Below are 57,671 nucleotides of genomic sequence, written 5' to 3' on the forward strand. Positions count from 1 at the left end.
CCCGCTGAGGTCCACCACCATCCGCGGCGGCACCGCGTCGTCATCGCCCAGCAGGGCCTCGCTGAGCACGTTCTTGACCGTGTGGTCGATCTCGCCGCGCAGGGTGAACACCCGGATGCCGTCGACGGCGGTCCGGCCGACCGACAACTGGCCGGACCGGGCTGCTCCGCGGGTGTCTGTCACCGTTTCCTCGCCGACTGCGCTCACTTGGGGACTCCGGTTCCCGACAATAGTGCGCCGACTGGCTGCCCCGACGGTATGGGGAACAAACTTTCGTTACTTTTACCAAAGTGCGAGGAGCGTGGGAGGCGCGATGCCGGGTACACGCAGGCGTGCGGACGGGAGCAAGGGTGGACCCGGCGGAATCGATCCTTGGTGGCGAGGGCAGCGTGGTACCTGGAGCCCATCCGATACAGGACACCGTCGCCCTGGACGGTGACGGGTCCTGTATCGCCGAGGCGCGTCATCGCGCGGTGGACTTCCTCGCCCGTGTCCAGGCGGAGCACGGCCTGCCGGTGTCCGCTCGCGCGATGGAGCTGACCCAGCTGGTGGTCAGCGAGCTGGTCACCAACGCCCGCAAGTACGCTCCCGGGCCGGTGTTGATGGAGCTGCGTATCGTCGGCTCGCTGGTGGAGGTGGTCGTGTGGGACAGCGATCCGGTGCTGCCGGTGGCGCGGGCCGCCGACGCGGGCAGGGTCGGGCAGCACGGCCTGGAGATCGTCTTGGCCGTCGCGCAGGGCTTCGAGGTCCAGCGGGAGCCGGTCGGCAAACGGGTCACCGCCCGCATCGCCCTGCCGGACGATCCGGGCGGGGACGTTTTCGGATGCCGACCCGAGTAGTGCCGGGGGCCCGCCTCCCTGACGGCCTGATGACGGCCGGGTGACGGCCTGACGGCTTGACACGAAGCGATGCGCTCCAGCGGGGCGACATCGGTGGGGGAGAGGTCGGGGCGGGCGCGGGGTCGGCGGACACTTCTGGTCGATGGGCAAGGCCAGGTCCGTGACTGGGTGTTCTTCGGGAAGGCGCCCCTGTTGGTGGCCTCGCCTTGCCGCGCCTGGGCACGGGTGTCCAGAGTGCAGAGCCACCCTTGTCCCCGACGCCGTACAGCTTCTCGTATGGTTACGCCGCTTGATCGGGGGTGTCCCGGCGCGGGTCATGCCTGTGGGCCCCGAGTGATTCCGGGGCCCACAGGCAGACTTGCTGTTCAGCCGATCACCAGCGGTACCAGCGGCCCTTGCGGCCGCCCGTGCCCGCGGAGCGCATGACGAAGCCCAGCAGCCAGACGACCAGCACGATGACGGCGATCCACCACAGTGCCTCCAGCGCGAAACCCGCGCCGAAGAGGATCAGAGCCAGCAGAAGAACAAGAAGCAGGGGAACCATAGTTATCAACCTCCGTGGCTCCTGATGCCCGGGGAAGGGAAGAACACACGGCCGATCCACCTGGTTTCTTCACCGCGACTGCGGGCACCGCACTCCGTTGACGTCCCGGTCGTGGCCGTACCGCACGCGCGCGTCCACGCACGGATGCTTACTGGAACGCACCCGGCATGTATCGGAGATGGCCCGGGCAAGCTCGTGGTTCCTGACCCGGTTGCGCACGGTCAGGTCCTCGATCACGCTCGCTGGGGTGGCACGGCCGTGAGGAAGTCCAGGACGAGCGGGCTCGCCTCGGTGCGGAACTCCTCGAAGTAGGCGTGCCGCGCTCCGGGGATCATGTGGAGCCGGGCGCCGGGGATGCAGTCCGCGAGCAGGGGAGCGTTGGCGGCGGGGTTGAGCCGGTCGTCGCTGCCGTGCAGGACCTGGGTGGGTGCGCTGATGTCGGGCAGGAGGTGCCAGGCGTCGTGCTGGTTGCTGGCCGCCAGGTGGCGTCGCCGGGCGTGGGCGGGCATGCCCGGGTCACCCAGAGTCCGGTAGGGGCCGAGGTGGTTCGCGAGCCAGGCCGGTGTGTACATCAGCTCCAGAAGTGCCTGACGTGCCGCACCTGGTCGAGACTCGGCCAGCGACGCGCGCACGTCGTTGCCGCGTTCGACGCCGTGCGGGCCGCCGGGCGAGGTGCAGCCCAGTACCAGGGTGCGCACCCGGTGCGGATGGTGAGCCGCGAGTTGCTGGGCCACGCGTCCGCCCATGGACGTGCCGTAAACGTCGGCACGGTCGACACCGAGGTCGTCGAGCACCGCGATCACGTCCTCGGCGAAGACCTCGGTGCTGTAAGGGCGGTCGGGCTTGTCGCTGTCGAGATCATGCCGCTCGTCTCACTCCGCACCGCAAGGCCGGCAACGCGCCATCGAGCCCTCTGGCGCCGGTGCCGGTGAGCGTTCCCCCATCACTGTTCGGGTCCGATTACCTCTTCTGGAGGACACCAAAAAATCTGTGGTGGCTGGAGTAGACATTGGGTGGTGGGGTGGTTATGGTTTCTCTCGTAGCCAGAAGGACCGCAGGGCCGGAAGTGGCGTGCGTCACAAGCTGTCCCGCCCGCCCCGCCCCGCGGCCCCGGTCCGCCTCACCAAGGTGACGCTCACCAAGGCCGCTCCGTCGGTCTCGCTGACCAAGCAGGGCGGCACCTCGGGCGCGATGCGCGTGAACCTCAACTGGCAGACGCACCAGCAGTTCTCCGGGTGGGGCAGCAAGCGCGGCCGGGCGGTCGCCCGGCACAACGACCTCGACCTCGACCTGTGCGCCCTGTTCGAGCTGGCCGACGGGCGCAAGGGAGTCGTACAGGCCCTCGGCAACGCCTTCGGCGCCCTGCACCAGCCGCCGTACATCCTCCTCGACGGCGACGACCGCACGGGTGCGGTGGCCGGCGGTGAGAACCTCACGGTCAACCTCGACCACAAGAACGACTTCCGGCGCATCCTCGTCTTCGTCACCATCTACCAGGGCGCCCGCTCCTTCGCCGACCTGCACGCCACGGTGACCCTGCAGCCGCAGTTCGGTGCCGCGATCGACTTCTCCCTGGACGAGTGCACCGTCCCGTCCACCGTGTGCGCGCTCGCGCTGATCACCCGCACCGGCGACGACCTCGTCGTCCAGCGCGAGGCCCGCTATCTGGTGCCCGAACGCGGCGTGAGCCCGCAGCGGACCGTGGACCACGCCTACGGCTGGGGCATGAACTGGACGCCGGGCCGCAAATAGACCGCCGGGCGGCCGGGTCAGCCCTCGTCGGCCACCGCGTCGGGACGGGCGTAGGTGCGCCCCTTCCACGCCGCGCCCCGCCCCCGGTAGTGCTGCACCGCGGAATCCACCGTCATCAGGAGGTAGAGGAAGGCGGTGAACGGCAGCAGCGGGGCCAGCCACGGCGGCTGACGGTAGTAACGGAGCATCGGGACGTACGTCCCCGTCATCACCAGCCACGCGAGGCCGCCCGGCAGCGCGGCGGCCGGGCTGCCGAGGGCGAGCCCGCCGAGCAGTGCGAGGGGCGGCACCAGATAGACCAGGGCGAGCCCCAGCACCGTGCCGAGCAGCAGCGGCGGACTGTGCCGCAGTTGCGCGTAGGCGCTGCGCGAGACCATCCGCCACAGGTCGTGCAGCCGCGGGTAGGGGCGCACGCTGTCCACCCGGTCGGCCAGACCCAGCCAGATACGGCCTCCCGACCCCCGCACCGCCCGGGCGAGCGCCACGTCGTCGATCACGGCGTGCCGGATGGAGTCCGGGACGCGGGCCCGTCCGGCCGCCTCGGTGCGCAGCAGGACGCAGCCGCCCGCGGCGGCGGCCGTCCGCGCCCCGGGCCGGCCGATCCGGCGGAACGGGTAGAGCTGCGCGAAGAAGTAGACGAAGGCCGGTACGACCAGCCGCTCCCACACGCTCTCCACCCGCAGCCGCGCCATCTGGGAGACGAGGTCGAAACCCCCGGTGTGCGCCGCCGCGACCAGCTCCCGCAGACTGTCGGGCGCGTGCGCGATGTCGGCATCCGTCAGGAGCAGGTACTCGGGTCCACGCGCGCGTGCCAGCGCGATGCCGTGCCGCACCGCCCACAGCTTCCCCGTCCAGCCGGCCGGCGGTTCTCCCGGCGAGTCCACGGTCAGCGGCAGTCCGCCGTGCCGCCGGGCCAGCTCGCGCGCCAGTTCCCCGGTGCCGTCGGAGCTGCCGTCGTCGACGAGGAAGACCTCGGCCCGCCCCGGATAGTCCTGTGCGAGCAGCGACGGCAGGCCGGCGGGCAGCACCGCCGCCTCGTCGCGCGCGGGGACGACCACGCAGACCGACGGCCACCGGCCGGGCTCCTCGCGCGGGGGCAGCCGCACGTCCGTGCGCCAGAAGAAGCCCTGGCACAGCAGCAACCACAGCCAGGCGGCGAGGGAAACGGCGGAGATCCACACGACTGCGCTCACGCGCGCAGTCTGCCCCACCGGACCGGGCCGCAGGAGCACATCGTCTATCGTGGCCGGGTGAAGATCGCGCTCATGGACTCCGGAATCGGGCTGCTGGCGGCCACCGCCGCGGTACGGCGCCTGCGACCCGACGTGGATCTCGTGCTCTCCCTGGACCCCGACGGCATGCCCTGGGGGCCGCGCACGCCCGAGGACCTCACCGCGCGCGCCGTCGCCGTCGCGGAGGCCGCCGCCGTCCACCGGCCCGACGCCCTGATCGTCGGCTGTAACACGGCGACCGTGCACGCCCTGCCCGCACTGCGGGCCCGCCTCGAACCGGGCATCCCGGTGATCGGAACAGTCCCCGCGATCAAGCCCGCCGCGGCCGGCGGCGGCCCCGTCGCGATCTGGGCCACCCCCGCCACCACGGGCAGCCCCTACCAGCGGGGGCTCATCGACGACTTCGCCGGCGGCGTCGCGGTGACCGAGGTGCCCTGCTGGGGCCTGGCCGAGGCCGTCGAGCACGCTGACGAGTCGGCGATCGACGCCGCGGTCGCCGCGGCCGCCGCCCTGACCCCCGACGAGGTGACGACCGTCGTCCTGGGCTGCACCCATTACGAACTGGTCGCCGAGCGCATCCGTGCCGCCGTCCAGGGCGCAGGCCGCCCGCCGCTCGTCCTGCACGGGTCCGCCGGAGCCGTGGCCGCCCAGGCACTGCGCCGCATAGGCTCCCGCCCCGAGCCCGGGGCGCAGGTCCTCGGGGCGGTGACGGTCATCCTCAGCGGCCGGGAGGGCGCGCTGCCGGCTCCGGCGCTCGCCTACGCGGAAGGCCGGCTGCTCCAGGAGACCAGCCCCGCCCGGTGACCCGAGATCGATGGGCGGACGGACGGGTCCGCTCGTCGTCCGGCCGGCCCAGTCACCCTGCGCCACACGGTACCGGCGGAGCGAAACCTGAGTAACCTCATGAATATGAGGGACCACCACCCCCACGAGGGGACCGCCCCGCACCCCGATGAGTGGCACGGGCGGGCCACCAACCGGTTCCAGTGGCTGCTCGCGCTCGTCGGGGCGGCCTGCGTGGCGCTCGGCATCGAACTGGCGGTCGTGTCCGCGTGGACGTCCGGGATCGCACCGCTCGCCATGTCCGTGGTCGGGTGCATCGCCGCGGGAGTGCTCGTCCTCTTCGGCACCCTCGCCTTCGTCCACGTCGACCTGAAGCTCGACAAGGAATCGCTGGAAGTGCGCTGCGGGCACATCGGTCTGCCGCGCCGCCGCATCCCGCTGTCCCACGTCGCCGGTGCCGACTTCGAGCCGCACGTCACGCCGCGCCACTGGGGCGGCTGGGGCTACCGCTGGCGCCCCGAGAAGGGCACCGCCGTCGTCGTACGGCGCGGGGAGGGCGTGGTCCTGCGCCTCTGGGACGGGCACACGTTCACCATCACCGTGGACGACGCGGAGTCCGCGGTGCGGGTCATCAGGGCCCGGCTGCGGCAGGGCACGCCCGACGTGACGCAGAGTCCGTAGGCTTTCAGACGGCCGGACGGTCGTCGGAGGAGCGCAGAGCCGTCCTCGCGGAAGGGAGTGGAACCGCGCCCGGCGCCGGTTCGACCGAGAGCGGGCGGGCGGTGGCCAGACCCGCCAGCAGACCCGCACCGACCGAGACCGTGGTGAAGCTCAGCGCGTTGCCGACCGCGGCCACGGCCGCCAGACCGGTCAGCGCGGCACCCGCGCTCAGCACGATCGGTGTCGGACGTGCGGCGCGCCACAGGGCGAACAGCATCCAGCAGAAGGCCGCGGCCAGCAGCAGTACGCCGACGACACCCTGTTCCGCCGCCATCTGCAGCGGCGCGGAGTGCGGCTTGCCGTCCGACAGGGTGGCCTGCGCCGCTGTCGGGCTCAGCTCGCCGAAGCGTCCCGGCCCCACGCCGAGGCCGGCGTGGTGCCGCGCCAGGTCCAGGGCGTCGCGCCACAGGTCGATCCGGCGGGGCGTGAGCTGCTCCGCCAACGAGGAGGCGAGTCCGCCGGGCAGCGCGCCGCCCGCCGTCGCCCAGGTCAGGCCCGTGACCGTGGCGGCGGCCAGCGCCAGCCCCGCCAGACCGCGACCCCGGTGCGACATCCGGCCGGCGGCCAGGGAGCACAGCAGGACCGCGCCGCAGGTCACCATCGCGGTGGCCGAGCCCAGCGTGGCCCCGGCCAGCGCCATGCCACCGGCCAGCAGACGCAGAGCGAGCCGCAGCACGGGCACAGGAGTGGCCCAGGCCGCGCAGCAGGCGGCTCCAGCCGCCAGGGTGAGCACCGCCGCGGTGGCGCCCGCGTGGCCCAGCGGTGTGACGGTGTCGGGTCCCGGGACGAGCCGTGGCAGGGCCAGCGTCAGGCAGAGTCCGGCCAGGGCCGCCGCACAGGGCGCCACGACGGGCAGCAGCACTCCGAAGACGCGCCCCGCCGCATAACCGGCGGTCACCGCCAGCACCGCCAGCAGGACGCCCTCGGGACGACCGCCGTGCACGGCCGCGGTGACCAGGGACCAGGTGGCGCAGGCCCCGAGCACCACCACACCCACGGCGTCGGACACGACGCGTCTCTCGCCGTCCGCGTCCTCGCCGTCCGTGGACGCCATCTCCCTGGACCCCACACCGCCCCCCGAACCCGGTCGCCCCAGGACCGTGAAAACCCGCCCCGGCCGCCCCACACGACAGGAGCACTGCCACACGGTAACGGCTGCCGGGTGGTTTGGGCATGAGTCGTGCGGGCGGTACCGGGGGACCGCCGCGCGGACGGTCCTGTCGGCCGAAAGACGACCCGCCGTACACTCCCCGAGTGACCGTCACCGCAACTTCCGTGGACCGGCAGGACCAGCTGGAGCCCCCGACCGCGCCGACGCGCGGCGCGCGGCTCCTGCGGCTCGTCCCGGCAGCCACCGCGGCGCTCTCCGGAGTGCTCCTGTACGTCAGCTTCCCGCCGCGCACTCTGTGGTGGCTGGCCCTGCCCGCCTTCGCCCTCTTCGGCTGGGTGCTGCGCGGCCGTGGCTGGAAGGCGGGGCTCGGTCTCGGATACCTCTTCGGCCTCGGCTTCCTGCTGCCGCTGCTGGTGTGGACGGGCGTCGAGGTGGGCCCCGGTCCCTGGATCGCGCTGGTGGTGATCGAGGCGGTCTTCGTCGCGCTGGTCGGCGCGGGCGTCGCCGCGGTGTCGAAGCTGCCCGGCTGGCCGGTGTGGGCGGCGGCGATCTGGATCGCCGGTGAGGCGGCACGCGCGCGTGTGCCCTTCCGCGGCTTCCCCTGGGGCAAGATCGCGTTCGGTCAGGCGGACGGCGTCTTCCTGCCGCTGGCCGCGCTGGGCGGCACCCCGGTCCTGGGCTTCGCGGTGGTCCTGTGCGGCTTCGGCCTCTGCGAGGCCGTCCGGACGGGCCTCCGGTGGCGCCGTACGCGCGAGGTGCGGCGGTCGGCCGCCGCGGTGGCCCTGGTCAGCATGGCCGTCCCGGTCTTGGCCGCCGTGGCCGCACGCCCGCTGGTCAGCGACAGGGCGGAGGTCGGCACCGCGACGGTCGCCGTCGTCCAGGGCAACGTGCCCCGACTCGGACTGGACTTCAACTCCCAGCGCCGGGCCGTCCTCGACTACCACGCGCGCGAGACGGAGCGGCTGGCCGCCGAGGTCCAGGCCGGCAGGGTGGCCCAGCCCGACTTCGTGCTGTGGCCCGAGAACTCCTCCGACATCGACCCCTTCGCCAACCCGGACGCCGCCGCCGTCATCGAGCAGGCGGCCGAGGCGATCGACGCGCCCATCTCGGTCGGCGGCGTCGTCGAGCGCGACGGCAGGCTCTACAACGAGCAGATCCTCTGGGACCCGGAGAAGGGCGCCACCCAGACCTACGACAAGCGGCAGGTGCAGCCCTTCGGCGAGTACCTCCCGATGCGCTCGCTCATCGGCGCCATCAACGACGAGTGGACCTCGATGGTCCGCCAGGACTTCAGCCGGGGCGGCGAGCCCGGCGTGTTCGACTTCGGCGACGCCAAGGTCGGCCTCGCCACCTGCTACGAGGCGGCCTTCGACTGGGCCGTGCGCGACACCGTGACCCACGGCGCGCAGATCATCTCCGTGCCCAGCAACAACGCCACCTTCGACCGCAGCGAGATGACCTACCAGCAGCTCGCCATGTCCCGCGTGCGTGCTGTGGAGCACAGCCGGACCGTCACGGTGCCGGTGACCAGCGGGGTCAGCGCGATCATCATGCCGGACGGGAGGATCACGCAGAAGACCGGCATGTTCGTCGCGGACTCGCTGGTCCAGAAGGTCCCGCTGCGCTCCTCGGAGACCCCCGCGACGAAGCTGGGCATCCTCCCCGAGATCGCCCTCCTGCTCGTCGCCGCGGGCGGGCTCGGGTGGGCGATCGGTGCCGGGATGCGCGGGCGGCGCGCCGGTGGCGTGTAGCCGTACGCCCGCCGAGCGCGTCCCCCACGCGCGCGGTGTCGCCGGACCGGCTCGTTAGGTTCGGTCCATGGCTACTCCTGACTTCATCCGCGAGATCCGGGCCACCGCCGGACACCAGTTGCTCTGGCTGCCCGGGGTCACCGCCATCGTCTTCGACGACGCGGGCCGCGTACTGCTGGGCCGTCGCTCGGACAACCGCAGATGGGCCGTGATCGGCGGCATCCCCGACCCCGGTGAGCAGCCGGCCGTCTGCGCCGTGCGGGAGGTCTTCGAGGAGACCGCCGTGCGGTGCGTCGTCGAACGGGTCGTCCTCGTCCAGGCACTGGAACCGGTCGCCTACGACAACGGCGACGTCTGTCAGTACATGGACATCACCTTCCGCTGCCGTGCCGTCGGAGGCGAGGCCCGCGTCAACGACGACGAGTCGCTGGAGGTGGGGTGGTTCGCGGTGGACGCCCTGCCCGACCTCCAGGAATTCGCGCTGTTCCGGATCAAGCAGGCGCTGTCGGACGAGCCCACATGGTTCGACTCCATGAGTCGCGGCTGAAGTATGGGGGCGGACCACATGGGGCGGGGAGCCGGCGCTGCCTAAGGTCACAGACATGACCACGCCCCACGCCGCCCCTGGTCCCCCCGCCCCCTCCCTCGACCTCCACGGTCGCACCGCCCTCGTCACCGGCGCCGCCGGCGGTATCGGCCGCGCCTGCGTGCTGCGGCTGGCGGCCGCCGGAGCCAAGGTGCGGGCGGTCGACCGGGACGCGACGGGCCTGGAGGCGCTCACCGACAGCGCCGCCGGTCTGCCGGGCGTCGTCGAGCCGCACGTCCTGGACCTCACGGACCTGGACGCCGCCGAACTCGCCGCGGCCGGCACCGACGTCCTGGTCAACAACGCAGGGCTGCAACTCGTACGGCCGCTGGAGGAGTTCCCGCCGGACGTCTTCCACACGGTGCTCACGGTGATGCTGGAAGCACCGTTCCGGCTCATCCGCGGCGCCCTGCCCCACATGTACGGGCAGGGATGGGGCCGCATCGTCAACGTCTCCTCCGTCCACGGACTGCGCGCCTCGCCCTACAAGTCGGCGTACGTGGCCGCCAAGCACGGGCTCGAGGGACTGTCCAAGACCGCCGCCCTCGAAGGCGCACCGCACGGTGTCACCTCCAACTGCGTGAACCCCGCCTACGTCCGCACCCCGCTGGTGGAGAAGCAGCTCGCCGACCAGGCGCGGGCGCACGACCTGCCCGAGGAGCGCGTACTGGCCGAGGTGCTCCTGCGGGACAGCGCGGTCAAGCGGCTCATCGAACCGGAGGAGGTCGCGGAGGCCGTCGCCTATCTGTGCGGCCCGCAGGCGTCCTTCGTGACCGGTACCTCCCTGGTCCTGGACGGCGGCTGGACCGCGCACTGACCTGCCCGGCGAGCTGCGGGTCCGGAGTTGTCCACAGGGCTGACGGGCCGGCCGGTCATGAGGAATCCTGTGAGCATGTCCCGCGATCACGTGGAGCCGGTCGAGCGCTCCGTCAGCGATGCCGAGGCCGCCGCCCGCGGCACCGAGGCGGCCCCCGGCGTGCCCGGGGGCGCGCCCGGTGGTGCCGAGGCGCCGTTCCTGGAGCTGCTCGCCCGGGGCGCCTCCGCCGAGGCCTACGAACGGCCGGTGCTGCTCGCGCGTGCCGGGGGGCTGCCCGCCGAGCGGATCGCCGCGCTCGAGCACGCCAAGCTGCTCGCCCTGCGGGTGCGTTCCGAACTGGAGGGCCGCCGCCGACGGGAGGCCGAGCTGTCGGCGCTCTTCGCGACGGCCCACGACCTGGCGGGCCTGCGCGACGTGGACGCCGTCCTCCAGGCCATCGTCCAGCGCGCCCGCTCCCTGCTCGGCACCGACGTCGCCTATCTCAGCCTGCACGACCCGGTCAGGGGCGACACCTACATGCGGGTCACCGAGGGCTCGGTCGCCGCCCGCTTCCAGCAGCTGCGCCTCGGCATGGGGGAGGGCCTCGGCGGCCTGGTCGCCCAGACGGCCCGTCCGTACGTCACCGACGACTACTTCCGCGACGACCGCTTCCGGCACACCACGACCATCGACGCGGGCGTGCACGACGAGGGCCTGGTAGCCATCCTCGGGGTCCCGCTGATGCTGGGGGCCAACGTCATCGGGGTGCTGTTCGCCGCCGACCGCCGCGCCCGGGTATTCGAGCGCGAGCAGATCGCCCTGCTCGGCTCCTTCGCCGCCCTGGCCGCGGCCGCCATCGACACCGCCAACCTGCTCACCGAGACCCGCTCCGCCCTGGCCGGGCTGGAGCGCGCCAACGAGATCATCCAGGACCGCAGCGCGGTCATCGAGCGGGCCTCCGACGTCCACGACCGGCTCGCCGAACTCGTCCTGCGCGGCGGCGGGGTGCACGACGTGGCGGCGGCCGTCTCCCAGGTCCTGGCCGGCGCCGTCGAGTTCACCGAGGCCGGCGCGGCCCCGGCCGGAGCCCTGGAGACCTCCCGAGCCGAGGGTCACGCCGTGCGGCACGAGAACGACTGGATCGCCGCCGTCACCGCGGGCGGTGAACTGCTCGGCGCCCTCGTCCTGCGCGGCCACCCCGGCCTGGACCCCGTCGACCAGCGCACGCTGGAGCGCGCCGCGATGGTCACCTCCCTGCTGCTGCTCGCCCGGCGCTCCGCCGCCGAGGCCGAACAGCGCGTGCGCGGTGAGCTGCTGGACGACCTGCTCGACGCCCGCGACCGCGACCCGCGCGTGCTGCGTGAGCGTGCCTCCCGGCTGCGCGCCGACCTCGACGCCACCCATGTCGTCCTCGCCGCGCGGCTGGAGGCGGACGCCGCCGACGCCGACCAGGAGGCGGCCGCTCGCCGCCGGCTGTGGTCCGCCGCCTCCCACCTCGCCGCGACCCGGCACGGCCTTGCCGCCGCCCGTGACGGCGGCACCGTCCTGCTGCTGCCGCTGGCACCGGGCGACACCGCGACGGAGCTGGCCCACCGCACCGCCCGCCATCTCGGCACCGCCGTCCACGAGGAGGTCACCGTCGGCGCCTCCGCCCCCGTCCGGGACCTCGCCGCCCACCCGGACGTGGTGGTGACCGCCTACGAGGAGGGCCGCCGCTGTGTCGAGGCCCTGCGGCTGCTCGGCCGCTGCGGTGACGGGGCGGCAGCCGACGACTTCGGCTTCCTCGGCTTGCTGCTCGCCGGCGACCGGGACGTCGCGGGATTCGTCGAGCGCACCATCGGTGAGGTCATCGCCTACGACGAACGGCGGGGCACCGACCTGGTGCGCACCCTCGACGCGTACTTCGCGTGCGGCATGAGCCCGGCCCGCACCAAGGCCGACCTCCACGTCCACGTCAACACCGTGGCCCAGCGCCTGGAGCGCGTCGCCCGCCTGCTCGGCGAGGACTGGCAGTGTCCCGCCCGCGCCCTGGAGATCCAACTCGCCCTGAGGCTCCAGAGGTTGGCCACCCGAATACCGAGCTGACCCCCGCGCTCCCTCAGGGGGCACGGGGGTCGCGTCGGGCAGAAGCCGCGGAGCCGGGGATCAGACGACGCGGGCGTCCTCCGTCCGGGCCGCCTTGTCCTCGACCGTGGCGGCGTTGTCGATGTCGGCCAGGTCGCGGTGGCGGGTCTCCTTGGCCATGCCCACGGCGACGATCGTCAGCAGCGACGCGGCGATCACGTACAGGGCGATCGGGGTGGAGCTGTCGTAGTCGGCCAGCAGCGCGGTCGCGATGAGCGGCGCCGGAGCGCCCGCCGCGACGGAGGCGAACTGGGCTCCGATGGAGGCACCGGAATAGCGCATCCGGGTCGCGAACATCTCGGAGAAGAAGGCGGCCTGGGGCGCGTACATCGCGCCGTGCAGCACCAGTCCGACGGTCACGGCGAGGATGAGGTTGCCGAAGCCGCCCGTGTCGATGAGCGAGAAGAAGGGGAACATCCACAGACCGATGCCGACCGCGCCCAGCAGATAGACGGGACGCCGTCCGACCCGGTCGGACAGCGCGCCCCAGGCCGGGATCACCGCGAAGTGCACGGCGGAGGCGATGAGTACGGCGTTGAGGGCGGTCTGCCGGGAGACGCCGGCCGAGGTCGTCGCGTACACGAGGATGAACGCGGTGATGACGTAGTACGAGATGTTCTCCGCCATGCGTGCGCCCATCGCGACGAGCACGTCACGCCAGTGGTGCCGCAGCACCGCCACGAGCGGCAGCTTCTCGACCGCGCCCGCGTCCGACGCCTTCCGGGCCTCTGCCTGGGCCAACGCCTCCTTGAAGACGGGGGATTCATCGACAGAGAGACGAATCCACAGACCGACGATCACGAGCACACCGGAGAGCAGGAACGGTATCCGCCAGCCCCAGCTGCCGAAGGCGGCGTCCGACAGCACGGCGGTGAGGAAGGAGAGCACTCCGGTCGCGAGCAACTGCCCCGCCGGCGCCCCGGTCTGCGGCCACGAGGCCCAGAATCCGCGCCGCCGCGCGTCCCCGTGCTCGGACACCAGCAGGACGGCCCCGCCCCACTCCCCGCCGAGCGCGAAGCCCTGCACCAGCCGCAACAGGGTCAGCAGGACCGGAGCGGCGGTCCCGATGGTCGCGTGCGTGGGCAGCAGCCCGATCGCGAAGGTCGCCCCGCCCATCAGCAGCAGACTGAGCACCAGCAGCTTCTTGCGCCCGAGCCGGTCCCCGTAGTGCCCGAACACCAGCGCCCCGAGCGGGCGCGCCGCGAATCCGACGGCGTACGTCAGGAAGGACAGCAGTGTGCCCACGAGCGGGTCGGAGCCCGGAAAGAACAGTTTGTTGAAGACGAGCGCGGCGGCGGCGCCGTACAGGAAGAAGTCGTACCACTCGATGGTGGTGCCGATGAGGCTGGCGGTGACGATGCGCTTGAGGCTGGCGGGGGCTGGTGGAGCGGTCGCGGGGGAGGACATCGGCACCACTTCCTGGGGTGTGACGGGGACGTTTGCGTGTCGCCACACCGTAGGAATCGCCAGGTCAAGGGCACATGTGGTGGGACACCATAGTTCTGTGTGCGGAGGTGCGTGCAGGCACCATGACAGCGTCGCCGGAGGCTCTACGAGAGCCTCGATCGGGCCCGTGAGAGTGCTGTCCGAGTTGCACTGTTCGGGCAGGATTCGGTGACGAGGTGCTGCGGTGCCGTCCGAGGAAGCGCCGACCGGTGCCGTGCGTCGGCTGGGGGTTCGGGCCCAGGATCGCGGCGGGCCTTCTTCCAGGGCCGTACCCGTGCGGTGGGGGCATTTCGCCCGATCCCACCCGGCCGGTGGGGGGTCCGCCCGCGGGTCCCCGGGGTCGCGGGCCTGTTGTGACTTCCCCCACCTGCTCTTGCCGGGCCCAGGAAGGCTTACCTAAGTTCTGTCGCATGTCCCCCCATGGCCGCGCCATTCCCGGCGAACCGGACGAGCCCGCTGCAACGAGCAAATCCGCGGCGGACCGAGCCGGCTCCCTGTCCTTGGTCGACCTGCACGTCGACCTGAGCTCACACGAGATGCTCCGGCGTGCTCACGTCCTTGACGCTCTCGGCCCCGGCTGGGACCCCGTCGCCGCACTGCGCGACGAGGAAGCGGCGTATGAGCTGCTGTACTCCGGCCTCAGCGCGGAACAGCAGCGCGTGTACGACGAGCTGCTCTCGGCCGGAGTGCTGCCGCCGAGAGGGGGCGGCAATGCTGCCCTTTGATCCGCAGGCCGACATCGGACGCCGCGCCTGGGTGGCCTGCCCGAACTGTGACGACCGTCGCGGGTGCGGCTCCTGCGAGCAGGGGCGCACCTGCTCCGAGCACTGGAGCTACCTGCTCTCCAACGTCGGCAGCCTGCTCCACCTGCAGTGCCGGTCCTGCACCCACCTCTGGACACACGAGACCCACTTCGGTGCCACTCGCTCCCGGTGGGAGCGCATCACCAGCGGCCTGCGCCGACGGTGAGCGTCTGCCGCTGCTGAGTCGGGCAGCCGGGTCCTCGGTGTGGGCGCGGGCCGGCCTTGACCGGTGAGGCCGGACGGCGGATCGGCGCCCGCTTTCGGATGACCTCACCGTCTGTCGTCCAGAGCGACAGGCCGCCTTGGCCGAGGATCGCGGTCGGCGGCCATCCCTGCCTGCCGTTCGTCCGCCCGGAGGCAGCCGTGCACATCCTGCTCCTAGCCAGCGCGTTCAACAGCCTCACCCAGCGCGTCCACGCCGAACTGCGCGACCGCGGCCACACCGTGGCGGTGGAACTCGCCCTGCCCGGCAGCCCGTTGCCCGAAGCCGTGCGGCGGCATGCACCGCAGCTCATCCTGGCGCCGATGCTGAAGACGGCGATTCCCGAAGAGGTGTGGACGGCGCACACGTGCCTCGTCGTCCATCCGGGGCCGGTGGGCGACCGTGGACCGTCCTCGCTGGACTGGGCGATCCACGAGGGCATCGAGGAGTGGGGCGTCACCGTTCTCCAGGCCGACGGGGAGATGGACGCCGGCGACGTGTGGGCCTGCGTGCCCTGCCGACTCCCTCAGGCATCCAAGAGTGAGCTGTACCGGGGCGAGATCGCCGACGCCGCGCTGGAGGCCGTTCTGCTGGCGGTGGAGCGCTTCGCCGAGGGCACCCACGTGCCGCGCAAGCAGGACACGGCCGGCGCGGCCGACGCCCGACTGCGTCCGCGTCCGTACCTCGACCAGGGTGTCCGGCGGATCGACTGGGCCGAGGACTCCACCGGGACGGTCCTGCGCAAGCTGAGGGCGGCGGACTCGCAGCCCGGCGTGCTGGATGCGCTGTTCGGCGCCGAGTGGTACCTGCACGGCGGTCACCCCGAGAGCGGGTTGCGCGGACGTCCGGGGGAGCTGCTGGCGACTCGGGCCGGAGCGGTGTGCCGGGCCACCAGGGACGGCGCCGTGTGGATCCCGGAGCTGCGGGCCCGGCGGCTCCCCGGGCAGCCGCCGACGTACAAGCTGCCGGCCGTCTCGGCCCTCGGTGACCGGCTGCCGCCCCTGCCCGAGGTACCGGAGGCCACCTGGACGGACATGAGCTACCGGGAGAACGGCGACGTGGGCTTCCTGTCGTTCTCGTTTCCCGGCGGCGCCATGAGCACAGGCCAGTGCCGTCGGCTGCTGGACGCCTACCGGGAGGCGTGCGCGCTGCCGACGTCGGTGCTGGTGCTGGGCGGCGAACGGGACTTCTTCTCCAACGGGATCCACCTCAACGTCATCGAGGCGGCAGACGACCCCGCCGCCGAGTCCTGGGCGAACATCAACGCCATCGACGATCTGGTCGAGGCCGTCCTGACGACGACGGACCGGTTGGTGGTCTCGGCGGTCGCGGGCAACGCCGCGGCGGGCGGGGCGATGCTCGCCCTGGCGGCCGACGAGGTGTGGTGCCGTTCGGGTGCCGTGCTGAACCCTCACTACCGTCTGATGGGGCTGTACGGCTCGGAGTACTGGACCTACACCCTGCCCCGCAGGGTGGGCCCTGCGACGGCGGAACGCCTCATGCGGGAGGCCCTGCCGGTGAGCGCGGCGAGCGCGCTGGGTCTCGGGCTCGTCGACCGGGTGGTGGACGCCGGGCCCGGAACCTTCGCGGCGGAGGTCGGCCGGCTGGCCGCGCACCTGTCCGCCCTGCCGGGGACGGCGACCCGGATCGCCGCGAAGAAGACGGAGCTGGAGCGACGGGAGAGCGCGACCCCACTGGCCGCGTTCCGGGAGCGCGAACTCGCTCGGATGCGGCGGACCTTCCACGACCCGGACGCCCCGTACCACGCCCTGCGCCGGGCGTTCGTCCGCAAGGAGCGCCCGTTGCGCACCCCGACGCACCTCTCCGCATCTCCATCCGGTTCGGGCCCGTCCGTCACCGGATTCACCGCAACGGCCCCCCATGGCATCCCGTCGCGGCCCATCGGCTGATAGCAAGAAGCCGACGAATGCGGAAAGTCCTGAAACAGGACTTTTATTCCTCACCTCCCCAGGAGGCGGTCCCATGACTGAGGCGACGGCGAACACGGTCGGCGCTGTACCCGCCGACGAGACACCCACGATCCACATCCTGTGGATCAATGCGGGGCTGAGCTGTGACGGCGACTCGGTCGCGTTGACGGCGGCCATGCAGCCCAGCATCGAGGAGATCGTGCTCGGTGTGCTGCCGGGTCTTCCGAAGATCGCCGTCCACTGGCCGCTCATCGACTTCGAGTGCGGTCCCGTCGGCGGCTCGGACACGTTCATCGAGTGGTTCTTCAAGGGGGAGAGGGGCGAGATCGACCCGTTCGTGCTGGTCGTCGAGGGTTCCATCCCCAACGAGACGATCAAGCCCGAGGGGTACTGGTGCGGCTTCGGCGACAACCCGGAGACCGGCCAGCCGATCACCACCAGCGAGTGGATCGACCGGCTCGCCCCCAAGGCGCTGGCGGTCGTCGCCATCGGCACCTGCGCCACCTACGGCGGTATCCACGCCATGGCGGGCAATCCGACCGGTGCGATGGGCGTGCCGGACTACCTCGGCTGGGACTGGAAGTCCCACGCCGGCATCCCGATCGTGTGCGTCCCCGGCTGCCCCATCCAGCCCGACAACTTCTCCGAGACGCTCACCTACCTGCTCTACCAGGCGGCCGGCGCCGCCCCGATGATCCCGCTGGACGACAAGCTGCGCCCCACCTGGTTGTTCGGGGCCACCGTGCACGAGGGCTGCGACCGGGCGGGCTACTACGAACAGGGCCAGTTCGCCCTGTCGTACGACTCCCCGACGTGCCTGGTCAAACTCGGCTGCTGGGGACCGGTCGTCAAGTGCAACGTGCCCAAGCGCGGCTGGATGAACGGGATCGGCGGCTGCCCCAACGTCGGCGGTATCTGCATCGCCTGCACCATGCCCGGGTTCCCCGACAAGTTCATGCCGTTCATGGACGAGCCCCCCGGCGCCAAGCTGTCCAGCAACGCCAGCGGAGCGTACGGCGCCGTGGTCCGCAAGCTGCGGTCGATCACGGCCAGGACGGTGGACAAGGAGCCCAAGTGGCGCAGCACCGGAGACAAGATCACCACCGGATACCGGCCCCCGTGGTGAGCGTCCGCAGCGAGTAGTCCGCTCCCGCTTCCTGCACCTCTACCAACCTCCCGCGCGATGAAGGGCACGGCACACAGATGGCACCGACGACGAAGACGGCCGGAGATGGCAGCGGCCTTGTGGAGATGGCCTGGGACCCGATCACCCGGATCGTGGGCAGCCTGGGCATCCACACCAAGATCGACTTCAAGCAGAAGCGGGTCGCGGAGTGCTACAGCACGTCGTCGGTCTTCCGTGGCTACAGCGTCTTCATGCGCGGCAAGGACCCCCGCGACGCCCACTTCATCACCAGCCGCATCTGCGGGATCTGTGGGGACAACCACGCCACCTGCTCGGTGTACGCGCAGAACATGGCGTACGGAGTGAAGCCCCCGCACCTCGCCGAGTGGATCATCAACCTGGGCGAGTCCGCCGAGTACATGTTCGACCACAACATCTTCCAGGAGAACCTGGTCGGGGTCGACTACTGCGAGAAGATGGTCAAGGAGACGAACCCCGGCGTCCTCGAACTCGCCGAGCGCACCGAGGCCCCGCACGCGGCCGAGCACGGCTACCGCACCATCGCCGACATCATGCGTTCGCTGAACCCCCTGGAAGGGGAGTTCTACCGCGAGGCCCTCCAGGTCAGCCGCTACACGCGCGAGATGTTCTGCCTGATGGAGGGCCGCCATGTGCACCCCTCCACGCTCTACCCGGGCGGCGTCGGCACCATCGCCTCCGTGCAGCTCTTCACGGACTACCTCAGCCGGCTGATGCGCTACGTGGAGTTCATGAAGCGTGTCGTCCCCCTGCACGACGACCTGTTCGACTTCTTCTACGAGGCACTGCCCGGCTACGAGGAAGTGGGTCGCCGGCGCGTCCTGCTCGGCTGCTGGGGCGCGCTCAACGACCCCGAGTACTGCGACTTCACCTACGCCAACATGACCGACTGGGGCCGGCGCATGTTCGTCACCCCCGGCGTCATCGTCGACGGCAAGCTCGTCACCAACGACCTGACCGAGATCAACCTCGGCATCCGCATCCTGCTGGGAAGCTCCTACTACGAGGACTGGCAGGGCCAGGAGCAGTTCGTCACCCACGACCCGCTCGGCAACCCGGTGGACCCGCGCCACCCGTGGAACCAGCACACCATCCCGGCCCCGCAGAAGCGGAACTTCGACGACAAGTACAGCTGGGTCATGTCGCCCCGCTGGTTCGACGGCAAGGACCACCTCGCCCTGGACACCGGCGGCGGCCCCATCGCCCGTCTGTGGTCCACCGCCCTGTCCGGGCTCGTCGACATCGGGTACATCAAGGCCACCGGCCACAGCGTGGTCATCAACCTGCCCCGCACCATGACCAAGCCGGAGACCACCTTCGAGTGGAAGATCCCGAAGTGGTCCAACGCCCTGGAGCGCAACCGCGCCCGCACCTACTTCCAGGCGTACGCCGCCGCCGTCGCCCTGCACTGCGCGGAGAAGGGCCTGGCGGAGGTCCGCGCCGGACGCACCCAGACCTGGGAGAAGTTCGAGGTCCCCAACGAGGGCATCGGTGTCGGATTCACCGAGGCGGTCCGAGGCGTCCTCTCCCACCACATGGTGATCCGCGACGGCAAGATCGCCAACTACCACCCGTACCCGCCGACCCCCTGGAACGCCAGCACCCGGGACACCTTCGGCACGCCGGGACCGTACGAGGACGCCGTGCAGAACACGCCCATCTTCGAGGAGAACACCCCGGAGAACTTCAAGGGCATCGACATCATGCGGGCCGTCCGCAGCTTCGACCCGTGTCTGCCCTGTGGCGTCCACATGTACGTCGGCGGCGGCAAGACGGTGAAGTCGATGCACGTGCCCACCGGCCTGAGCGGACTGGGCGGATGAGCGGGGCGACGAAGGCAGCGCCGGTGAACGCGGAGCAGACCGGACGCCGTGTCGAGGAGGTGCTGGAGAGACTGGCCGCGAGCGGCGACCCGGCCGCCGCCGCGGCAGCGGAGGAACTCGTCCGGTCCCTCATGGACTTCTACGGGGCCGGCCTGGCCCGCATGCTCCACCTGCTGTCCTCCGCTCCCGGCGAGCCGCCGGCCGGACTGCTCGCCGACGAACTGGTCGCGAGCCTGCTCGTCCTGCACGACCTGCACCCCGAGGACCGCGACACCCGCATCGCCCGGGCCCTCGACAGCGTCCGGGAACACGCCCTGGAAGTCGTGGGCTTCGACGAGGAGAGCGGCACCCTGACGCTGCGGGCCCGGGAGGCGGGCGGTTGCGGTTGCGGCTCGGCGCGAGCGCCCGGGACGCCGCCGAGGCGGCGCTGGCCTGCTTCGCACCGGAGGTCAGGACCGTCGACGTACGGACCGCACCCGCGGGGCCCACGCTCCTGCAGATCGGCACGGCACCGACGGGGGCCCGATGACGGCGTCCCCGGCGCCGCGCACGTCCGGCCTGCGGAGGTTCCTCACCGAGCGACCTCCGCTGCCCGAACGGTGCGAACTGTGCGCCGTGACGGTGGAGGCGGACCACCGTCATCTCGTCGACACCGAGAAACGCGCCCTCGCCTGCGCCTGCGCCCCCTGTGCGCTGCTGATGGAACAACCGGGCGCCGCCGCGGGCCGCTTCCGCACGGTCCCGGCCCGCTACCTCACCGACCCCGGACATCGCCTCGACGAGAGCGCGTGGGAGGCCTTGCAGATCCCGGTCGGCGTCGCCTTCCTCTTCCACAACGCGGCGCTCGACCGGCTGGTCGCCCTCTACCCGAGCCCGGCCGGAGCCACCGAGAGCGAACTCGAACCGGCCACGTGGATGGAGGTGCTCGGCGGCAGCCGCCTCGCCGAACTGCTCGAACCCGACGTGGAGGCGCTGCTGCTGCGCCGCACCGGCGGCCGCTTCGAGTGCCACCTCGTACCGATCGACATCTGCTACGAACTCGTCGGCCGCATGCGCCTGTTGTGGCAGGGCTTTGACGGCGGAGCCGAGGCCCGCGCCGCGCTGGACGCGTTGTTCGCGGACGTCGCGCGACGCGTCCGGCCCGTGGACGAGACGGGGCACCCGTCGGACGAGGCGGTGCGTCCGTGACGGAGTTCTCCTTCGCCTGCACCGGCGTTCGCGCCGACCGGTTCGCGGCCGGACCGACCCTCGTCTTCCGGCTGCGCGTCACCGCGGCCGGCAACGCGCGCGTGCACGCCCTCGCGCTGCGCTGCCAGATCCGCATCGAGCCCGCCCGCCGGACCTACGATTCAGCCGAAGCCGAAGGACTGGGGGATCTCTTCGGCGAGCGCTCCCGCTGGGGCAGTACGCTCCAGCCGGTGCAGTTCGCCCAGGTCTCGCTGATGGTGCCGAGCTTCACCGGCGAGATCGAGGCCGACCTCGTCGTGCCCTGCACCTACGACATGGACATCGCCGCCACCCGCTACCTCACCGCCCTCACCGACGGCGAGGTGCCGCTGCTGATGCTGTTCTCCGGCACGGCGTTCACCGGAGACGGCGGGTTCCAGGTCGAGCCGGTCCCCTGGGACCGGGAGGCGGCTTTCCGGATGCCGGTCGCCACCTGGCGGGAGATGGTCGAGCAGCACTTCCCCGGATGCGGCTGGATCCGGCTGCCGGGCGACACCATGGACGCCCTCCTCGCCTACCGCTCCCGGCACGCCCTGCCCTCCTGGGAAGCGACTCTCAAGGCCCTGCTCGACGCCGGCGGCGCCGAGGACCCACCCCGGAGCGACCCGTTCCGCGCGCTCACCGGTACCACCGGAAGGACGGATCCGTGACCGTGACCGCGTTCACCCCCGGCACGGAGGAGCGGTTCGCCCTCGCCCGGCAGGTGGCCGACGCCGTCCTCTTCGAGGGCTATGTGCTCTACCCGTACCGTGCCTCGGCGGCCAAGAACCGGCTGCGCTGGCAGTTCGGGGTGCTCGTGCCGCCCGGCTGGGGCACCGAGTGCGAGGAGCACGACTTCCAGCACACCGAATGCCTGATGGAACCGAAGGCGGGCGCGACCCTCTCGGTCGAGGTGCGCTTCCTGCACGCCCGACGGCGCACAGTGCAGCGGGCGCGGCCGGACGGTGGCATGGACACGGTCGCCGAACTCCGCCTCGACGACCGGGTGCTGGTGCCCTGGGACGAGGGGAGTGAGGAGCGTGTCGAGGTGGTCGCGTCGGTGGACGAGCTCCTCGGCGACGGCGTCACGCATCCCTTCCGTCGCCCCGCACGCGAGGACACCGAACCGGTCCTGGACGAGGCAGGCCGAAGCGTCGGCCGACTGGTCCGGCGGTGCGAGGAGATCAACGGGACGATCCGGCTGTCCGCCCGCGAACTCGACGGCCCCTACCGGGCCCTGCGGCTGACCGCTGTCGTCGAGAACACCACCGTCTGGACACCACCCGAGGGCCGCGGTGCCGACCGGGACGCGGCGCTGCCGCGCTCCCTGGTGGCCACCCACCTCCTCATGGCCCTCAGCGCCGGATCGTTCCTGTCGATGACCGATCCCCCCGAGTGGGCGAAGGGCGCGGTCGCCGCCTGCCGCAACCTGCACACCTGGCCCGTACTCGCCGGCGAACCCGGTCGCGACGACCTCGTGCTGTCCTCGCCGATCATCCTGGAGGACCATCCGGCCATCGCGCCGGAGAGCCCCGGCGCGCTCTACGACGCCACCGAGATCGACGAGATCCTCGCGTTGCGCACAGCGGCCCTCACCGACGAGGAGAAGCGCGAGGCCCGGGGCACCGACGAGCGCGCGGCCGCGGTGATCGAGCTGGCGGACTCCATGCCGCCCGAGGTCCTGGAGCGTCTGCACGGCGCAGTGCGGAGCCTGCGCGAGGTGACCAGCCCGGACCCCGCCGCCCCGGACCTCGGCTTCCCCGACGAGCACGGCGTGCAGCGTCCGGACACCCCCTGGTGGGACCCCGCGAGCGAAGCGGGCTTCGACCCCGAGCGGGACCGGGTGGTCATGGACGGCCGGTCGGTGGGCAAGGGCAGCCGCGTCGAGTTGCACCCGGGCCTGCGACGCACCGACGCGCAGGACATCTTCCTGCGGGGCCGCACCGCGATGGTCGAGGCCGTCCTGCACGACGTCGACGGCGGGGTGCACCTGGCGGTCACGGTCGAGGGCGACCCGGGCGCCGACATCCGCCGCGAGCAGGGACGGTTCCTGTACTTCCAGCCCGACGAGGTCACACCGCTGGAGGACGACGCATGAACCTTCCACCACCGGCAGGTCCACGGACCCTTGTGGCGGGCATCGGCAACATCTTCCTCGGCGACGACGGCTTCGGCGTGGAGACCGCGCGCCGGCTCGCCGAGCGCGACCTGCCCGGACACATCGAGGTCGTGGACATCGGGGTGCGCGGGGTGCACCTCGCCTACCAGCTCCTGGACGGCTACGACACCCTCGTCCTCGTGGACGCCACGGCACGCGGTGAGGCCCCCGGCACCCTGTACGTCATCGAACACGACGTCGGCGGCGCGAGCCCCTCGCCCGCCGCCCCCGCGCTGGACGGCCACCGGATGACGCCCGACACCGTCCTGGCGTTGCTGGGCACCCTGTGCGCCGGGACCGGCGCCGAGCCACCGCGCCGCGTCCTGGTCGTCGGATGCGAACCGGCGTGGGTGGACGAGGGCATCGGTCTCAGTGCGCCGGTGTCCGACGCCGTGCCGGAGGCCGTCCGGCTGATCGAGGAGTTGCTGCGGAACGGGGAGCCGGGAGAGTCCGCGCCGCGGGCCACGGCCGGTGGGATCTCGACATGAGGAGACACGACATGAGGAGACACGACATGAGGAGACACGAGATGAGGAGAAACGGGATGAAGAGGATCGTCATCGGCGGAGGGGCCGCGGCCGCCATGGTCGCCCTCGTCGTCGAGGTGCTTCCCGACGTGAGGCGGTACCTGCGGATCCGACGGATGTGAACCGCGGGCGCCACCCGGTGTGCCGTGCGGTTGCGTCGAACGGCGTACCTGCCGGCCGGTGACGGCGTGCCTGGCCGGACGATCCGGATGCGCGCGCCTCTAATGAAACCCGGCGGGAGGCAGGCTGCGGAAGGACGAAAGACCCATGCACGAGATGTCCGTCGCGCTGGCCGTCGTCGACCAGGTGACCGAGGCCGCCACCCGGGCCGGTGACGTCACGGCGGTGCGGTCGGTACGACTCCAGGTGGGCGAACTGGCCGGCGTCGTACCCGAGGCCCTCGCCTTCTCCTTCGAACTGGCCTGCGCCGGAACCCTGCTGGAAGGCGCCGAACTGGTCACCGAAGCGGTGCCGGGGCGGGCCCGCTGCACACCCTGCGCACACGAATGGGCCGTCGGCATGCCTCCCCGACTGACCTGCTCCGGGTGCGGCGGGACGCATACCGAGCTGCTCACGGGCCGGGAACTGCAGATCGTCGACGTGCACTGGGAGGACGGCGGCCCCACGCACGCGCCCACCCGCGAACCGATCTCCGAGGAGCGCTGAACCATGTGTCGTGTCGTCGACCTGCGGCAGGCCGTACTCGCCAAGAACGACGCGAGCGCCCACCAACTGCGCGCCCACCTCGCGGCCCGAGGCACCGCGGTCGTCAACCTGCTGTCCAGCCCGGGCAGCGGCAAGACCGCGCTGCTGGAACGCGAACTGCTGCGGGCACGGCAGCGGTCCGTTCCCGTCGCCGCGCTGAGCGCCGACCTCGCCACCGAGAACGACGCGGCACGCCTGGCGCGTTCCGGCGTACCGGTCAAGCAGGTGCTCACCGACGGACTGTGCCACCTGGAGGCGGGGATGCTCGCCGGGCACCTGGACGGGTGGCTGCCCGACGACACCCGGCTGCTGTTCGTGGAGAACGTCGGCAACCTGGTCTGCCCGGCCTCCTACGACCTGGGGGAGACGCTGAGGGTCACCCTCGCCTCCGTGACCGAGGGCGAGGACAAGCCGCTCAAGTACCCCACCGCCTTCGGCCTCGCCCACCTGGTCGTGGTCACCAAGACCGACATCGCGGAGGCCGTCGAGTTCGACGAGGCCGCGTTCCGCGCGAACGTGGAACAGGTCAACCCGGGGGTCGAGGTGGTCCTGACCTCGGCACGACGGGGGCAGGGAACCGGCGTGCTGCTCGACCGGGCGATGGCAGCCGCGGACGGAGTGCCCGTCCACTCGCCGGTCATGGCCCGGCAGTCCCATCACCACGGTCACACGCACGCGGACAACGGTCACACGCACGCACACCCGGAGGCCACCGGCCCCATGGCCCACACCCACCCGTGAGCGGTCCGCAGGCTCCGGCCGCCGTCGCCGAGGACACTCCGCTACGCCGTCGGGTCACCGTCCGGGGAGTGGTACAGGGCGTCGGCTTCCGGCCCTACGTGTACGGCCTCGCCACCGAACTCGCCCTGGTCGGACACGTGACCAACACTCCGGAGGGCGTCGTCGTCGAGGTCGAGGGCACCGCCTCGGCCGTGGCCCGGTTCTGCGACCGGATCGCCGGCCAGGCACCCCCGCTGGCCCGTGTCGAGTCCGTCGACCACAGGGAGATGTCTCCCGTCGGGGGCACCGCGTTCACCATCCTCGCCTCCCGCGCCGACGGGCCGGCCCGCACCCTGGTCTCCCCGGACTCCGCCACCTGCGCCGACTGTCTCGCCGAGCTGGCCGACCCGGCCGACCGGCGCTACCGCCACCCGTTCGTGAACTGCACCCACTGCGGCCCCCGCTTCACGATCGTCACCGGCGTGCCGTACGACCGGGCCAACACCACCATGGCCGACTTCGCCATGTGCCCCGCCTGCGCCCAGGAGTACGCGGATCCGGCCGACCGTCGCTTCCACGCGCAGCCGGTCGCCTGCCCGGCCTGCGGGCCGCGTCTGCGCCTGCTCGTCGCCCAGGGGTCAGAGGTCAGGAGCGTCGATGGGGCGGCCTCGGTCGTCGAAGCCCGCGCTCTGCTGACGCAGGGCGCGATCCTCGCCGTGAAGGGCCTGGGCGGCTACCACCTGGTCTGCGACGCCACGAACCAGGCGGCGGTCGCCCTCCTGCGACGCCGGAAGGCGCGAGGGGACAAGCCGTTCGCCGTCATGGCCAGGACCGCGGACGAGGTCCGTCACCTCGTTCGGCTGTGCCCCGAGGAGCGGAGCCTGCTGGAGGACCGGGCCAGGCCGGTCGTTCTGCTGCGGAGGCGTCAGCACCCGTCGCACGCCGCCGGGGACCCGCGGCCCGCCGAGGCCGTCGCGCCCGGCAGCCCCGACCTCGGTGTGATGCTGCCGTACACGCCCCTGCACCATCTGCTGCTCGGCCTGCCCGGCGACGAGGAGGGGCCCCGGCTGCTCGTCATGACCAGCGGCAACGTGTCCGGTGAGCCGATCGTCACCGACGACACCGAGGCGCTGGAGCGGCTGGCGCACCTGGCCGACGCCTGGCTCACGCACGACCGGCCGATCCACGTCCCGTGCGACGACTCCGTGGTCCGCGTCTGCGACGGCGAGCCGCTGGTGATCCGCCGCTCCCGTGGCTACGCCCCGTTGCCGGTCTCCCTTCCGCTGCCCGTGCGGCCGGCCCTCGCCGTCGGCGGAGACCTGAAGAACGCCTTCTCCCTGGGGACGGGCCGTCAGGCCTGGCTGTCGGCGCACATCGGCGACATGGACGACGTCGGTACGCAGCGGGCTCTCCAGCGCGCGGTGGCGCAGTTGGAGTCCATCACGGGAGTGCGGCCTCAGACCCTGGTGTCCGACCGGCATCCCGGCTACCGCTCCGCCCAGTGGGCCGACCGGAACGCGGCGGGCCGGCCCGTTGTGCGCGTCCAGCACCATCACGCGCACATTGCCGCCGCCATGGCCGAACACGGACTCGACGGCACGCGGCCGGTGGTCGGCGTCGCCTTCGACGGCACGGGCCACGGCGACGACGGCGCCGTGTGGGGCGGGGAGTTCCTGCTCGCGGACTACGACCGCTTCACCCGGTTCGGGCACCTCGCGTACGTTCCGCTGCCCGGGGGCGACGCCGCGGTGCGCCGGCCGTACCGCATGGCGCTGGTCCATCTGAGGGCGGCCGGGATCGACTGGTCCGACGACCTCGCCTGCACGGCCGCCTGCCCGCCCGATGAACTCCGCCTTCTGGAAAGACAGTTGGAGCGTGGCCTGAACTGTGTCCCCACGTCCAGTATGGGCCGGCTCTTCGACGCGGTGTCCTCTCTCGCCGGGGTGTGCCACCGAGCCGGGTACGAGGCACAGGCCGCCGTCGAGCTGGAGGGCGCGGCTCTGCTCGCACCCGCCGAGGACACCACCGCGTACGCCTTCGCCCTGCACGCGTCGGAGGAGAACGGGGGCGGCATCGTGCGGGCCGATCCGACGCCCGTACTCGCGGCGATCGTCGGCGACCTGCGCGCGGGCGTCGAACCGGCCATGGTCGCGGCTCGCTTCCATCGGGGCGTGACCGGCCTGGTGCACCGGACCTGCGTGCGGGCGCGAGAGCGTCATGGGCTGGACACGGTCGCCCTGACGGGAGGCGTGTTCGCCAACACGCTGCTCTCGTCGGCCTGCGCGGCAACCCTGCGCGAGGACGGCTTCACGGTCCTGCGGCACCACTTGGTGCCGCCCAACGACGGCGGCTTGGCGCTGGGCCAGCTGATGGTGGCCGCCCGGGCCGCTCCCACCGACTGAGCAACGCGCGATCCACAGCGAGGAGAGTCCCATGTGCCTGGCGGTACCCGGCAGAGTGCTGGACATCGAGGAACGGAACGGCACCCGCATGGCCAACGTCGACTTCGGCGGCGTGGTCAAGGAGGTGTGCCTGGAGTACCTGCCCGACCTCCAGGTCGGCGAGTACGCCATCGTCCACGTCGGGTTCGCCCTGCAACGGCTGGACGAGGAGTCGGCGCGGCAGACGCTTGAACTGTTCGCCGAGATCGGCCTGTTGCAGGAGGAGTTCGGCGACGCCTGGGAGACGGCGGCGGAACAGGCGGGCGCGGGCCCGGTGGAAGAGGTGTGCAAGTAGTGAAGTACATCGACGAGTTCCAGGACCCGGAGCTGGCGCGCCGGCTCCTCGACGACATCCATGCCACGGTGACCAGGCCGTGGGCCCTGATGGAGGTGTGCGGAGGGCAGACGCACAGCATCATCCGCCACGGCATCGACCAACTCCTGCCGGAGGAGGTCGAACTGATCCACGGACCGGGCTGCCCCGTGTGCGTGACCCCGCTGGAGGTCATCGACAAGGCTCTGGAGATCGCCTCCCGACCGGAGGTGATCTTCTGCTCCTTCGGTGACATGCTGCGCGTGCCGGGCACCGGCCGGGACCTGTTCCAGGTCCGCGGCGAGGGCGGTGACGTTCGCGTCGTCTACTCGCCGCTCGACGCGCTGCGGGTCGCGCAGCAGAACCCGGACCGCGAGGTGGTGTTCTTCGGCATCGGCTTCGAGACGACGGCACCCCCCAACGCCATGACGGTTCATCAGGCCAAGAAGCTCGGCATCCCGAACTTCAGCATGCTGGTGTCCCATGTCCGCGTACCACGGCCATCGAGGCGATCATGTCGTCGCCGAGCTGCCGGGTGCAGGGCTTCCTCGCGGCCGGGCACGTCTGCAGCGTGATGGGTGTGGGGGAGTACCCGGAACTGGCGGAACGCTTCCGCGTTCCGATCGTCGTGACGGGCTTTGAGCCACTGGACATCCTCGAAGGCGTGCGCCGGGCCGTCCGTCACCTCGAACGAGGTGAGCACACCGTGGACAACGCCTACGCCCGTGCCGTCCGTCCGGAGGGCAACCCGGCCGCCCGGGCCATGCTGGAGGACGTCTTCGAGGTCACCGACCGTGCCTGGCGCGGCATCGGGGTGATCCCCGACAGCGGCTGGCGGCTGTCGTCGAAGTACCGCGACCACGATGCCGAGTACCGTTTCCCGGTCGACGGCATCCGGACCGAGGAACCCGCCGAGTGCCGCAGTGGAGAGGTTCTGCAGGGGCTGCTCAAGCCGCACGAGTGCGAAGCCTTCGGCACCTTGTGCACTCCCCGCACCCCCCTGGGAGCCACGATGGTCTCCAGCGAGGGCGCCTGCGCCGCGTACTACCTCTACCGCCGGCTGGACATGCCCGTCACCGAGGCCCGGGAGGCGACCTCCGTTGTCTGACACCACTGATGCCCCCGCCTTGGACGTCGAGGCGTGGACGTGCCCAGCGCCCCTGCGCGACCGGCCGCGTGTCGTCATGGGCCACGGTGGCGGTGGAGCCCTCTCCGCCGAGCTGGTCCAGCAGATCTTCGCCCCCGCGTTCGGGGGCGAGGTGCTCGCCCAGATGGGTGATGCCGCCGTCCTCTCCCTGGGCGGTGCCCGGCTGGCCTTCTCCACCGACTCCTACGTGGTGCGGCCACTGTTCTTCCCCGGTGGCAGCATCGGCGACCTGGCGGTCAACGGCACCGTCAACGACCTCGCCATGAGCGGCGCCCGAGCCGCCTACCTCTCCTGCGGATTCATCCTGGAGGAGGGCGTGGAGCTGGACGTGGTCACACGGGTGTCCGAGGCGCTGGGCGCGGCAGCGCGCACCGCCGGCGTGGAGGTGGCCACCGGCGACACCAAGGTGGTGGAGGCCGGCCACGGCGACGGGATCTACATCAACACGTCGGGCATCGGTCTCGTCCCGGCGGGCGTCGATCTGCGTCCGCAGAGGGTCGTCCCCGGCGACGTCGTGATCGTCAGTGGCGCCATCGGCGTCCACGGAGTGGCGATCATGAGCGTGCGCGAGGGCCTGGAGTTCGGAGTGGAGATCAAGAGCGACTGCGCGGCGCTCGGCGGCCTGGTCGACGCCATGCTCGCCGTCACCCCGGATCTGCACGTCCTGCGCGATCCCACCCGAGGCGGCCTGGCAGCCTCGCTCAACGAGATCGCGGCGGCCTCCGGCACAGGGGTGGTCATCCGGGAACGCGATGTCCCCGTCCCGCCGGCCGTGGCCAATGCCTGCGCCGTTCTCGGACTGGACCCGATGTACATCGCCAACGAGGGCAAGCTGGTGGCGTTCGTCCCGCGCGAGCACGCCGACGCGATCCTCGACGCGATGCGAGCCCACCCTCTGGGCGCGGACTCCGTGATCATCGGTGAGGCCGTCGAGGCGCATCCCGGCATGGTCGTGGCACGGACCGGACTGGGGGGAACGCGGGTGGTCGATCTGCCGATCGGGGAGCAGCTGCCGCGGATCTGCTGACAGGGGCGCCGCCGCCGGCCGAGGAACCGGCCGTCCGGACGCCGATCGGGCCGTCGAAGCGATCAGCGTCCGGACGGTGGGTCCTGTGGGTCCACGCCGGTCTTGGCGGAAGCGTCCTTGGTGCCGCTGGGGCGCTGGGAGCGGCCCCTGCGTCCGGTGTCGCGCCTGCCCTTCTCGTCCGCGTCGCCGTACTCCTCGCCGCTTGTGCCGAGGCTCTCGGCCGTGTCGCCCGGGACGGACTTCGTCTCCTCCCGGGACTTCGTCCGGCCCGGCCCTCTTTCGCCGGCCTGGTCAGCGTGGAAGGAGCGGCGGGCGCTCGGGTTGTCCTGCTGGCGTGTCTCATCCACATCGGGCGACCAGCCGTGCTGCTCGGTGCCCTGGTGACGGCTGGGGCCCTTTCCGTGCGGTGGCTCGGACGGACGTGGTTTCTTCGACATGGGCCGATCCGCCTTTTCATGGTCAGAGGGGGACGCCGTGCATGTGCACGCGCGGTGAGTAAATTATCCTCTCTTGTAAGATTTCGAGCATGTTGTGACCTTTTCTGGTCCAGGGATGCGGGCCACGAGGGCTCCACCGTCATCGTCGGCCTCAACGGCCTGCGCCTGCTGCGGGCGCCGCCTGGCAGCGGGTCGTGGCGGTCGTCGGGTCGGCCGCGTGGGCGGACGGCGCGACGGTGAGCGCCGGCGGCAGCGAGGGGAGCGCTGCCGGCAGGGCGAGCAGTCTGTGGCGCATGACGGCACCTCGGCTCTCTGGCGGGGACGCGTCCGATGGGTGGCGGTGGGTGCAGGGGGCGTTCCCATCGGAAGCGCACCACACGGCACGGTCGGTCAGCAGGTCGAGTTGGTCCGGGTCAGGAGGCCGAGCCGCCACGGGCGGAAGTTGTGGTCGCCGCCCGCGTTGGGGTTCATGCCCTGGTGGAGGTACTGGAGCCGGCAGGCGGGAATGGTGACTGTCTGGTTGCCATAGCACCGGGTTCGTGTGGGTCGCCGTCGCGCCGAGGGCCGGCCTCTGGGCGGCGGCGGTGCCGGAGACCGCTGTCGCGGGAAGCCGGGCGCCGGCGGCCGGGCCGGTGGCGGCCCTGATGGCCAACCGGCCCGGCTCGTCCACCTCGGCAGCTCCGTGCACCGCATCGGCTCCACGGATCCACGGCGGACGGCCACCGGCACCGCGTCCTGCGACGGGCCCTGCGCCCCGGACGGGCACCTCCCCACCCTGCGGGCGAAAGCGTCCCGGTGTGTGGTCGCTCGCAGGGGAGGGGACCGGTGTCGGGATCGGTCAGTCGCCGCGGGGTTTGCCGAACTCTTCGATGAGCACGGGATACTGCTCCCCACCGTGGCCCGCGGCGATCGAACGGTCGGCCATCGCCTTGATCAGCTTCGGCAGTTCGGCGTTGACACCCACTGCCTCACTTTCCTTGATCAGATGTGCCATCGCCCGCGCGTCGGTCGCCAGGGCCGATACCTCGGCCGGGAAGGAGTTGTTGTCGATCTGCTCGGCGTACCCAGGCAGCCATTCGGCCACACCGGCGGCCATCCGCCGCGCGAACGGCGCATACGTCGCGGCGTCGACACCGGCTGTCCTGAGCAGGGCAGTGCCCTGGAGCCAGGCGTTCAGGACGCTCCACATCATGGCCAGGCCGGCCACGTCGTACAGGGACGCCAGCCCGTGGTCCGCACCGAGGTAGCTGAGGGTGCCGAGCGCATCGAGTGTCGACTTGTGCGTCTCGAAGTCCGCCTGCGGCCCGCAGTGCAGAATCACCGCCTCGGCAGTGCCGATCGCCGGCGGGACGGCCATGATGGCGCCGTCCAGATAGCGGGCGCCGCGCTGTGTGGCCCATCGGGCGGTTTCCCGGGCCTGGGCCGAGTCGCCCGAGGTGAGATTGAGCAACGTCATGCCGTCCAGCTCGACATCGCTCGCTCCGAGCAGCTCCTGCACGGCTTGGTAGTCGGTGACACAGATGATCGTCAGGGAGCCTTCCTCGAGCGCGTCGCCGATTGTCGGCGCCAACCGTGCGCCTTCGGCCACCAGTTGGTCAGCCTTGGAGGTCGTACGGTTCCACACGGTTGTGGGATGCCCGGCCTTCAGGAACGCGCCGGCAAGTGCCTGGCCCATCAGCCCGAGTCCGATGACTGTCACGGGTGTGTCGGTCTTGTTCATGGCAGCATCGTCAACGTTGATACCGGTGTGAAGGTCAAGTGAGGTCTGGATGCGGATCGGGGAGCTGAGTCGCCGGGCGGGCGTCAATGCCCATCAATTGCGCTACTACGAGGCCCAAGGCCTGCTGGAGGCGGACCGCGGCGCGAACGGATATCGCGAGTACGGCGAGAGCGCCGTACTGCGGGTGAAGCAGATCCGACACCTGCTCGGCGCCGGTCTGTCATCCGAGGACATCGCGTACCTGCTGCCCTGCGCGGTGGGAGAGGCCCCGGAGTTGCTCGGTTGTCCCGAATTGCTGGCGGCGATGCGGTCACGGCTGCGGCGACTGGACGATCGGATGGACAAGCTCGCTCGATCCCGCGACGCTCTTGCCGACTACATCGATGCGGCCGAGCGGACGGGCAGCCGGACCTGTCCGCCCTTCGACGATGCCGACCCGGAGGCCGTTCCCGCCTGAGCAGCGCGACCACCGCCGATGCCCGAGCCTGGGCACGAACACGCGGAGTCGGAGCCGCAGGCTTCATCCGGCGCTTCGCGCGTCGCTGCGTCGAGCCACCCCGTGAGCATGACCGCACCGTCATGGACGGCGACTTCGGCGATCTGTGGGCCGAGCCGGAGCGCGTCGGCGGACACCCCACGTTGCACGGCCTGCCGGATCTCCAGGTCGGAGCGCGGGAGACCTGGAGCCCATCGCGCCCCGATCAGGTGACCAGCCCTGACTGACGGCCAGCCAGGTAGGGCCTGTGGAGCCGCCCCGAGGCCCCCTGTTGGAGCGGTGTGTGTCTTGTCACGCCCTCAAAGGTCGGCCGAGTTGTCTGCATCACAGCGCAAATGTCCCTTTGGCGTACATGCTCGACAGGGACAGCGACTCCCGAAGTGGAGTCCAACACGGGCTGCGGGCGCGAAGTCCCGAAGTGGCCCATGACGTAGCCCTCGTGACGTTCCTCCTGGTTCCCCTGGACCTCCTGGTTCCCCTGGACTAGATCCCCTGGAAAGGTGCCCACCATGGCCGCTTACCTCTGCCCCCCTGCCGTGATACACGGCGAGTACGCCGTGGAGACCAGCCAGATCGTGGCGGAGGTGCGCGCCCGGCACCCGCACGCGGCGTGGGCCCCGCGGATCGACGGCATCGCGGCCAGTACGGGCATCGAGACCCGCGGTTGGATGCTGCCGCTGGAGACCGCCGTCGCGCCCGGCAACGGCGGCGGCCTGCGGGCTGTCGGCATCGGGCCCGCCCAAAAGGCGCTGGTGCGCGACGGGTTCAGCGAGCAGGACGTGGACCGTGTGATCGCCGCTCTTGATGCGATACCCGCGCCGCAGACCGTCCAGGAGCGCACCGCGCCGGCCTGGGAGGCCGTGCAGTCCTACGGGGAGCGTGCGGCGCGCGGTGCCCTGCAGATCGCCGGGCTGGACGCCGCGGACGTCGACTGCCTGATCACCAGTCACTCCACCACCCCGGCGCTGCCGGGTCTGGACATCGCCCTGGCCAACAGGCTTTCGCTCCGCGACGACGTGATGCTGCTGCCGGCCACCCAGTGGGCCTGCATCGCGGGGACCCGCTCCCTGGCCCTGGCGGCGGATCTCGTGGCCGCGGACCCCGAACGGGTGGTCCTGGTCGTGATCGCGGAGGCACTGAGCACCACCTATCAGGCCGCGGACGACACCCTCGAGTCCCTGATCGTCCGGTTGCTGTTCGCGGACACCGGGGTCGCCGCGGTGGTCACGGGCCGCCCGAGGCGCGAGTCGGTGCTGCGACTGGACGCCGCCTGGCACCACACCCTGCCCGGCACCCACGACCTGCACCGCCTGGAAACACGCGCGGACGGCACCCACTTCGTGATGGACCGGCGCGGGCCGCGCGCCGTACAGGAGACGGTCACCGCCATGTGGGAGTGGCTGCGCCTCCGTTACCAGGACGACCCCGACTCCTGGCACCCCGACGTGCTGCTCGCGCACCCCGGCGGCACACGGGTGCTGGAGTACATGGAACAGACGATGCCCGACGCATGGCCGTCGGGGCTGCTGGACCACAGCCGGGACAGCTACACCAGCGGCAACCGCGGAGGCGCCGCCGTGTTCGACATCCTGAGGCGGGCGTACGACGCCGGCCAGAAGCCGGGCAGTCGCGCCGTTCTGTACGCGGCGGCACCGGGCCTGACCGCCACCGCCCTGGAAGGGGAGTGGCTGTAGCGGGAGCGAGGGCTACGGGGACCAGCGAACGGGCCGCCCGCATCACCGGTCGGGCCACGGGTACCGCTCAGTGCGCCGTCCGTACCGTGCGTACCGTCCGTACCGTCCGTACCGCGCGTACCGTCCGTACCGCCGTACCGTCGGTGGCGTCGGCAGACACACACGACGCTCCGCCCCTCGCCGCACCCCCCGTACGCCGGCCGCGGCCCGCCCCGCGGCCGCGTCACCTGGCGACGTGCGCCCAGACCACCTTGCCGGTGTCCGTCCACCGCACCCCCCACCGGGTGGTGAGCCTGTGCAGGACGCGCAGGCCACGCCCACCGTCGTCGAGGAGGCCGCCCCGGCTCAGACGTGGCCTGCCGTTGCCGGTGTCGCCCACCTCGCACAGCAGGCCGCGGCCGGTCCTGATCAGTCGTACCGTGATGGGACCGGCGGCGAAGCGCACGGCGTTCGTCACCAGCTCGCTGACCAGCAGCGGCACGTCGTCCAGGGTGCGGCCCGTGATGTGCCACTGCCGCAGCAGCGCGGAGGCGTTCGCGCGGGCACGGGCGGGCGCGTCGTCGCGGGCGGGCAGCCGCCAGGTCGCGGTGTCCCCCTTGCGGTAGCCGATCAGGCGCGCGAGCAGCAGGGTCACGTCGTCGCGCTGGCGCACGGGCGCGAGCGCGGCGACGACGTGCCGTGCGGCGTGTTGGAGGGCGTCCCACGGATGGACCGCGGACACGGCATCCGCCAGCCTGCTGATGCCCTCGTCGATCGACAGGGCCCGGTCCTCCACCAGGCCATCGGTGTAGAGGGCGAGCAGGGAGCCCGGGGGTGCGTCGAACGTGTGCACGTCGAACGGCTCCCGCAGCGCGAACTCGGCGCCTAGGCCGGGGTGAGGGCGGACCGCGAGCGGGCCCGCCCGCCCGTCCGGACGCACCAGGACCGGGGGAAGGTGACCGGCGCTGGAGAGCGTCAGGTGGTGGCTGACCGGGTCGTAGAGGGCGATGCAGCAGGTGGAGCCGAGGGCGCTGTAGCCGGCGGCCAGCCCGGACTCCGCGTCGTCCAGCAGCGTCACGGTCTCGTCCAGGTGCTCCAGCACCTCGTCGGGGGCCAGCCCCGCGGACAGCAGCGCGCGGGCCTCCATGCTCAGCTGGCCCATGGCTGCCGCGGCTCCCAGGCCATGCCCGACCACGTCACCGACCACCAGCGCGGTACGTCCGTCCGGCAGCGGGAAGCTGTTCACCCAGTCGCCGCCGACGCCCGCGCTGTCAGGGGTGGCGGGCTGGTAGACGCTGGCGATCTCGAGGGTGTCGCCGCCGCTCCGGGGCAGCAGCCGGCGCTGCAACGCCAGCACCTGCGTGTGCTCGCGCTGGTGCTGACGGGCCAGGTCGACATGATGGGCGGTCCTGGCCACCAGTTCCTGGAGGTCGAACAACTCGCTGTCGCGGAAGGGGCGGTCCGCCCGCCGCCAGATCTCCGCCACACCCAGTACGACGGGTGGCGCGCCATCGAGGACCAGTGGTATGCACGCCACGCTCGCCGACCGGTCGACGGGCACCAGGGCACGGATCACTCGCGGACTGCCGAGTAGCCGCTCGACCGCCTCCCGGTCGGGTACGACGATGGCCTGCGGGGCGTCGTCCCGCCGTACGGCCTGTGCCAGCAGGCGGCTCGCGTCGCTCGGAAGGTCGTCGCCGGGAGTCAGGTAGCCCTCGGGCCACGCCCGGTCCGGCACCAGGGCCGCCCTCCGCAGCCGGATGCGCCCCGGCGCCCGCTCGGTGACTCCCTCGCCCGTCCACACGGCGAAGTCAAGGTCGACGGCGGCCACGTCTCCCCATGCCAGCAGGGACTCCGCCAGCGACTGGGCGGTCTCGCCGATGTCCAGCGAGGTGCCGATGGCGGTCTCGGCGGCGTACAGGTGCAGCCTCCTGGCCATGGCGATCAGGGAGACGGTCAGGCCCTCCTGCGGCGCCGCGGCGGGCAGGATGCTCATCGAGACCACCAGTTCCGAGCCGTCGCCGCGCCGCAGGCGCTGGATCCGGGCGACATGCGCCTCCCCGATCTCCAGGACCTGCCGCAACCGCCGTGTGACGGTCGGTGCGTCGCCGGGGGGCAGGAGATCGGCGAAGGCACTCCCGGCCACGGCGTCCAGACCCTCGAACACGGGGGCGTCCAGATTGGCGCGGGCGATACGCAGGTTCCTGTCCAGGTTGACCACGCCGAGAATCTGATCCTGCCGGTCTGCTGCCGGGTCGTCGCGTCCGCCCCGGCCGGTGGTGCGGTCGCCTTGTGCGTCGGCCGGACCGGCGCCCGCCGCTGCTCCGCCGTGCGGGACGTAGCGCCCCAGGGCGCTGCTGACCAGGTCGAACGGCGATGACGACGAGGGGGAGGGCGTGGAGTCCATGCGGCTCTCTCAGCAATCCCCGGCGCAGTGCCGGGGCCGTACTCGGACCCGTGCGACGGGGCCCCGAGCTCCCTGACCGCACACCCCATTGAATAACACCAGGGGGCGCTTCGCCCACACCAGCGGATCGCGCGACGGCGCGGCCGTCGGTGTTCTCCGCGGGGGAGCCGGTCGGTACCGGAGGTAGTCCGGCGTATGGGAGTGGGGCGTATGGGATCCGTCAAAAGCGGGCGGGGCGCCGTCAGGGGGGCGTCAACGCCGGCCGAATCCGGCCGACGGGGCGCTTACCTGTAGCCGTCCGTTCGATCCGAACCTCATCTAGGAGTTCGCGATGGCCGACCTGGCCTTCGTCGTCACCACGGTCGCGGTGTTCGCGCTGGTGGGTCTCGTCGCCAAGGGGGTGACGAAGCTGTGAGCGCCGAAAACATCGTCGGCCTGGTCGTGGCCGTCGCCCTGCTGGGCTACCTCGTCCTCGCCCTGGTCTTCCCGGAGAGGTTCTGAGCACCCCTATGAGCCCCGTCCTCGCCGGTGTGCTCCAGTTGCTCGCGCTGATCGCGGCGCTGGCACTGGCATACCGACCGCTCGGCGACCACATGGCCCGGGTCTACTCCTCCGACAGGCACCTGCGGGTGGAGAAGTGGATCTACAAGGGCATCGGCGCCGACCCGAACACCGAGATGCGCCGGCCCGCCTATCTGCGGGGGGTCCTCGCCTTCTCCGCGGTGAGCGTGCTCTTCCTGTACCTCTTGCAGCGGATACAGGGCAGCCTGCCCGGCTCGCTGGGCTTCTCCTCGATCGACCCGGACCAGGCGTTCAACACCGCCGCGTCCTTCGCCACCAACACCAACTGGCAGTCGTACTACGGCGAACAGGCCATGGGCCACGTCGTGCAGACGGGCGGCCTCGCGGTGCAGAACTTCGTCTCCGCCGCCGTGGGCATCGCCGTCGCGGTGGCTCTCGTACGGGGATTCGCACGCTCCCGCACCGGGGAACTGGGCAACTTCTGGGCCGACCTGGTACGCGGCACCGTACGCATCCTGCTACCACTCTCCGTGATCGCCGCGATCGTGCTCGTGGCCTGCGGCGTGATCCAGAACTTCGCCGGGATCCACGAGGTCGGCCAGTTCACCGGTGGCGGCCAGGAGTGGAACGGTGGCGCGGTCGCCTCGCAGGAGGCCATCAAGGAGATCGGCACCAACGGCGGCGGCTACTTCAACGCCAACAGCGCGCACCCCTTCGAGAACCCCAACGCGTTCTCGAACCTCTTCGAGGTCTTCCTGCTCCTGCTGATCCCGTTCGCGCTGACCCGGACCTTCGGCCGGATGGTCGGCTCACTGCGCCAGGGTTACGCCATCCTCGCCACGATGGCGACCATCTGGGTCGGCTTCATCTGCCTGATGTGGTGGACCGAGTTCGCGCACCACGGCCCGGCGTTCGAGATCGCCGGCGGTGCGATGGAGGGCAAGGAGGCCCGGTTCGGCATCGGCGCCTCGTCGATCTTCTCGATCTCGACGACGCTCACCTCGACCGGCGCGGTGGACTCCTTCCACTCGTCCAACACCGGGCTGGGCGGCGGCCTGAACCTGCTGGGCATGCAGCTCGGTGAGATCGCGCCCGGCGGTACCGGATCGGGCCTGTACGGGATGCTGATCATGGCTGTCATCGCGGTCTTCATCGCCGGTCTGATGGTCGGCCGCACGCCCGAGTACCTGGGCAAGAAGATCGGCACCCGCGAGATCAAGTTCGCGGCCTGCTACATCCTGATCACCCCGACGCTCGTGCTCGTCCTCACCTCCCTCGCGATGGCGCTGCCGACTCCGGGTGACTCGATGACCAACTCGGGCGCGCACGGCTTCTCCGAGATCCTGTACGCGTACACCTCAGGCGCCAACAACAACGGCTCGGCCTTCGCCGGCCTGAACGCGGACACGCAGTGGTTCAACACCACGATCGGCATCGCGATGCTCCTCGGACGGTTCCTGCCGATGGTCTTCGTGCTGGCGCTGGCGGGTTCGCTGGCCGAGCAGAAGCCGGTACCGGCCACCGCGGGCACGCTGCGCACCGACAAGCCACTGTTCGCCGGGCTGTTGGTGGGCGCGATTCTCATCATCACCGGTCTGACGTACTTCCCGGCCCTCGCGCTGGGTCCGCTCGCCGAGGGGCTGGCGTCATGACCACCGACGTAACGAATCAAGAGGACGCGATGTCCACCTCGACTCCGACACTCGCCCCCCACCAGGACGCCCCCACCGGCCGCAAGGCCGGCGAAGGCCGCGTCGGCGCCGGCCTGTTCGACCCCGGGCAACTCCGCAGGTCGCTGCCCGACGCCCTGCGCAAGACCGACCCGCGGGTGATGGTCACGTCACCCGTGATGTTCGTGGTCCTGATCGGCTCGGTGCTGACGACGGTGTTCTCGTTCAGGGACCCGGGCGACTGGTTCGGCTGGGCGATCAGCGCCTGGCTCTGGCTCACCGTGATCTTCGCCAATCTGGCGGAGGCGGTCGCCGAGGGCCGGGGCAAGGCCCAGGCGGACACCCTGCGCAGGGCCAAGACCGACACCGTGGCGCGCCGCCTCTCCGCGGAGGGCGGGAGCGAGCGGCAGGTGCCCGGTACCGAGCTGCGCATCGGCGACCGGGTCGTCTGCGAGGCGGGCGACATCATCCCCGGCGACGGTGACGTCGTCGAGGGCGTGGCGTCCGTCGACGAGTCGGCGATCACCGGCGAGTCGGCCCCCGTGATCCGCGAGTCCGGCGGTGACCGGTCCGCGGTCACCGGCGGCACGAAGGTCCTCTCCGACCGCATCGTCGTAAAGATCACGACGAAGCCGGGCGAGACCTTCATCGATCGCATGATCAACCTGGTCGAGGGCGCCGCGCGGCAGAAGACGCCCAACGAGATCGCGCTGAACATCCTGCTCGCCTCGCTGACCATCGTCTTCCTGCTGGCGGTGGCCACGCTGCCGCCGCTCGCGGACTACGCGGGCGCTCACCTGTCCATGGTGGTGCTGGTGGCCCTCCTGGTCTGCCTGATACCGACCACCATCGGTGCCCTGCTCTCCGCGATCGGCATCGCGGGCATGGACCGGCTGGTGCAGCGCAATGTCCTGGCCATGTCGGGCAGGGCGGTCGAGGCGGCCGGCGATGTGTCGACCCTGCTGCTCGACAAGACCGGCACCATCACGCTAGGCAACCGGCAGGCCGCCGAGTTCGTACCGGTACGCGGCACGACCGAGGCCGAGCTGGCGGACGCCGCGCAGTTGTCGTCGCTGGCCGACGAGACACCCGAGGGCCGCTCCGTCGTCGTACTCGCGAAGGAGAGGTACGGGCTGCGCGAACGCCACCAGGGCGGGCTGTCCGGTGCCGAGTGGATCGCCTTCACCGCGCAGACCCGCATGTCGGGCGTGGACGTCGACGGGCGCAGGGTCCGCAAGGGCGCGGCCGGTTCGGTGATCGCCTGGGTGCGCGAACGGGGCGGCACCCTCGCCGAGGACGCCGACACCCTCGCCGACAGGATCTCGGAGGCGGGCGGTACGCCGCTGCTCGTGGCCGTCAAGGACGTCGTCAAGGAGGGCATGCGGGAGCGGTTCGACGAGCTGCGCCGCATGGGCATCAAGACGATCATGATCACGGGCGACAACCCACTGACGGCCAAGGCGATCGCCGAGGAGGCGGGCGTCGACGACTTCCTCGCGGAGGCCACCCCCGAGGACAAGATGACGCTGATCAAGCGGGAGCAGGCGGGCGGCAAGCTCGTCGCGATGACCGGCGACGGTACCAACGACGCGCCCGCGCTGGCCCAGGCCGACGTCGGCGTGGCGATGAACACCGGCACGTCGGCCGCCAAGGAGGCCGGCAACATGGTCGACCTCGACTCCAACCCGACCAAGCTCATCGAGATCGTCGAGATCGGCAAGCAACTCCTCATCACACGGGGTGCGTTGACGACGTTCTCCATCGCCAACGACGTCGCGAAGTACTTCGCGATCATTCCGGCGCTGTTCGCCGCGGTCTACCCCGGCCTGGACACGCTCAACGTCATGCGCCTGTCCTCGCCCGACTCCGCGATCCTCTCCGCGGTCGTCTTCAACGCGCTGATCATCATCGCGCTGGTACCGCTCGCCCTGCGCGGCGTGCGGTACCGCCCGGTCAGCGCGGACAAGCTGCTCCGCCGCAACCTCGGCATCTACGGTCTGGGCGGACTGGCAGCCCCCTTCGTCGGCATCAAGATCATCGACCTGCTCATCTCCCTCATCCCCGGGATCGGCTGACCGCCATGAACAACTCCCTCACGAACACGGCCCGGTTGCTCTGGGCCGGCCTGCGCGCCCTTGCCGTACTCACCGTGGTGACGGGCATCCTCTACCCGCTGGCCGTCACCGGCGTCGCCCAGGGCCTGTTCCCCGGCAAGGCGAACGGCTCGGAGATCACCTCGGACGGCAGGGTCGTCGGCTCCTCGCTCATCGGCCAGGCGTACAACCTGCCGCTCGAGAAGGGCCAGGAGACCCCGGAGCCCGACCTGAAGTGGTTCCAGGGGCGTCCGCGGAACGGCCTCGGCACCAACACCGCCAACACCCGGTACAAGCTGATCCTGTCCGGCGCGACGAACCGCTCCGGTGACAACGCCGACCTGATCAAGTGGGTCAAGGACGCCAAGGCCGCGGTCGTCGAGGACAACTCGACCCCTGACCACGAGGTCAAGCCGTCCGACGTACCCGCCGACGCGGTCACCTCCTCCGGCTCCGGACTGGACCCCCATATCTCCCCGGCCTACGCAGGCATCCAGGTCCACCGGATCGCCGAGCGCAACGGCCTGTCCGTCGCCCAGGTCCGCAGGCTCGTGGACGAGCACACGGACGGCCGCATCCTCGGCTTCATGGGCGAGCCCACGGTCAACGTCCTGGAACTCAACATCGCGCTCAAGGAACTCGTGGCGAGGAGCTGATGGCCGCAGCCGCACCCCCGGGAGCCGGCGGCCGGGACCAGTTCCGCCGACTTCCGGACCCACGAGGCCGGGTCCGCTCCTCCGGCGCTCCCCACGCCGCTCCCCACGACAGGAAAGGCCCACACCGATGACGCGGGTACTGGTGGTGGAGGACGATCCCCAGCTCGTCCGGGCTCTGGTGCTCAGCCTGCGGGCGCGCCGGTACGGCGTCGACCCGGCGCCCGACGGCGTCACCGCACTGCGCCTCGCCGCCGCACGCCGGCCGGACGTCGTCGGCATGGGCCACCGCTTCGGAACCTGACGATCCCAAGACCGCGTACGACGGTTCCCGACCGCATGCGACGGTTCCCGACCGCCCGCAAACGACCTCTCCTGATCGCATACGACCTCTCCCGCCCGCATACGCCCCAGAGACGAGACCATGGCACGCGGCAAGCTCCGGATCCACCTGGGCGCGGCACCGGGCGTCGGCAAGACGTACGCGATGCTCTCCGAGGGACACCGCCGTCTCGAGCGGGGCACCGACTGCGTCGTCGCCTTCGTCGAGCACCACGACCGGCCGCGCACCGAGGTCATGCTGCACGGCCTGGAACAGATCCCGCGCCGGGAGCTGGAGTACCGCGGCTCCACCTTCAGCGAGATGGACGTGCACGCCGTCCTGGACCGCGCCCCGGCCGTCGCCCTGGTGGACGAACTCGCCCACACCAACATCCCCGGTTCCCGCAACACCAAGCGCTGGCAGGACGTGGAGGAACTGCTCGCCGCCGGCATCGACGTCGTCTCGACCGTCAACATCCAGCACCTGGAGTCGCTCGGTGACGTCGTCGAGTCGATAACCGGCGTACGGCAGCGGGAGACCGTCCCCGACGAAGTGGTGCGCCGCGCCGACCAGATCGAGCTGGTCGACATGCCGCCCCAGGCGCTGCGCCGCCGCATGGCGCACGGCAACATCTACAAGCCGGACAAGGTCGACGCGGCCCTGTCCAACTACTTCCGCCCCGGCAACCTCACCGCCCTGCGCGAGCTGGCCCTGCTCTGGGTCGCCGACCGGGTCGACGCGTACCTGACCGAATACCGCAGCGAGCACCGGGTGTCGAGGATCTGGGGCTCACGCGAGCGGATCGTCGTCGGCCTGACCGGCGGGCCCGAGGGCCGCACGCTGATCCGCCGCGCCGCCCGACTCGCCGAGAAGGGCGCGGGCGGCGAGGTGCTGGCCGTCCACATCGCCCGCAGCGACGGACTCACCTCCGCCTCCCCGAAGGAACTGGCCGTCCAGCGCACCCTCGTCGAGGACCTCGGCGGCACCTTCCACCACGTCATCGGCGACGACATCCCCTCCGCGCTGCTGGACTTCGCGCGCGGCGTCAACGCCACCCAGATCGTCCTCGGCGTCTCCAGGCGCAAGGGATGGCAGTACGTCTTCGGACCCGGTGTCGGCGCCACGGTCGCCAGGGAGTCCGGGCCCGACCTGGACGTGCACCTCATCACGCACGGCGAAGCCGGCAAGGGCCGGGGGCTGCCCGCGGCCCGGGGTGCGCGGCTCGGCCGTTCCCGCATCGTCTGCGGCTGGCTGACCGGCGTCGTCGGCCCGGTGTTGCTGACACTGCTGCTCACCCACATCGACGCGGACCTGGGGCTCGCGAACGACATGCTGCTGTTCCTGACGTTGACGGTGGCTGCGGCCCTGTTCGGCGGCCTGCTGCCGGCGCTGGCCTCGGCGGCGTTCGGTTCCCTGCTGCTGAACTACTACTTCACGCCACCCCTGCACCGCCTCACGATCGCGGACTCCAAGAACCTCGTCGCCCTGGTGGTCTTCTTCGCCGTGGCGGTGTCGGTGGCCTCCGTGGTGGACCTGGCGGCCCGTCGTACGCACCAGGCGGCCCGGCTGCGCGCCGAGTCGGAGATCCTCTCCTTCCTGGCGGGCAGCGTGCTGCGCGGCGAGACGAGCCTGGAGGCGCTGCTGGAGCGGATGCGGGAGACCTTCGGCATGGAATCGGTCGCCCTGCTGGAGCGGGAGAACGAGGTCGCCCCGTGGACCTGCGCGGGCAGCGCGGGCAGCGCGGGCCGGCGGCCGGTGCCGCGCCCCGAGGACGCGGACGTGGACATGCCGGTCAGCGACCATATGGCCCTCGCGCTGTCCGGCCGGGTACTGCCGGCGTCCGACCGCCGGATCCTGGCCGCGTTCGCAGCCCAGGCCGCCGTGGTCCTGGACCGTCAGCGCCTGCGGTCCGAAGCCGACCAGGCCAAGGAACTGGCCGAGGGCAACCGCATCCGCACCGCGCTGCTCGCCGCCGTCAGCCACGACCTGCGCACGCCGCTGGCCGGGATCAAGGCCTCGGTCTCCTCCCTCCGCTCCGGCGACGTGGAGTGGTCCGAGGAGGACCGGGCCGAGCTGCTGGCCGCGATCGAGGAGGGCGCCGACCGCCTCGACCATCTCGTGGGCAACCTGCTCGACATGTCCCGCCTGCACACCGGCACGGTCACCTCCACCATCCGAGAGGCCGGCCTCGACGAGGTGATCCCGATGGCCCTGTCGGGAGTGCCCGAGGGCAGCGTGGAACTCGACATCCCGGAGACGTTGCCGATGGTCGACGTGGACAAGGGCCTGCTGGAACGGTCCGTCGCCAACGTCGTCGAGAACGCGGTCAAGTACAGCCCCCAGGACACACCGGTGCTGGTGTCGGCGAGCGCCATCGCCGACCGGGTGGAGGTGCGGGTGGTCGACCGCGGCCCGGGCGTCCCGGACGAGGCGAAGGCGCGTATCTTCGAGCCGTTCCAGCGCCACGGCGATTCTCCGCGTGGCGCGGGCGTCGGCCTGGGGCTCGCGGTCGCCCGCGGTTTCGCCGAGGCCATGGGAGGGAGTCTCACCGCCGAGGACACACCGGGTGGCGGCCTCACGATGGTGCTGGGCCTGCGGGCGAGCCGCTGACGCTTCGCTCGCCCAGCGAAGGCCGCACCGTTCACCGGGTGGGGCCGGTTGCCGTTCCCCGGTGCCGGCTGGGCCTCAGCGCCGGGCGTGACGGACCTTCAGCCGGCCGAACCCCATGGTTCCGGAGATCCGGATCCTCGGCCCGCGGGGGCGGGACCGCCGCCGGGTCCTGTAGGAGGAGTCCTTCCACCCGGTGTGCACACCCTCGATGTCGACGATCGCGTCGCGAGGCACCGTGATTCTGGCGTTGCCCGTGCCGAGTTGCAGTTCGATGTCGACCACCGGATGTTCGATGACGGCCCGGGACAGATCGAGGCGCACTCTTCCGAACGCGGACTCGACCTTGAGGATGCGGGGCACCCGCCATGGGCCGCGCCGCCGGATCCGTCCTCCGGCGACGGCGATCGTGGACGTGGTGGCCGACTTCTCCTCCGGAAGCGAGGCCAGGACCGACACCAGCTCGCTGTGCTTCCTGGCGGTGAGCACCTGGCCGAGTCCCTCGTCCATCTCCTCGTGGGAGATGTGCCCTTCGGCGTACGCCTCCTGCAACCGCTGTACGGCCGTGTCGCGATCGTCCGCGCTGATCGACGAGGGCGGGTCTTCCGACGGAGAGGTCACCGTCTCACTGTAGTGCTGTACCGACGATGCGAACCCGCCGAGGGGCGTGGGGGCTTCGGCAGCGACCCGTCCTCCACGAGTACAGGAGGCGGACCATGTCGCCGGGCGGGCATCCGGTGCGGTGCCGTCCGAACGCGCTCCGGCCCAGGCGCCGTTGTCGAACCTGTTCGTCGGCCCGAGCCGTTCCGAAAGCGGTGTCGGGCGGTCACGGCCGGGCATGCAAGGAGTGGTCGAGGTGGTGGAGGGGGCGGTCGATGAGGCCGAAGGTCGGAGGGGGAGCGCTGTTCCTGTTCTGCTATGTGGACGTCGTCGCGAGTCTCGCGATCGGGGACTGGATCTCGGACGTCGGTCCCCTGCTCCTCTGTGGCAGCCCGGTCGCTTTCGTCGTCGGCCTCTTCGCCCCCACCGTGCACGATGCCTACCTGCGGCACGTGAGGGGCGACGCGGGCGGCTAGTCCGCGGCCTCCACCGCCGGGTGCGCCGTGGTGAGAACGCAGGCGCCGCCCGCACACCGGCGCTCCGGACGCCCGTGCGAGATGGTCTGCGCCGGGCCGACCAACCGACAGGCGGGGCAGCCGCGGAAGGCGATCAGGGGCCGACCGGGGCCGCCACCAGGGTGGCCTGGTGAGTCGATGGCAGGATCGGTTGAAGTGTCGGGTGCCGCCGGCGAGTGGCGCAGTGCCGCGCGTGCTCTGCGCGGCCGCGACGTCATGGCGGTTTCGCTCAGGCCGGGCGAACGGGCGACGGTTCTGCCGGGCGAACGGGCGACGGTTCTGCCGGGCAGGCCCTGTTGGTCTCGCATGATCAGGGCGTCCCGTTGGTCCTGGCGAAGGGCACTGACCGCAGCCGCGATCCGCTCCATCGCCAGCCCGTGCAGCGCCCCGTCCTCGGCGGACCGTTCCGCGGGCGCCTCCGGTCGGGCCGACGCCTCGTCGCTGCGTGAGACGAGCAGCCGACCCGAAAGCCGATCACCGCGGGGTGGCGGGCGTACCGAGCGACGACCTCGCGGATGACCCGCTCGCCGTGGAAGCGGAAGGCGGGGGTGGTGAAGTCGGCCGCCTGCCGGGCACCCCACCCGATGCGCTCGCCGGTGCGCCGCTCGCCCGCGATCTCCGGTACCGGCGGGCCGGCCACAGCGGCACGGCGTGCGTCGGTGTTCCGAGGACGACGGGGATGCCGCGCTCGTGGGCGCCGGCCGACGCGCGATTGTCGGTGGCGGGTGTCACGCTGAAACGACACCGGATCTGCGAAAGGGAACAGCTGTGATCACCACCGACCTCACTCCCGGCTCCCCCTGCTGGCTCGACCTCGGCGCCCCCGACGTCCGGGCCGCCGCGGCCTTCTACGGTGCGGTGCTCGGCTGGGACTTCGAGTCCATGGGCGAGGGCGAGGGCGAGAGCGGGGGCATGGAAGGCGGGATGTTCAAGAAGGACGGCAAGACCGTCGCCGGGCTCGGCAAGCTGTCCGAGGAGGGCGCTCGCTCGGCCTGGATGATCTACTACACGGTCACCGACGCGGACGCCACCACCCGGGCGGTGGAAGGCGCCGGCGGCACGGTCCGGGTGCCCCCGAGGGACCTCGGCGAATGGGGACGGATGGCTCAGTACACCGACCCGTCGGGCGGCCAGTTCGCCGCCTGGCAGCCGGCGGACAACAAGGGCTTCGAGCTGGCCGACGAGCCGGGCTCACTGTCCTGGACCGAGCTGTACACGAGCGACGCCGCCGCCGCGCGGCAGTTCTACGGCTCCGTCTTCGGCTGGCAGTTCAGCGACATGGAGATGCCGGGCGGCGGGGGCACGTACACCATCATCACCCCGGCCGGGCAGACCGAGGACCGTATGCAGGGCGGCCTGATGCAGCTCGGCGAGGAGGACCTCTCGCTGACGGACGGGCGGGCGTACTGGCACCCGGTGTTCGCGGTCCCCGACTGCGACGCGCCGTCGCCGCGGTCACGGAGAACGGCGGCAGCGTGCAGATGGGACCGGTGGACGCGGAGGGTGTAGGCCGCCTCGCCGTCTGCCTCGACCGGGCGAAGGCCGACTTCGTGGTGCTCACCCCTTCCTCCTCGAGCTGAACCCTTGGCCGCTCATGGACACGGCGGGACGCACGGCGGCGCCGACGGACCCGGTGCGCCGGCCCGACGGGTGGTGAAGGCCACCCGCGCGGCGTACTCCTTGCCGCGCACCGTCCCTGGAGACGTCGGGGGCTGCTCCCGCAGGGGTGGCACGGAGTCGCCGTGGTCGGCGTGGCCGGCGGTGAGCATGCGCCGCCCCGCACTGGGGTGACGACGGGGCCGGTATGGGTCGCGGCGGTCCTGAGGTGGTCCCAGGCGGTGCATGCGGTGGTCCCGGGCGGTGCCGCGCCAGTCGCCCCGGCCGAGCGGGCGGCCGTATCGCCGTCCCGCCGTGTCGACGCGCAGCAGGGGCCAGCCGTCGTGGCCCCCTCCCGGGCGACGGGCGACGGGCGACGGCGACGGGCGGCCAGGGGCCAGGGGGTGAAGCGGGCGTCGTGGTCGGCGAAAGCAGTCGGTGCTGTCGCCGCCGAACCAGGTGCGGGCGTCGGTGCCCGTCTCACCGCCCCCCCACGCCGAACGCGCTGATCCACGCCGGCGCCGTGAAGTGCTGCCCCCGTGCTGACGGAGAAGGTCAGGTGGGCCGAGGAAGTCGGTGAGGAGAGCACATCCCGCGATGACGCGTGCCGCTCCAGGTGTGCCGTTCCGCTCGACCCGGCCGCCGTCACGCGCTGGGGTGCGTCGGCAAGGTCACCGACGGACTGAGGACGGGTCGCAACGTTTGCCCCTACTTCCCCTGGAAATAACCCTGTTGGGCCTTGCGCCGGGAGTCGCTGCACATCGTCGCACCGACCGGGCCGATGCCATGCGGACTACCGGACCCGGAAGAGCCGCGCTCCGGATCGCCCTGGGAAGGGAGGAGCGTCGTGCCGCAGTCCGACGACGAGTGCCCTGCCGTGCTTCAAGGACAGCTGGCCCGTGACGAGCAGCCGGCCCGTGACGATCCCCACCCCGCCCGGCCTCGCTCACGTCGCCGCACCGGGGCCTGGTGGACCCTGGCGGCAGGGCTGGCCGCCTTGGTCGTCGGCGTCGCCCTGCCCCAGGGACTGCTCATCGCCACGGGACTGGTCCTGGCGGGCATCGGCGTGCAGTTGTTCGACGCGCGGAGCGACGCGGCGGGTGGACGGCCGGGTCGGCCGTCCGGCTGAGCGTGCTCCCCTGCGGGGAGTGCGTCGCGGCGCCTCCCCGGCTGCGGGACCGACCGGACCGGCGGGCACCTGCCCCACCTGCCGCTGCACCCTTCGGATCAGGCGGCTCCTCGCGGCCGGCGTCAGGTGCGCTCACTCCGTGGGCCGCTCGACGGGGCCGTTGAAGGTGATGCCGGAGAAATCGCGTCCCTGAAGGACCGGGCTCCGCTGTGTCCCTCCGCTGATCGTGTTGTGGGTCTCCCCAGGCCCGGTTCCCAGTGTCCGAGCCTGCTGCTGCCACTGCGCGAGGCCTGCCTGGAACACGGCGTCCTGTTCTGCCCGGCGCAACAGGATCGCGCTCAGTGCCCGCGCTCGTTCCTCGTCGTCAGGAGCCCGGCTCAAGGAGACCAGTTCGGCCTCACCGGTCGCGACCGCGGACGAACCCTCCTCCGGCCTGCCACGCACGAGGTGGTTCAGCGCCGCCCACAACTGCCGACCCGCCTCGCCGGCCGCGCCGCTCGCCATCGCTACGAGAAGTCCTGCCGAGATCGGGTCCACGTCTGAGCCCCCTGCCACGTGTACGGAGCTTCATGGTCCCAGGGATTCATCTGGTCGGGGAGAAGCCAACCGCGTCCTCCGTCGGAGAACGGCCGGTCGGGAACAGCTCCCGCGGATCCGTGGATCAGGTCAGGATGCCGTGCCTCGTGTCCGTCAGGCGCCCGTGACGTGCCGCGATATTTCGTTTGCCATAACGAAATAGGCGATGCAGGTCAGGGTGATGACGGCGGGGATTCTCACGTGCTGGTGCTCCCTTGTGACAACGTCCTGAAGGTGCGTTCTTGCGCACGGCGACATACCCGAGAATCGCCCGGCGGGTCGCCGTGTAATGATCATACGGCTCCGTGCGGGCGCGCGTGCGCCGCACGAGAAAGAATTCGAGGGCCGCCGATATCTACGCGTGTAAGTCGTTTCCCCGCTCGCCGGGTCCGCCCGTCCGCTCGCGTATCCGTGTCAGTGCGCGGGTGCGCGCGCCTCCTCGGAGGTGGCGCCTATGCTCGCGCTGAGCGACCGGGACTCCTCCAGATGGGCCACGGCCTGCGCCGCCGGCCCGCGTCGCGCTCGGCCTGGGCGAGGTCGTGGAGGATGTCGATCTCCTCGCCCACGGCACGGATGCGCCGGGCCACGACCAGCGCGGCCAGATGCCGGCTCAGGGAGCGTTCGCTGTGGCCGGCCGCACGGTAGGTCCTGCCGATCCCGTTGAGCGTGATGGCCTCCGCGCGTAGATCACCCACATCGCGCAGCACCGGCAGAACCCGCTCGTAGAGAGCACGTGCCTCGCCTGTTTCTCCCAGCAGTTCCAGAACACTCGCCAGGTTCATTTGAATGGTCGCGCTGTCCCGCCGATTTCCCATTCCTGCCGCCAGGCTGATCGCTTGGCGATAGGATTTCTCCGCCGCGCCTGGATTCCCGATTCTCTGGTACAACTCCGCCAGGTTGTTCAGGGTGCTGTATATTCCTCGATCGTCACCCATTTCCCTGAAGGCGGAGAGGGCGGACCGGAAGCAGGCAAGTGCCTCATCGTTCTCCGCCAGGTGTAGGTGGGTTATGCCTAATAGGTTTTCGCTGCGGGCCGTCTGGAGCTTGCTTCCAGTTTGCTTGAGCAATGCGAGGGAGTTCTTCTGGAGTGATTGGGCGATCTTGTAGCGTCCTGTCTGCCACAGGGGAACGGTCAGTTGGTGAATGCACTCGTTCTCCAGCGCCGTGTCGGCGAGGGCGCGAGCGGCGTGCAGCGCCGCGCGGGCGGCCGAGATCGCCTCCTCGTAGCGCGAACTGTGGGTGTACACCGTGCTCAGATCCAGCAGGGCCCTGGCCCGTGCCGCCTCGTCGCCCGTGTCGGCCCAGTGGGCGACGGCCCGCCGCAGCAGCGGCTCGGCGGTGGACAGATGTCCTGCCATGTCCAGGAATCCGGCCAGCACGTGCACGCCGTTCGCCAACTCGCGTTCCGACCCGTGTTCCGCGATCCAGGTCAGCGTTTCCAGAAGATTGCCGCCCTCGGCGATCAGCCAGTCCTCGGCCGTGTGCGCGTCGGTGATCTCCCGCCGGGGTCTGACGGGAGAGCCGTCGATGTCGACGGTCATGCGCGAGCGGAACGGATAGGCCAGTCGATCGGCGCGGTCGGCGGTGGAGACATAGTGATCCACGAGCCTTCGTATGGATGGCCGACTTTCGCCAGTGTATTCGGATTCCGCTGTGGACGTGGCTGTGGATTCGTCGGCGCCGGTCAATGAACGCGCATACACCCGCAGAAGATCATGCATGGTGAATCGATGCGGTGTCGGCTCGGAAACCAGGTGGTGGGCGAGGAGTTCCTCCAGTACACGTTCGGTCGCGCCGAGGGTCAGGCCGGCCAGCGCGGCGACCGCGGGCGGCCCGAATTCCGTCCCGAAGTGCAGTCCGACGCACCGGAAGACCAACTGCTGTTCAGGGCCCAGCGCGCGGTACGAGAGCGCGAAGACGTGCGCCAACGTCCGCTCGCCGTCCCGTAGTTCGTCCAGGTGTCCGGCACCGTCGGTGAGCTGGGCCAGCAGGTCGTGGGTGGTCCACGAGGGGTGCGCGAGCAGCCGGCTCGCGGCGATCTCGATGGCCAGCGGCAGATGGCCGCAGATGCGAACGATCTCGGCGATCTCGGACTGTCTGACGCCGCGCCGCGCCCCGAGGCGTTGCTCGAAGAGAGCGATCGCGTCGTCGCGGGGCAGGACGTCCAGAGAGACCGGCCGCACTCCCGGCAGGCCGGGGAGCCGTCTTCGGCTGGTCACGAGGACCGCGGTGGGGGAGGCGCCGGGGAGCAGGGGGCGGACCTGGCCGGGGCCCGCCGCGTCGTCGAGGATCACCAGCATGCGCCGCTCGCGGGCCACGGAACGCCACAGCGCCACCAACTCGTCCGTCTCGTGCGGCAGATCCTTGGCGTCCGTGCCGAGCAGGCGCAGAAGCTCGGTGAGCGCCCGGGCGGGCGTCAGCGCAGTCCGGTCCGATGCGTGCCCGCCCAGGTGCAGGAAGAGGCGGCCGCCTGGGAATCGGTCCCTCAACTGATGGGCCATGTGGACGGCCAGGGAGGTCTTGCCCACGCCGCCCATGCCGTCTATGGCCTCCACGGTGACCACCGTGCCCCCCGAGTCGTCGCCCTCGCAGAGGGCTGCGGTGAGGCGCCGCAGTTCGTCACGACGGCCGACCCACGGGACGTCGCGCGGCAGGTTGTCCACAACCCTGCGGGGCGGATCGGCGTGCGGCCGTGGTGCCGTTGCCGTGCGCTCGAGCAGCTCCGCGGCCGGCGCCCCCGACAGGATCCCCTGCTGGACGCGGTGCAGTCGCTGTCCGGCGTCGAGGCCGATGTCGCGGATGACGCGCTGCCGTGTCCGCTGGAGCAACCTGGTCGCCTCGGCCGTACGGCTGCTGCCGTGGAGCGCGAGGGCCAGCCGCTCGATCAGGGCCTCGTCGACGGGGTTCGCCTCCGCGAGGGGCAGCAGAAGGGGCACGGCGTCCGCGAACCGCTCCATGCCGATGAGGATCTCCGCTCGCGTCATCGCGGCGCCGAGGCGGGTCTCGGTGACGGTGGCCCGCAGATGTTCCGCCCAGGAGCCGGTGATACCGGCCAGTGGCTCGCCGCGCCAGAGGCCGTCCGCCTCGCTCAGCAGCAACAGGGCCGATTCCGCGTCGTCATCCCGCAGTGAACGGGCCTGGGTGATGCGGTTCGTGTAGCGGCGCAGGTCCACTAGGTCGGGGTCGACGTCCATCTCGTAGGAGTTCGTCCGGCTGACGATCGCGGGCGCGTCGGCTCCGGCGAGACGCAGGGCGTTGCGGATGCGCGACACATGGGTGTGGAGCGCCTCCCTCGCCTTGACCGGCGGGTGATCGTCCCAGACCCGGTGGATCAGGGTGTCCATGCTGACGGTCCGGCCCGCCTCCCAGGCCAGTACGGCCAGCGTCAGGCGGGATTTGGTGGAGCCCGGATCACTGCGCCGGTCGTCGGCCCGTATGCCGACCGAACCCGAAAGGCGGATTTCCCACTCCACCAGCGTCCTCCGGCCGGTAGCGCTTTCTCGGTTGGGCAGTAGAGCGTGTCATGGCCCTGCGGAGACTGACTAGATGGGCATGGGCTGACTCTGAAAGTGACTGATAAACAGCCGTCCCTGTTCACGCGTTGCCGAAAGCGGGGAGTGAGTTCCGGCGGGCCGGGCATGGTGCGCACCTGCGCGCATATGCGAATGCCAGGATCGATGGACGCGTCGAGAGGAACCACGCGGTGCACGTTCCCTCATCGAGCAGGCTTGAGGCGCTGTCGACAGCCATCCTCGAGTGTCATGCGGACGGACGATCCCCAACGTGGCAGGCGCTGACCCAGGTCGTACGGACCGCGGCACTCGTGGACCCCGCGGTGTCCGGCCTCTGGCCCCCCGACGAGAACGCGCCGCCCGAGCGGACCCGCACGGCGCTGCGCCGTCTCGCCCGTGAACTGGACGACCTGGCCACCCGCGACGTCGGCACACGCCGTGCCGTCGCCTCGTGGCTGCGGCGTCGTGGAGCGGCGCCACCGCAGCCGCCGCCCGCTCCGACCGCCAACGTGGTCGGCGGGAGTTCCGTGATCCACGGCCCCAGTGTGCAGGCTCGTGACATCCACGGCCTCCACTTCCACCTGCAGCCCGGATCCGACCGTGCCCGCCTTCCCGTACCCCGTCAACTGCCCCCGGTCACCGCACAGTTCGTCGACCGCGAGGGCGACCGACGCGTTCTGGACACGCTGCGCTCGCAGCGGCCGGCACACGCGCCCCAGGTCCTGGTGGTCAGCGGGCTGCCCGGAGTCGGGAAGACCGCCCTCGTCACGCACTGGCTCCACGGGCACGCGAGCGACTTTCCCGACGGCACGCTCTACGCGGACCTCGGCGGTCACTCCGTCGACGACGACTTCGGGCCGGTCTCCTCTGCCACGGTCCTGGAGCGCTTCCTCATCGCGCTCGGCGCACCCTCCGTACCGTCCGACATCGCGGGACGCAGCGCCCTGTGGCGCTCGCTGACCGCGGGACTACGGATGGCGGTCCTGCTGGACAACGCCTTCACGGCCGCCCAGGTACGGCCGCTCCTGCCCGGCACGCCGACCGGACTCACGGTCGTGACCAGCAGGAGCAACCTCACCGGTCTGCGGGTCGACGGAGCGTCCGTGCACCGGCTGGAGGGCCTGCCGGCGGAATCGGCCGTCGAACTCCTGGCCGTGGGCGGCGGGGCGCGGGTGACGAGAGAGCCCGCCGCCGCCCACGAGGTGGTGAACCTGTGCGGCCGACTGCCGCTGACGGTATGCCTGGCGTCCGCCCAACTCGCCGTGCGCCCGCACCGCTCCGTGTCCACCCTCGCCGAAACACTGTCCGCGGCGCGCGACGCCGTCGACACCCTGCGGATCGAAGGGCACACCGTGATGCGGACGGCTCTGGACCTGTCGTACGACCTGTTGCCGGAGGAGAGCGCGGCGCTCTACCGCACGATGGGGTTGCTGCCGACGGACCACTACGACCTCTACCTGCTGGCAGCCGTGGCCGACGGCGGTCACCGGGCACCGGGCGCGGCGGTCGACACGGCCGCGATCGACATCGCCGTGCAGGCGCTCCTGGAGGCGAACCTGCTGGAGGAGATCGGTGCCGGTAGCTACCGCTTCCACGACCTGGTGCAGCCGCACGCCCGTCGGCGCGGTGAAGCCGAGGAGGACCAGGACCGGCACGGACGCGTCCTGCACGCCTTCGTCGACTGGTGTCTGGCCACCGCGGCGGTGGCGGAGAGCATCCTCGCGCCCAGTCACCGGATGGCGGAGCACGGTGTGGCCGTAACGGCCGTCGCTCCTACCCCCCTGGCCGGCCCCGAGACGGCGTTGGCCTGGCTGGACACGCATCGCAACGGCCTGATGAGCGCTGTGCGGCACTGCGCCTGGACCGGCCTGGACACGAGTTGCTGGCGTCTGGCCGACCTGATCTGGCCACTCTTCCTGAGGTTCCGCCCCACCGACATGTGGATCGAGGCGCACCAGTTGGGCCTGGAGGCGGCACGCCGGAGCGGATCGAGGGCGGGCGAAGGCCGGATGCTCACCTCCGGCGCGATCGGGCTGCGCGCCGCGGGCCGGTACACGGAAGCGGCCGACTGGTACCGGCAGGCCTGGGAGCTGGCCCGCTCGGAGGGGGACGTACGGCAGGAGGCCCAGGCACTCAACGGGCTCGGGCACCTCGACCTTCTGACCCACCGCCTGGACGAGGCCCGTGAGCACTTCGAGAGTGCTTTACGGCTCAGGGAGTCGATCGGCTACCGGCGTGGCGTCGCGCTGACCCGGCGGCGCCTGGGCGAAACCGCACTGGCACGCGGCGACCTGCATACGGCGGTACGACATCTCAGCGAAGCCCAGGCCGAGTTGGAGTCGCTGGAGGAGAGGTACGAGGCGGCCCGGGTCCAGGCCCTCCTCGGTCATGTCCTGGAGCGCAGCGGTGAGCGTGAAGCGGGCGAACGCCACCTGCGGGAGGCACTGGTGAGCTTCCGGGCGGGCTCGGCCCGGTCCGCTCACTGGGAGGGGCGCACCTTGGCATGGCTCGCCGAGGCGGCGGAGGCACAGGGCGACACGGCCGGGGCCGCCGCCCATTACGAGGCGGCCCGGGACCTCCTGCGACGGGTGAGCCCCGACCAGGCGGAGCGGGTGGACCGTCGGCTGCGGCAGCTGTGAGAGCTGCCGCAGCCGACGGTCGTGGCCGTGGTCCCGACGGCAGCGGTTACGCGTCGGCGGGACCGATCGAGCGCAAGGCGGCCGGTGCCCGCCCCGCCGCAACCCACGCATGCACGAGTGAGGCGACCAACAGCGGTGCGGCCCGGTCCGTGAACTCACCCGTCTCGGGCCGCGCGTAGCGTATGCCGCCCGACCCGCCGCGTACGCCGACCCAGCACCCTCTGCCCGGCTCGGGAACGGCAGCCGTGAGACAACCGGGGTGACGCACGAGGAGGTGGGCCACCCGCGAGCGCGCCCCGGCCGGGGGCGACGGGGTGCGGCTCACCAGCACATCGGCGCACTCCGCCAGTCCCCGCCGGTACGTCACGCCGGGGTCCGCCCACAGATGCACATCGCACGGGAGCGTGCCCGGCGGGTGCGCGCAGGGTGGCGGCGACCCGTACGAGAGGCCCCCTTCCGGGCCGGCCAGTGCGTCGAGGCGGACGTGGGCCCGCCCTCGTGTCGACTCCGTCCGCCAGACGACAGAGGCGAGGACGGTGACCGGCAGGGTGCTGAGCCCGGTTCGGCGGGGACCCCCGGCTCGGGGCCCGACGCTCTCCTCCGGCCCCACGAAGCACACCGATGTCCAGGCGCCGTCGAGGAGCGGCTCCCGCGGTCCCCGCGGTCCCCGCCTCACCGTGCGAAACCCAGGTCGGCGGAGATCTCCCACCGGGTGAGCGGCAGCGGCGTCGGCGGCGGAGCCACCACGGGCGGCCGGGCCGGCTCGCCCAGTCCGAGAAGTCCGTAGAGGACCGACCGCATCCGCTGGTGGAACTGCCCCGGAGCCGACGACAACGAGGCGGCCACCTGGTCGTACTGACCCGGGCGCCGCATGCGCGCGGTGTACTCCAACTGCTCGGCCAGCGGGTGCCCGGGAGAGACCACCGGGGCGATGCCGGTCAGCAGCGCCGCCGGGGAGTGGGCGGCCACTTCCCGCCCGGGCGCCGCGGTGAGGAGCAGGGCGGCATCGGTCAGCGTGCCGTACGCGGTCAGCGACCCGTGGTCGCCGATGATCCAGTCGGCGGCGATCAGCAGCGTCTGCCAGTCGGCCTCCGGTGGGACCACGGCGATGCCCCTGTCGCGGCAGCCCGCCAGCCAACTGCGCACCTGCCACGTGCCGTGACCGGCGTACACGTTCGGATGGAGCAGCAGCGCGATCCGGTAGCGGTCGACGGGGAGCTGGCCCAGCAGTTGCGGCAGCAGGGAGTCGAGCCGCCCGAAGGTGGACGACGGTCCCCAGGTGGAGGTGACCACCACGAGCCGCTGCCCCCCGTCGATGCCCAGCGCCCGGCGGTGGTCCGCGCGCCGGGGCATGCCCGCCGTGATCCGGTCGACGCACGGGTCGCCCAGGACATGCGCGACCGGCAGTGCCTCCGGGCAGGTGCGGGCCAGCTCCGCCAGGTCGCGCTCGTGGGCGTAGACGATCGCCGCGGGGACCACCCGCCCCTGGTGCAGCAGGTGTCGACGGCTCATCATCCCGGGCGGCCGCTCCGCCCCCGGAGGCAGCGAGCCGGTGTCGGTGAGCGGCTTGATGTGTCCGGCCCCGTGCGAGACTCGGACGACCGGACTGCGCAGTTGGTGCACACCGCGGGAACCGGCGGCCAGGGCGAGGTCGAACTCGGCCTCCAGCGCCTCCTCCCAGGGCACGGTGGTGATGCCCATCTCCTGCAGATACCGCCCGACTCCGGCACCGAAGGCGTGCGGTGGGGTGGTGAAGACCAACTGGACCCGCAGATCGGCCTCCAGCAGGCCGAAGACCTCACGCAACCGCTGGGCGAAGGTCACCGTGTGGGCGACCACCAGCACCCTCTTGCAGTCCCGTAACGTCAGCCAGTGCCCCTGCTCGATCAGGGCTGGTTTCGTGGTTCCGACAGACATGCGATCCCCCATCGCTCAAGGCCGCGCACCGCAGCCGAAAGGGGTCTGCCCGTCGGGTACGGCGGTTTCCTTGCAGGCTCCTTGCAGTTCCCTTGTCGCCTCGGGGCCGGTGCGGTGCCGAAGTCTCGTCGGCCACCCCGTCCCGTCACGACCTGTGCTCCCGCACTCATGCGCTGCGCTTCTCGGATACGACGAGATCCTCGGCCCTGTCCCCTCGCCCACCACGTGCTTCGTCACGCCCGCGCGCTGGGGGCGCTTTTGTGGTGATCGTTCCGGCCCGGAACCGCCCCCCACGTCAGTCGACCGGCCAGGTGTGTGCGGGGGCGTTGAGATGCATGTAGTCGATGTACTGCCGAGTCATCCGCCTCAGGGCCTCGTGGCGGTCGGCACCGGGGCCGGCGGCGAGGCGGTGAAACATCTCCTTCTGCCAGAGCGCGCCGTTGCGGGCGGTGACACAGCGCTGCTCGATGATGCCGAGCAGGGGCTCCCGCCAGGCCGTGTCCATCCCGGACAGCTCCAGGCCGCGGTGCGCCAGCGGCAGCAGACGCCGCAGGGCCAGCTCGGACACCGGCACCTCGCCCATCCCCGGCCAGTACAGGCGGGCCTCGATGCCGTGCCGCGCCGCCACGTGCAGGTTGTCCTCGGCGGCGGCGAAGGACATCCGCGACCACACCGGCCGCTCCTCGTCCACCAGGGCGCGGGTGAGGCCGTAGTAGAACGCGCCGTTGGCCAGGG

At 71.5% G+C, this 57,671-nt stretch carries 47 protein-coding genes and 7 pseudogenes (2 of these 54 running past the window's edge); 38 read left to right on the plus strand and 16 right to left on the minus strand.

Annotated elements, in window-relative coordinates:
• Positions 1–183: the start of an STAS domain-containing protein gene (locus tag BM536_RS06310; RefSeq protein ID WP_073491664.1), read on the minus strand. The gene continues 183 nt to the left of window position 1, outside the view; the window shows 183 of its 366 coding nt (coding positions 1–183); it begins with the start codon at positions 181–183; its stop codon lies beyond the left edge, outside the window.
• 185 nt (positions 184–368) lie between these two features.
• On the opposite strand from BM536_RS06310, the gene BM536_RS06315 reads away from it, so the two are divergent.
• A complete protein-coding gene (locus tag BM536_RS06315; RefSeq protein WP_094102687.1) occupies positions 369–839 on the plus strand; it encodes an ATP-binding protein in 471 nt (156 codons plus the stop codon).
• A gap of 373 nt (positions 840–1,212) precedes the next feature.
• On the opposite strand, the gene BM536_RS06320 is transcribed toward BM536_RS06315, so the two are convergent.
• Positions 1,213–1,383, minus strand: a complete 171-nt coding sequence (locus BM536_RS06320; RefSeq protein WP_073500203.1) for a DUF5670 family protein — start codon at positions 1,381–1,383, stop codon at positions 1,213–1,215.
• A 233-nt stretch (positions 1,384–1,616) separates the two neighbouring features.
• Positions 1,617–2,240 (minus strand): annotated as a pseudogene (locus BM536_RS06325) (alpha/beta fold hydrolase); the annotation flags it as partial.
• Between the two features lie 235 nt (positions 2,241–2,475).
• Between BM536_RS06325 and BM536_RS06330 the strand changes: the two are divergent.
• Positions 2,476–3,135: pseudogene (locus tag BM536_RS06330) on the plus strand (TerD family protein); the annotation flags it as partial.
• A gap of 17 nt (positions 3,136–3,152) precedes the next feature.
• Here the strand turns inward: BM536_RS06330 and BM536_RS06335 are convergent.
• A complete protein-coding gene (locus tag BM536_RS06335; protein ID WP_094102688.1) occupies positions 3,153–4,346 on the minus strand; it encodes a glycosyltransferase in 1,194 nt (397 codons plus the stop codon).
• A 39-nt stretch (positions 4,347–4,385) separates the two neighbouring features.
• Here BM536_RS06335 and BM536_RS06340 point away from each other — a divergent pair, with 39 nt between their 5' ends.
• Both BM536_RS06340 and BM536_RS06345 read left to right on the plus strand, forming a co-directional pair.
• On the plus strand, positions 4,386–5,171 hold the full coding sequence (locus tag BM536_RS06340) for a glutamate racemase (RefSeq protein ID WP_094102643.1): 786 nt from the start codon (positions 4,386–4,388) through the stop codon (positions 5,169–5,171).
• A 105-nt stretch (positions 5,172–5,276) separates the two neighbouring features.
• A complete protein-coding gene (locus BM536_RS06345) occupies positions 5,277–5,831 on the plus strand; it encodes a hypothetical protein (RefSeq protein WP_094102644.1) in 555 nt (184 codons plus the stop codon).
• Between the two features lie 4 nt (positions 5,832–5,835).
• On the opposite strand, the gene BM536_RS06350 is transcribed toward BM536_RS06345, so the two are convergent.
• Entirely contained in the window at positions 5,836–6,924 is a 1,089-nt protein-coding gene (locus BM536_RS06350) for an O-antigen ligase family protein (protein WP_094102645.1), read from the minus strand.
• Between the two features lie 200 nt (positions 6,925–7,124).
• Here BM536_RS06350 and lnt point away from each other — a divergent pair, with 200 nt between their 5' ends.
• The 4 genes from lnt to BM536_RS06370 all read left to right on the plus strand — a co-directional run bounded on the left by lnt (position 7,125) and on the right by BM536_RS06370 (position 12,199).
• Positions 7,125–8,732, plus strand: a complete 1,608-nt coding sequence (gene lnt / locus BM536_RS06355) for an apolipoprotein N-acyltransferase (protein ID WP_094102646.1) — start codon at positions 7,125–7,127, stop codon at positions 8,730–8,732.
• 67 nt (positions 8,733–8,799) lie between these two features.
• Positions 8,800–9,279, plus strand: coding sequence for an NUDIX hydrolase (locus BM536_RS06360; protein WP_094102647.1), 480 nt, complete (start codon positions 8,800–8,802; stop codon positions 9,277–9,279).
• A 55-nt stretch (positions 9,280–9,334) separates the two neighbouring features.
• Positions 9,335–10,135, plus strand: a complete 801-nt coding sequence (locus tag BM536_RS06365; RefSeq protein ID WP_094102648.1) for a 3-hydroxybutyrate dehydrogenase — start codon at positions 9,335–9,337, stop codon at positions 10,133–10,135.
• Between the two features lie 75 nt (positions 10,136–10,210).
• Positions 10,211–12,199 (plus strand): helix-turn-helix domain-containing protein, encoded by a 1,989-nt coding sequence (locus tag BM536_RS06370; protein ID WP_094102689.1) that lies wholly within the window; start codon positions 10,211–10,213, stop codon positions 12,197–12,199.
• Positions 12,200–12,259: 60 nt separating this feature from the next.
• Here the strand turns inward: BM536_RS06370 and BM536_RS06375 are convergent, their stop codons facing one another.
• Complete coding sequence (locus BM536_RS06375) at positions 12,260–13,645, minus strand: MFS transporter (RefSeq protein WP_211362834.1); 1,386 nt, start codon at positions 13,643–13,645, stop codon at positions 12,260–12,262.
• Between the two features lie 449 nt (positions 13,646–14,094).
• Between BM536_RS06375 and BM536_RS06380 the strand changes: the two genes are divergently transcribed.
• From BM536_RS06380 to hypE, 17 genes and pseudogenes are all read left to right on the plus strand, one after another.
• Complete coding sequence (locus BM536_RS06380; protein ID WP_073491748.1) at positions 14,095–14,409, plus strand: DUF6400 family protein; 315 nt, start codon at positions 14,095–14,097, stop codon at positions 14,407–14,409.
• On the plus strand, positions 14,396–14,653 hold the full coding sequence (locus BM536_RS06385; RefSeq protein WP_073491749.1) for a hypothetical protein: 258 nt from the start codon (positions 14,396–14,398) through the stop codon (positions 14,651–14,653). Before BM536_RS06380 ends, BM536_RS06385 begins: the two co-directional genes overlap by 14 nt.
• 197 nt (positions 14,654–14,850) lie before the next feature.
• A complete protein-coding gene (locus tag BM536_RS06390; protein WP_073491750.1) occupies positions 14,851–16,599 on the plus strand; it encodes an enoyl-CoA hydratase-related protein in 1,749 nt (582 codons plus the stop codon).
• A 73-nt stretch (positions 16,600–16,672) separates the two neighbouring features.
• Positions 16,673–17,746 carry an NADH-quinone oxidoreductase subunit B family protein gene (locus BM536_RS06395; RefSeq protein ID WP_073491751.1) on the plus strand — a complete coding sequence of 358 codons (1,074 nt, stop codon included), beginning with the start codon at positions 16,673–16,675 and terminating at the stop codon, positions 17,744–17,746.
• A 77-nt stretch (positions 17,747–17,823) separates the two neighbouring features.
• Positions 17,824–19,608: a nickel-dependent hydrogenase large subunit gene (locus tag BM536_RS06400; RefSeq protein ID WP_073491752.1), complete on the plus strand. Its 1,785-nt coding sequence runs from the start codon at positions 17,824–17,826 to the stop codon at positions 19,606–19,608.
• Positions 19,605–20,137 (plus strand): annotated as a pseudogene (locus BM536_RS42435) (hypothetical protein). Before BM536_RS06400 ends, BM536_RS42435 begins: the two are co-directional and overlap by 4 nt.
• Entirely contained in the window at positions 20,134–20,796 is a 663-nt protein-coding gene (locus BM536_RS06410; RefSeq protein ID WP_073491753.1) for a DUF5947 family protein, read from the plus strand. Before BM536_RS42435 ends, BM536_RS06410 begins: the two are co-directional and overlap by 4 nt.
• The gene (locus BM536_RS06415) at positions 20,793–21,485 is read left to right on the plus strand and encodes a DUF6084 family protein (protein ID WP_094102650.1); all 693 of its coding nucleotides are present in this window, start codon (positions 20,793–20,795) and stop codon (positions 21,483–21,485) included. The genes BM536_RS06410 and BM536_RS06415 overlap by 4 nt, the downstream gene beginning before the upstream one ends.
• Complete coding sequence (locus BM536_RS06420; RefSeq protein ID WP_073491754.1) at positions 21,482–22,912, plus strand: hypothetical protein; 1,431 nt, start codon at positions 21,482–21,484, stop codon at positions 22,910–22,912. Before BM536_RS06415 ends, BM536_RS06420 begins: the two co-directional genes overlap by 4 nt.
• Positions 22,909–23,460, plus strand: coding sequence for a hydrogenase maturation protease (locus BM536_RS06425; RefSeq protein ID WP_073491755.1), 552 nt, complete (start codon positions 22,909–22,911; stop codon positions 23,458–23,460). Before BM536_RS06420 ends, BM536_RS06425 begins: the two co-directional genes overlap by 4 nt.
• 11 nt (positions 23,461–23,471) lie before the next feature.
• A complete protein-coding gene (locus BM536_RS40725) occupies positions 23,472–23,621 on the plus strand; it encodes a DUF6893 family small protein (RefSeq protein ID WP_158086503.1) in 150 nt (49 codons plus the stop codon).
• A gap of 145 nt (positions 23,622–23,766) precedes the next feature.
• Complete coding sequence (locus BM536_RS06430) at positions 23,767–24,165, plus strand: hydrogenase maturation nickel metallochaperone HypA/HybF (RefSeq protein ID WP_073491756.1); 399 nt, start codon at positions 23,767–23,769, stop codon at positions 24,163–24,165.
• A gap of 3 nt (positions 24,166–24,168) precedes the next feature.
• Positions 24,169–24,945: a hydrogenase nickel incorporation protein HypB gene (gene hypB, locus BM536_RS06435; RefSeq protein ID WP_073491757.1), complete on the plus strand. Its 777-nt coding sequence runs from the start codon at positions 24,169–24,171 to the stop codon at positions 24,943–24,945.
• Positions 24,942–27,326, plus strand: a complete 2,385-nt coding sequence (gene hypF / locus BM536_RS06440; RefSeq protein WP_094102651.1) for a carbamoyltransferase HypF — start codon at positions 24,942–24,944, stop codon at positions 27,324–27,326. Before hypB ends, hypF begins: the two co-directional genes overlap by 4 nt.
• A gap of 31 nt (positions 27,327–27,357) precedes the next feature.
• Positions 27,358–27,660: a HypC/HybG/HupF family hydrogenase formation chaperone gene (locus tag BM536_RS06445; protein ID WP_073491758.1), complete on the plus strand. Its 303-nt coding sequence runs from the start codon at positions 27,358–27,360 to the stop codon at positions 27,658–27,660.
• Positions 27,660–28,786 (plus strand): annotated as a pseudogene (gene hypD / locus BM536_RS06450) (hydrogenase formation protein HypD). The gene BM536_RS06445 and the pseudogene hypD overlap by 1 nt, the downstream one beginning before the upstream one ends.
• The gene (gene hypE, locus BM536_RS06455) at positions 28,779–29,852 is read left to right on the plus strand and encodes a hydrogenase expression/formation protein HypE (RefSeq protein WP_073491760.1); all 1,074 of its coding nucleotides are present in this window, start codon (positions 28,779–28,781) and stop codon (positions 29,850–29,852) included. The pseudogene hypD and the gene hypE overlap by 8 nt, the downstream one beginning before the upstream one ends.
• 62 nt (positions 29,853–29,914) lie before the next feature.
• Here the strand turns inward: hypE and BM536_RS06460 are convergent, their stop codons facing one another.
• From BM536_RS06460 to BM536_RS06470, 3 genes are all read right to left on the minus strand, one after another.
• The gene (locus tag BM536_RS06460; protein WP_073491761.1) at positions 29,915–30,289 is read right to left on the minus strand and encodes a hypothetical protein; all 375 of its coding nucleotides are present in this window, start codon (positions 30,287–30,289) and stop codon (positions 29,915–29,917) included.
• A 151-nt stretch (positions 30,290–30,440) separates the two neighbouring features.
• Positions 30,441–30,584 carry a hypothetical protein gene (locus BM536_RS39315; protein ID WP_245873288.1) on the minus strand — a complete coding sequence of 48 codons (144 nt, stop codon included), beginning with the start codon at positions 30,582–30,584 and terminating at the stop codon, positions 30,441–30,443.
• Between the two features lie 543 nt (positions 30,585–31,127).
• Positions 31,128–32,009 (minus strand): NAD(P)-dependent oxidoreductase, encoded by an 882-nt coding sequence (locus tag BM536_RS06470; protein WP_073491763.1) that lies wholly within the window; start codon positions 32,007–32,009, stop codon positions 31,128–31,130.
• 49 nt (positions 32,010–32,058) lie between these two features.
• Here BM536_RS06470 and BM536_RS06475 point away from each other — a divergent pair, with 49 nt between their 5' ends.
• The 3 genes from BM536_RS06475 to BM536_RS06485 all read left to right on the plus strand — a co-directional run bounded on the left by BM536_RS06475 (position 32,059) and on the right by BM536_RS06485 (position 34,199).
• Entirely contained in the window at positions 32,059–32,466 is a 408-nt protein-coding gene (locus tag BM536_RS06475; protein WP_073491764.1) for a MerR family transcriptional regulator, read from the plus strand.
• A 122-nt stretch (positions 32,467–32,588) separates the two neighbouring features.
• Positions 32,589–32,732, plus strand: a complete 144-nt coding sequence (locus tag BM536_RS40730; RefSeq protein ID WP_158086504.1) for a hypothetical protein — start codon at positions 32,589–32,591, stop codon at positions 32,730–32,732.
• Between the two features lie 282 nt (positions 32,733–33,014).
• Positions 33,015–34,199 carry a beta-ketoacyl-[acyl-carrier-protein] synthase family protein gene (locus BM536_RS06485; RefSeq protein WP_073491766.1) on the plus strand — a complete coding sequence of 395 codons (1,185 nt, stop codon included), beginning with the start codon at positions 33,015–33,017 and terminating at the stop codon, positions 34,197–34,199.
• Between the two features lie 223 nt (positions 34,200–34,422).
• On the opposite strand, the gene BM536_RS06490 is transcribed toward BM536_RS06485, so the two are convergent.
• Positions 34,423–36,585, minus strand: coding sequence for an ATP-binding SpoIIE family protein phosphatase (locus BM536_RS06490; RefSeq protein ID WP_094102653.1), 2,163 nt, complete (start codon positions 36,583–36,585; stop codon positions 34,423–34,425).
• A gap of 411 nt (positions 36,586–36,996) precedes the next feature.
• Between BM536_RS06490 and kdpF the strand changes: the two genes are divergently transcribed.
• The 6 genes and pseudogenes from kdpF to BM536_RS06520 all read left to right on the plus strand — a co-directional run bounded on the left by kdpF (position 36,997) and on the right by BM536_RS06520 (position 44,455).
• Complete coding sequence (gene kdpF, locus BM536_RS06495) at positions 36,997–37,086, plus strand: K(+)-transporting ATPase subunit F (RefSeq protein ID WP_073491767.1); 90 nt, start codon at positions 36,997–36,999, stop codon at positions 37,084–37,086.
• Positions 37,087–37,094: 8 nt separating this feature from the next.
• On the plus strand, positions 37,095–38,759 hold the full coding sequence (gene kdpA / locus BM536_RS06500; RefSeq protein ID WP_073491768.1) for a potassium-transporting ATPase subunit KdpA: 1,665 nt from the start codon (positions 37,095–37,097) through the stop codon (positions 38,757–38,759).
• A complete protein-coding gene (gene kdpB, locus BM536_RS06505; RefSeq protein WP_073491769.1) occupies positions 38,756–40,852 on the plus strand; it encodes a potassium-transporting ATPase subunit KdpB in 2,097 nt (698 codons plus the stop codon). Before kdpA ends, kdpB begins: the two co-directional genes overlap by 4 nt.
• Positions 40,853–40,857: 5 nt before the next feature.
• Complete coding sequence (locus BM536_RS06510) at positions 40,858–41,526, plus strand: potassium-transporting ATPase subunit C (RefSeq protein ID WP_073491770.1); 669 nt, start codon at positions 40,858–40,860, stop codon at positions 41,524–41,526.
• Between the two features lie 127 nt (positions 41,527–41,653).
• Positions 41,654–41,800: pseudogene (locus tag BM536_RS06515) on the plus strand (DNA-binding response regulator); the annotation flags it as partial.
• Between the two features lie 147 nt (positions 41,801–41,947).
• Positions 41,948–44,455, plus strand: coding sequence for a sensor histidine kinase (locus tag BM536_RS06520; RefSeq protein ID WP_073491771.1), 2,508 nt, complete (start codon positions 41,948–41,950; stop codon positions 44,453–44,455).
• Between the two features lie 75 nt (positions 44,456–44,530).
• On the opposite strand, the gene BM536_RS06525 is transcribed toward BM536_RS06520, so the two are convergent.
• Positions 44,531–45,073, minus strand: a complete 543-nt coding sequence (locus BM536_RS06525; RefSeq protein ID WP_073491772.1) for a DUF1707 SHOCT-like domain-containing protein — start codon at positions 45,071–45,073, stop codon at positions 44,531–44,533.
• A 254-nt stretch (positions 45,074–45,327) separates the two neighbouring features.
• Here BM536_RS06525 and BM536_RS06530 point away from each other — a divergent pair, with 254 nt between their 5' ends.
• Positions 45,328–45,528: a hypothetical protein gene (locus BM536_RS06530; RefSeq protein WP_073491773.1), complete on the plus strand. Its 201-nt coding sequence runs from the start codon at positions 45,328–45,330 to the stop codon at positions 45,526–45,528.
• A 499-nt stretch (positions 45,529–46,027) separates the two neighbouring features.
• Here the strand turns inward: BM536_RS06530 and BM536_RS06540 are convergent.
• Positions 46,028–46,266 (minus strand): annotated as a pseudogene (locus BM536_RS06540) (beta-galactosidase); the annotation flags it as partial.
• Positions 46,267–46,335: 69 nt separating this feature from the next.
• On the opposite strand from BM536_RS06540, the pseudogene BM536_RS06545 reads away from it, so the two are divergent.
• Positions 46,336–47,147: pseudogene (locus BM536_RS06545) on the plus strand (VOC family protein).
• An 863-nt stretch (positions 47,148–48,010) separates the two neighbouring features.
• Positions 48,011–48,292 (plus strand): DUF3040 domain-containing protein, encoded by a 282-nt coding sequence (locus tag BM536_RS06550; RefSeq protein ID WP_073491775.1) that lies wholly within the window; start codon positions 48,011–48,013, stop codon positions 48,290–48,292.
• Between the two features lie 132 nt (positions 48,293–48,424).
• Here BM536_RS06550 and BM536_RS06555 read toward each other — a convergent pair whose 3' ends face one another.
• Together BM536_RS06555 and BM536_RS06560 are read right to left on the minus strand one after the other, a co-directional pair.
• The gene (locus BM536_RS06555; protein ID WP_245873289.1) at positions 48,425–48,796 is read right to left on the minus strand and encodes a hypothetical protein; all 372 of its coding nucleotides are present in this window, start codon (positions 48,794–48,796) and stop codon (positions 48,425–48,427) included.
• A gap of 524 nt (positions 48,797–49,320) precedes the next feature.
• Positions 49,321–52,341 carry an AfsR/SARP family transcriptional regulator gene (locus tag BM536_RS06560; protein ID WP_245873290.1) on the minus strand — a complete coding sequence of 1,007 codons (3,021 nt, stop codon included), beginning with the start codon at positions 52,339–52,341 and terminating at the stop codon, positions 49,321–49,323.
• Positions 52,342–52,703: 362 nt separating this feature from the next.
• Between BM536_RS06560 and BM536_RS06565 the strand changes: the two genes are divergently transcribed.
• Positions 52,704–55,019, plus strand: a complete 2,316-nt coding sequence (locus BM536_RS06565; RefSeq protein ID WP_245873291.1) for a tetratricopeptide repeat protein — start codon at positions 52,704–52,706, stop codon at positions 55,017–55,019.
• A gap of 672 nt (positions 55,020–55,691) precedes the next feature.
• Here BM536_RS06565 and BM536_RS06575 read toward each other — a convergent pair.
• Together BM536_RS06575 and BM536_RS06580 are read right to left on the minus strand one after the other, a co-directional pair.
• A complete protein-coding gene (locus tag BM536_RS06575) occupies positions 55,692–56,936 on the minus strand; it encodes a hypothetical protein (RefSeq protein ID WP_211362835.1) in 1,245 nt (414 codons plus the stop codon).
• A gap of 295 nt (positions 56,937–57,231) precedes the next feature.
• A protein-coding gene (locus BM536_RS06580) for a glutamate-cysteine ligase family protein (protein ID WP_073491778.1) crosses the window boundary here: on the minus strand, positions 57,232–57,671 show its final stretch. Its footprint extends 1,039 nt past the window's final position; 440 of the gene's 1,479 nt are visible here — the last part of the coding sequence; its start codon lies beyond the right edge, outside the window — the gene reads right to left on this strand; its stop codon occupies positions 57,232–57,234.

Origin of the sequence: Streptomyces phaeoluteigriseus, from assembly GCF_001896135.2 — a bacterium.
Taxonomy (GTDB): domain Bacteria; phylum Actinomycetota; class Actinomycetes; order Streptomycetales; family Streptomycetaceae; genus Streptomyces; species Streptomyces phaeoluteigriseus.

Excerpts from the sequence above, each read along its gene's own strand:
- BM536_RS06320 (WP_073500203.1), bottom strand. The coding sequence starts at position 1,383 with ATGGTTCCCCTGCTTCTTGTTCTTCTGCTGGCTCTGATCCTCTTCGGC.
- BM536_RS06345 (WP_094102644.1), top strand. The coding sequence starts at position 5,277 with ATGAGGGACCACCACCCCCACGAGGGGACCGCCCCGCACCCCGATGAG.
- BM536_RS06350 (WP_094102645.1), bottom strand. The coding sequence starts at position 6,924 with ATGGCGTCCACGGACGGCGAGGACGCGGACGGCGAGAGACGCGTCGTG.
- BM536_RS06360 (WP_094102647.1), top strand. The coding sequence starts at position 8,800 with ATGGCTACTCCTGACTTCATCCGCGAGATCCGGGCCACCGCCGGACAC.
- BM536_RS06365 (WP_094102648.1), top strand. The coding sequence starts at position 9,335 with ATGACCACGCCCCACGCCGCCCCTGGTCCCCCCGCCCCCTCCCTCGAC.
- BM536_RS06370 (WP_094102689.1), top strand. The coding sequence starts at position 10,211 with ATGTCCCGCGATCACGTGGAGCCGGTCGAGCGCTCCGTCAGCGATGCC.
- BM536_RS06375 (WP_211362834.1), bottom strand. The coding sequence starts at position 13,645 with ATGTCCTCCCCCGCGACCGCTCCACCAGCCCCCGCCAGCCTCAAGCGC.
- BM536_RS06380 (WP_073491748.1), top strand. The coding sequence starts at position 14,095 with ATGTCCCCCCATGGCCGCGCCATTCCCGGCGAACCGGACGAGCCCGCT.
- BM536_RS06385 (WP_073491749.1), top strand. The coding sequence starts at position 14,396 with ATGCTGCCCTTTGATCCGCAGGCCGACATCGGACGCCGCGCCTGGGTG.
- BM536_RS06395 (WP_073491751.1), top strand. The coding sequence starts at position 16,673 with ATGACTGAGGCGACGGCGAACACGGTCGGCGCTGTACCCGCCGACGAG.
- BM536_RS06400 (WP_073491752.1), top strand. The coding sequence starts at position 17,824 with ATGGCACCGACGACGAAGACGGCCGGAGATGGCAGCGGCCTTGTGGAG.
- BM536_RS06410 (WP_073491753.1), top strand. The coding sequence starts at position 20,134 with ATGACGGCGTCCCCGGCGCCGCGCACGTCCGGCCTGCGGAGGTTCCTC.
- BM536_RS06425 (WP_073491755.1), top strand. The coding sequence starts at position 22,909 with ATGAACCTTCCACCACCGGCAGGTCCACGGACCCTTGTGGCGGGCATC.
- BM536_RS40725 (WP_158086503.1), top strand. The coding sequence starts at position 23,472 with ATGAGGAGACACGACATGAGGAGACACGAGATGAGGAGAAACGGGATG.
- BM536_RS06430 (WP_073491756.1), top strand. The coding sequence starts at position 23,767 with ATGCACGAGATGTCCGTCGCGCTGGCCGTCGTCGACCAGGTGACCGAG.
- hypB (WP_073491757.1), top strand. The coding sequence starts at position 24,169 with ATGTGTCGTGTCGTCGACCTGCGGCAGGCCGTACTCGCCAAGAACGAC.
- BM536_RS06445 (WP_073491758.1), top strand. The coding sequence starts at position 27,358 with ATGTGCCTGGCGGTACCCGGCAGAGTGCTGGACATCGAGGAACGGAAC.
- BM536_RS06460 (WP_073491761.1), bottom strand. The coding sequence starts at position 30,289 with ATGTCGAAGAAACCACGTCCGTCCGAGCCACCGCACGGAAAGGGCCCC.
- BM536_RS39315 (WP_245873288.1), bottom strand. The coding sequence starts at position 30,584 with ATGCGCCACAGACTGCTCGCCCTGCCGGCAGCGCTCCCCTCGCTGCCG.
- BM536_RS06470 (WP_073491763.1), bottom strand. The coding sequence starts at position 32,009 with ATGAACAAGACCGACACACCCGTGACAGTCATCGGACTCGGGCTGATG.
- BM536_RS06475 (WP_073491764.1), top strand. The coding sequence starts at position 32,059 with ATGCGGATCGGGGAGCTGAGTCGCCGGGCGGGCGTCAATGCCCATCAA.
- BM536_RS40730 (WP_158086504.1), top strand. The coding sequence starts at position 32,589 with ATGGACGGCGACTTCGGCGATCTGTGGGCCGAGCCGGAGCGCGTCGGC.
- BM536_RS06485 (WP_073491766.1), top strand. The coding sequence starts at position 33,015 with ATGGCCGCTTACCTCTGCCCCCCTGCCGTGATACACGGCGAGTACGCC.
- BM536_RS06490 (WP_094102653.1), bottom strand. The coding sequence starts at position 36,585 with ATGGACTCCACGCCCTCCCCCTCGTCGTCATCGCCGTTCGACCTGGTC.
- kdpA (WP_073491768.1), top strand. The coding sequence starts at position 37,095 with ATGAGCCCCGTCCTCGCCGGTGTGCTCCAGTTGCTCGCGCTGATCGCG.
- kdpB (WP_073491769.1), top strand. The coding sequence starts at position 38,756 with ATGACCACCGACGTAACGAATCAAGAGGACGCGATGTCCACCTCGACT.
- BM536_RS06510 (WP_073491770.1), top strand. The coding sequence starts at position 40,858 with ATGAACAACTCCCTCACGAACACGGCCCGGTTGCTCTGGGCCGGCCTG.
- BM536_RS06520 (WP_073491771.1), top strand. The coding sequence starts at position 41,948 with ATGGCACGCGGCAAGCTCCGGATCCACCTGGGCGCGGCACCGGGCGTC.
- BM536_RS06530 (WP_073491773.1), top strand. The coding sequence starts at position 45,328 with ATGAGGCCGAAGGTCGGAGGGGGAGCGCTGTTCCTGTTCTGCTATGTG.
- BM536_RS06555 (WP_245873289.1), bottom strand. The coding sequence starts at position 48,796 with ATGGCGAGCGGCGCGGCCGGCGAGGCGGGTCGGCAGTTGTGGGCGGCG.
- BM536_RS06575 (WP_211362835.1), bottom strand. The coding sequence starts at position 56,936 with ATGTCTGTCGGAACCACGAAACCAGCCCTGATCGAGCAGGGGCACTGG.